General features: G+C 72.0%; 50 protein-coding genes and 3 pseudogenes (1 of these 53 cut by a window edge). 26 read left to right on the forward strand and 27 right to left on the reverse strand.

The window, feature by feature from the left end:
- A pseudogene (locus ABZW32_RS16395) lies at positions 1-401 on the reverse strand (DNA-binding response regulator); the annotation flags it as partial.
- Positions 402-1,025: 624 nt separating this feature from the next.
- Here ABZW32_RS16395 and ABZW32_RS16400 point away from each other — a divergent pair.
- From ABZW32_RS16400 to ABZW32_RS16415, 4 genes are read left to right on the forward strand one after another with little or no spacing between them, the layout of a single operon-like run.
- Positions 1,026-3,530 (forward strand): nitrate- and nitrite sensing domain-containing protein, encoded by a 2,505-nt coding sequence (locus tag ABZW32_RS16400; RefSeq protein WP_356216149.1) that lies wholly within the window; start codon positions 1,026-1,028, stop codon positions 3,528-3,530.
- Positions 3,523-3,972: a roadblock/LC7 domain-containing protein gene (locus ABZW32_RS16405; protein ID WP_356216152.1), complete on the forward strand. Its 450-nt coding sequence runs from the start codon at positions 3,523-3,525 to the stop codon at positions 3,970-3,972. The genes ABZW32_RS16400 and ABZW32_RS16405 overlap by 8 nt, the downstream gene beginning before the upstream one ends.
- Positions 3,969-4,382 carry a DUF742 domain-containing protein gene (locus ABZW32_RS16410; protein WP_356216155.1) on the forward strand — a complete coding sequence of 138 codons (414 nt, stop codon included), beginning with the start codon at positions 3,969-3,971 and terminating at the stop codon, positions 4,380-4,382. The genes ABZW32_RS16405 and ABZW32_RS16410 overlap by 4 nt, the downstream gene beginning before the upstream one ends.
- Positions 4,363-4,962 (forward strand): ATP/GTP-binding protein, encoded by a 600-nt coding sequence (locus tag ABZW32_RS16415; RefSeq protein WP_356216157.1) that lies wholly within the window; start codon positions 4,363-4,365, stop codon positions 4,960-4,962. The genes ABZW32_RS16410 and ABZW32_RS16415 overlap by 20 nt, the downstream gene beginning before the upstream one ends.
- A gap of 41 nt (positions 4,963-5,003) precedes the next feature.
- Here ABZW32_RS16415 and ABZW32_RS16420 read toward each other — a convergent pair whose 3' ends face one another.
- The gene (locus ABZW32_RS16420) at positions 5,004-6,239 is read right to left on the reverse strand and encodes an ATP-binding protein (RefSeq protein ID WP_356216160.1); all 1,236 of its coding nucleotides are present in this window, start codon (positions 6,237-6,239) and stop codon (positions 5,004-5,006) included.
- Positions 6,240-6,547: 308 nt separating this feature from the next.
- On the opposite strand from ABZW32_RS16420, the gene ABZW32_RS16425 reads away from it, so the two are divergent.
- Positions 6,548-6,898, forward strand: coding sequence for a WhiB family transcriptional regulator (locus ABZW32_RS16425; protein ID WP_356216163.1), 351 nt, complete (start codon positions 6,548-6,550; stop codon positions 6,896-6,898).
- Between the two features lie 194 nt (positions 6,899-7,092).
- On the opposite strand, the gene ABZW32_RS16430 is transcribed toward ABZW32_RS16425, so the two are convergent.
- Positions 7,093-7,905, reverse strand: a complete 813-nt coding sequence (locus tag ABZW32_RS16430) for a C40 family peptidase (RefSeq protein ID WP_356216166.1) — start codon at positions 7,903-7,905, stop codon at positions 7,093-7,095.
- Between the two features lie 334 nt (positions 7,906-8,239).
- Here ABZW32_RS16430 and ABZW32_RS16435 point away from each other — a divergent pair, with 334 nt between their 5' ends.
- Together ABZW32_RS16435 and ABZW32_RS16440 are read left to right on the forward strand one after the other, a co-directional pair.
- The gene (locus ABZW32_RS16435; protein ID WP_356216169.1) at positions 8,240-8,923 is read left to right on the forward strand and encodes a M15 family metallopeptidase; all 684 of its coding nucleotides are present in this window, start codon (positions 8,240-8,242) and stop codon (positions 8,921-8,923) included.
- Positions 8,924-8,974: 51 nt separating this feature from the next.
- The gene (locus ABZW32_RS16440; protein WP_356216172.1) at positions 8,975-9,694 is read left to right on the forward strand and encodes a glycosyltransferase; all 720 of its coding nucleotides are present in this window, start codon (positions 8,975-8,977) and stop codon (positions 9,692-9,694) included.
- Between the two features lie 83 nt (positions 9,695-9,777).
- On the opposite strand, the gene ABZW32_RS16445 is transcribed toward ABZW32_RS16440, so the two are convergent.
- Both ABZW32_RS16445 and ABZW32_RS16450 read right to left on the reverse strand, forming a co-directional pair.
- The gene (locus ABZW32_RS16445; protein WP_356216175.1) at positions 9,778-10,455 is read right to left on the reverse strand and encodes a DUF3152 domain-containing protein; all 678 of its coding nucleotides are present in this window, start codon (positions 10,453-10,455) and stop codon (positions 9,778-9,780) included.
- 155 nt (positions 10,456-10,610) lie between these two features.
- Positions 10,611-11,207 (reverse strand): hypothetical protein, encoded by a 597-nt coding sequence (locus tag ABZW32_RS16450; protein ID WP_356216177.1) that lies wholly within the window; start codon positions 11,205-11,207, stop codon positions 10,611-10,613.
- 351 nt (positions 11,208-11,558) lie between these two features.
- Between ABZW32_RS16450 and ABZW32_RS16455 the strand changes: the two genes are divergently transcribed.
- The 3 genes and pseudogenes from ABZW32_RS16455 to ABZW32_RS16465 all read left to right on the forward strand — a co-directional run bounded on the left by ABZW32_RS16455 (position 11,559) and on the right by ABZW32_RS16465 (position 14,094).
- Complete coding sequence (locus tag ABZW32_RS16455; protein ID WP_356216179.1) at positions 11,559-12,746, forward strand: glutamate--cysteine ligase; 1,188 nt, start codon at positions 11,559-11,561, stop codon at positions 12,744-12,746.
- A 744-nt stretch (positions 12,747-13,490) separates the two neighbouring features.
- Positions 13,491-13,793: pseudogene (locus tag ABZW32_RS16460) on the forward strand (transglycosylase SLT domain-containing protein); the annotation flags it as partial.
- A gap of 112 nt (positions 13,794-13,905) precedes the next feature.
- The gene (locus tag ABZW32_RS16465) at positions 13,906-14,094 is read left to right on the forward strand and encodes a hypothetical protein (protein ID WP_356216182.1); all 189 of its coding nucleotides are present in this window, start codon (positions 13,906-13,908) and stop codon (positions 14,092-14,094) included.
- Between the two features lie 5 nt (positions 14,095-14,099).
- On the opposite strand, the gene ABZW32_RS16470 is transcribed toward ABZW32_RS16465, so the two are convergent.
- Positions 14,100-14,894, reverse strand: coding sequence for an ABC transporter permease (locus tag ABZW32_RS16470; RefSeq protein ID WP_356216184.1), 795 nt, complete (start codon positions 14,892-14,894; stop codon positions 14,100-14,102).
- A gap of 19 nt (positions 14,895-14,913) precedes the next feature.
- Positions 14,914-15,819, reverse strand: coding sequence for an ABC transporter ATP-binding protein (locus ABZW32_RS16475; RefSeq protein WP_356216187.1), 906 nt, complete (start codon positions 15,817-15,819; stop codon positions 14,914-14,916).
- Between the two features lie 200 nt (positions 15,820-16,019).
- Here ABZW32_RS16475 and ABZW32_RS16480 point away from each other — a divergent pair, with 200 nt between their 5' ends.
- The 3 genes from ABZW32_RS16480 (at position 16,020) to ABZW32_RS16490 (ending at position 18,699) form a co-directional block, all read left to right on the forward strand.
- Positions 16,020-17,207, forward strand: coding sequence for a histidine kinase (locus ABZW32_RS16480; RefSeq protein ID WP_356216189.1), 1,188 nt, complete (start codon positions 16,020-16,022; stop codon positions 17,205-17,207).
- A complete protein-coding gene (locus ABZW32_RS16485) occupies positions 17,204-17,848 on the forward strand; it encodes a response regulator transcription factor (protein ID WP_356216192.1) in 645 nt (214 codons plus the stop codon). Before ABZW32_RS16480 ends, ABZW32_RS16485 begins: the two co-directional genes overlap by 4 nt.
- Positions 17,849-17,979: 131 nt before the next feature.
- Positions 17,980-18,699: a L,D-transpeptidase family protein gene (locus tag ABZW32_RS16490; RefSeq protein ID WP_356216194.1), complete on the forward strand. Its 720-nt coding sequence runs from the start codon at positions 17,980-17,982 to the stop codon at positions 18,697-18,699.
- 109 nt (positions 18,700-18,808) lie between these two features.
- Here ABZW32_RS16490 and ABZW32_RS16495 read toward each other — a convergent pair whose 3' ends face one another.
- A complete protein-coding gene (locus ABZW32_RS16495; RefSeq protein WP_356216197.1) occupies positions 18,809-19,441 on the reverse strand; it encodes a hypothetical protein in 633 nt (210 codons plus the stop codon).
- Between the two features lie 507 nt (positions 19,442-19,948).
- Between ABZW32_RS16495 and ABZW32_RS16500 the strand changes: the two genes are divergently transcribed.
- Positions 19,949-21,454 (forward strand): MFS transporter, encoded by a 1,506-nt coding sequence (locus ABZW32_RS16500; RefSeq protein ID WP_356216200.1) that lies wholly within the window; start codon positions 19,949-19,951, stop codon positions 21,452-21,454.
- A gap of 109 nt (positions 21,455-21,563) precedes the next feature.
- Here the strand turns inward: ABZW32_RS16500 and ABZW32_RS16505 are convergent, their stop codons facing one another.
- Positions 21,564-22,109 carry a TIGR00730 family Rossman fold protein gene (locus tag ABZW32_RS16505; RefSeq protein WP_356216203.1) on the reverse strand — a complete coding sequence of 182 codons (546 nt, stop codon included), beginning with the start codon at positions 22,107-22,109 and terminating at the stop codon, positions 21,564-21,566.
- 61 nt (positions 22,110-22,170) lie between these two features.
- On the opposite strand from ABZW32_RS16505, the gene ABZW32_RS16510 reads away from it, so the two are divergent.
- Positions 22,171-22,419 carry a DUF4913 domain-containing protein gene (locus ABZW32_RS16510; RefSeq protein ID WP_356216206.1) on the forward strand — a complete coding sequence of 83 codons (249 nt, stop codon included), beginning with the start codon at positions 22,171-22,173 and terminating at the stop codon, positions 22,417-22,419.
- 182 nt (positions 22,420-22,601) lie between these two features.
- Here the strand turns inward: ABZW32_RS16510 and ABZW32_RS16515 are convergent, their stop codons facing one another.
- Entirely contained in the window at positions 22,602-23,177 is a 576-nt protein-coding gene (locus ABZW32_RS16515) for an HNH endonuclease family protein (protein WP_356216209.1), read from the reverse strand.
- Between the two features lie 969 nt (positions 23,178-24,146).
- Here ABZW32_RS16515 and ABZW32_RS16520 point away from each other — a divergent pair.
- The gene (locus tag ABZW32_RS16520) at positions 24,147-25,601 is read left to right on the forward strand and encodes a multicopper oxidase domain-containing protein (protein WP_356216212.1); all 1,455 of its coding nucleotides are present in this window, start codon (positions 24,147-24,149) and stop codon (positions 25,599-25,601) included.
- 58 nt (positions 25,602-25,659) lie between these two features.
- Here ABZW32_RS16520 and ABZW32_RS16525 read toward each other — a convergent pair whose 3' ends face one another.
- Together ABZW32_RS16525 and ABZW32_RS16530 are read right to left on the reverse strand one after the other, a co-directional pair.
- Complete coding sequence (locus tag ABZW32_RS16525; RefSeq protein ID WP_356216215.1) at positions 25,660-26,979, reverse strand: MFS transporter; 1,320 nt, start codon at positions 26,977-26,979, stop codon at positions 25,660-25,662.
- A 305-nt stretch (positions 26,980-27,284) separates the two neighbouring features.
- The gene (locus tag ABZW32_RS16530; protein WP_356216218.1) at positions 27,285-28,418 is read right to left on the reverse strand and encodes an ROK family transcriptional regulator; all 1,134 of its coding nucleotides are present in this window, start codon (positions 28,416-28,418) and stop codon (positions 27,285-27,287) included.
- A gap of 816 nt (positions 28,419-29,234) precedes the next feature.
- Between ABZW32_RS16530 and ABZW32_RS16535 the strand changes: the two genes are divergently transcribed.
- Both ABZW32_RS16535 and ABZW32_RS16540 read left to right on the forward strand, forming a co-directional pair.
- The gene (locus ABZW32_RS16535; RefSeq protein WP_356216221.1) at positions 29,235-29,825 is read left to right on the forward strand and encodes a peptidoglycan-binding protein; all 591 of its coding nucleotides are present in this window, start codon (positions 29,235-29,237) and stop codon (positions 29,823-29,825) included.
- Positions 29,826-29,957: 132 nt separating this feature from the next.
- Positions 29,958-31,373, forward strand: coding sequence for a choice-of-anchor A family protein (locus tag ABZW32_RS16540; protein WP_356216223.1), 1,416 nt, complete (start codon positions 29,958-29,960; stop codon positions 31,371-31,373).
- 142 nt (positions 31,374-31,515) lie between these two features.
- On the opposite strand, the gene ABZW32_RS16545 is transcribed toward ABZW32_RS16540, so the two are convergent.
- Both ABZW32_RS16545 and ABZW32_RS16550 read right to left on the reverse strand, forming a co-directional pair.
- The gene (locus tag ABZW32_RS16545) at positions 31,516-33,141 is read right to left on the reverse strand and encodes an MFS transporter (protein ID WP_356216226.1); all 1,626 of its coding nucleotides are present in this window, start codon (positions 33,139-33,141) and stop codon (positions 31,516-31,518) included.
- Between the two features lie 195 nt (positions 33,142-33,336).
- Positions 33,337-34,293, reverse strand: a complete 957-nt coding sequence (locus tag ABZW32_RS16550; RefSeq protein ID WP_356216229.1) for an ACP S-malonyltransferase — start codon at positions 34,291-34,293, stop codon at positions 33,337-33,339.
- A 223-nt stretch (positions 34,294-34,516) separates the two neighbouring features.
- Between ABZW32_RS16550 and ABZW32_RS16555 the strand changes: the two genes are divergently transcribed.
- Together ABZW32_RS16555 and ABZW32_RS16560 are read left to right on the forward strand one after the other, a co-directional pair.
- Positions 34,517-35,578 (forward strand): MoxR family ATPase, encoded by a 1,062-nt coding sequence (locus ABZW32_RS16555; protein ID WP_356216231.1) that lies wholly within the window; start codon positions 34,517-34,519, stop codon positions 35,576-35,578.
- On the forward strand, positions 35,575-37,407 hold the full coding sequence (locus tag ABZW32_RS16560; RefSeq protein ID WP_356216234.1) for a hypothetical protein: 1,833 nt from the start codon (positions 35,575-35,577) through the stop codon (positions 37,405-37,407). The genes ABZW32_RS16555 and ABZW32_RS16560 overlap by 4 nt, the downstream gene beginning before the upstream one ends.
- 72 nt (positions 37,408-37,479) lie before the next feature.
- On the opposite strand, the gene ABZW32_RS16565 is transcribed toward ABZW32_RS16560, so the two are convergent.
- The gene (locus tag ABZW32_RS16565; RefSeq protein WP_356216236.1) at positions 37,480-37,962 is read right to left on the reverse strand and encodes a hypothetical protein; all 483 of its coding nucleotides are present in this window, start codon (positions 37,960-37,962) and stop codon (positions 37,480-37,482) included.
- A gap of 239 nt (positions 37,963-38,201) precedes the next feature.
- Here ABZW32_RS16565 and ABZW32_RS16570 point away from each other — a divergent pair, with 239 nt between their 5' ends.
- From ABZW32_RS16570 to ABZW32_RS16580, 3 genes and pseudogenes are all read left to right on the forward strand, one after another.
- The gene (locus ABZW32_RS16570; RefSeq protein ID WP_356216239.1) at positions 38,202-40,301 is read left to right on the forward strand and encodes an AAA family ATPase; all 2,100 of its coding nucleotides are present in this window, start codon (positions 38,202-38,204) and stop codon (positions 40,299-40,301) included.
- Between the two features lie 226 nt (positions 40,302-40,527).
- The gene (locus tag ABZW32_RS16575) at positions 40,528-42,573 is read left to right on the forward strand and encodes a PA14 domain-containing protein (RefSeq protein WP_356216242.1); all 2,046 of its coding nucleotides are present in this window, start codon (positions 40,528-40,530) and stop codon (positions 42,571-42,573) included.
- A 186-nt stretch (positions 42,574-42,759) separates the two neighbouring features.
- Positions 42,760-43,142: pseudogene (locus ABZW32_RS16580) on the forward strand (transposase); the annotation flags it as partial.
- A gap of 41 nt (positions 43,143-43,183) precedes the next feature.
- On the opposite strand, the gene ABZW32_RS16585 reads toward ABZW32_RS16580, so the two are convergent.
- The gene (locus tag ABZW32_RS16585; RefSeq protein ID WP_356216245.1) at positions 43,184-43,999 is read right to left on the reverse strand and encodes a hypothetical protein; all 816 of its coding nucleotides are present in this window, start codon (positions 43,997-43,999) and stop codon (positions 43,184-43,186) included.
- A gap of 764 nt (positions 44,000-44,763) precedes the next feature.
- On the opposite strand from ABZW32_RS16585, the gene ABZW32_RS16590 reads away from it, so the two are divergent.
- A complete protein-coding gene (locus ABZW32_RS16590) occupies positions 44,764-45,447 on the forward strand; it encodes an alpha/beta hydrolase (RefSeq protein ID WP_356216247.1) in 684 nt (227 codons plus the stop codon).
- A 125-nt stretch (positions 45,448-45,572) separates the two neighbouring features.
- Here the strand turns inward: ABZW32_RS16590 and ABZW32_RS16595 are convergent, their stop codons facing one another.
- Positions 45,573-47,462 carry an alkyl sulfatase dimerization domain-containing protein gene (locus ABZW32_RS16595; protein ID WP_356216250.1) on the reverse strand — a complete coding sequence of 630 codons (1,890 nt, stop codon included), beginning with the start codon at positions 47,460-47,462 and terminating at the stop codon, positions 45,573-45,575.
- Positions 47,463-47,733: 271 nt separating this feature from the next.
- Here ABZW32_RS16595 and galE point away from each other — a divergent pair, with 271 nt between their 5' ends.
- Positions 47,734-48,729, forward strand: a complete 996-nt coding sequence (gene galE, locus ABZW32_RS16600) for a UDP-glucose 4-epimerase GalE (protein ID WP_356216252.1) — start codon at positions 47,734-47,736, stop codon at positions 48,727-48,729.
- 157 nt (positions 48,730-48,886) lie between these two features.
- Here the strand turns inward: galE and ABZW32_RS16605 are convergent, their stop codons facing one another.
- Positions 48,887-49,351, reverse strand: a complete 465-nt coding sequence (locus ABZW32_RS16605) for a lamin tail domain-containing protein (RefSeq protein ID WP_356216255.1) — start codon at positions 49,349-49,351, stop codon at positions 48,887-48,889.
- A 516-nt stretch (positions 49,352-49,867) separates the two neighbouring features.
- Here ABZW32_RS16605 and ABZW32_RS16610 point away from each other — a divergent pair.
- Positions 49,868-50,017: a DUF6188 family protein gene (locus ABZW32_RS16610; RefSeq protein WP_356216393.1), complete on the forward strand. Its 150-nt coding sequence runs from the start codon at positions 49,868-49,870 to the stop codon at positions 50,015-50,017.
- Here the strand turns inward: ABZW32_RS16610 and ABZW32_RS16615 are convergent.
- The 9 genes from ABZW32_RS16615 to ABZW32_RS16655 form a co-directional block, all read right to left on the reverse strand.
- On the reverse strand, positions 49,986-50,153 hold the full coding sequence (locus tag ABZW32_RS16615; RefSeq protein ID WP_356216258.1) for a hypothetical protein: 168 nt from the start codon (positions 50,151-50,153) through the stop codon (positions 49,986-49,988). The two genes, ABZW32_RS16610 and ABZW32_RS16615, sit on opposite strands and share 32 nt — an antisense overlap.
- A gap of 39 nt (positions 50,154-50,192) precedes the next feature.
- Positions 50,193-50,684: a hypothetical protein gene (locus ABZW32_RS16620; protein WP_356216260.1), complete on the reverse strand. Its 492-nt coding sequence runs from the start codon at positions 50,682-50,684 to the stop codon at positions 50,193-50,195.
- A gap of 57 nt (positions 50,685-50,741) precedes the next feature.
- On the reverse strand, positions 50,742-51,194 hold the full coding sequence (locus ABZW32_RS16625) for a hypothetical protein (RefSeq protein ID WP_356216262.1): 453 nt from the start codon (positions 51,192-51,194) through the stop codon (positions 50,742-50,744).
- Between the two features lie 325 nt (positions 51,195-51,519).
- Complete coding sequence (locus tag ABZW32_RS16630) at positions 51,520-52,260, reverse strand: response regulator transcription factor (protein ID WP_356216265.1); 741 nt, start codon at positions 52,258-52,260, stop codon at positions 51,520-51,522.
- Positions 52,261-52,280: 20 nt separating this feature from the next.
- Entirely contained in the window at positions 52,281-54,941 is a 2,661-nt protein-coding gene (locus ABZW32_RS16635) for an FtsX-like permease family protein (RefSeq protein WP_356216268.1), read from the reverse strand.
- Positions 54,938-55,282, reverse strand: coding sequence for a hypothetical protein (locus tag ABZW32_RS16640; RefSeq protein ID WP_356216271.1), 345 nt, complete (start codon positions 55,280-55,282; stop codon positions 54,938-54,940). Before ABZW32_RS16640 ends, ABZW32_RS16635 begins: the two co-directional genes overlap by 4 nt.
- Positions 55,279-55,989, reverse strand: a complete 711-nt coding sequence (locus ABZW32_RS16645; protein WP_356216273.1) for an ATP-binding cassette domain-containing protein — start codon at positions 55,987-55,989, stop codon at positions 55,279-55,281. The genes ABZW32_RS16640 and ABZW32_RS16645 overlap by 4 nt, the downstream gene beginning before the upstream one ends.
- A complete protein-coding gene (locus tag ABZW32_RS16650; RefSeq protein WP_356216276.1) occupies positions 55,986-56,684 on the reverse strand; it encodes an ATP-binding cassette domain-containing protein in 699 nt (232 codons plus the stop codon). The genes ABZW32_RS16645 and ABZW32_RS16650 overlap by 4 nt, the downstream gene beginning before the upstream one ends.
- Positions 56,684-56,989, reverse strand: the 3' portion of a protein-coding gene (locus ABZW32_RS16655; protein WP_356216279.1) for a hypothetical protein. 294 nt of this gene lie beyond the right edge of the window; only the last 306 of its 600 coding nucleotides appear in the window; its start codon lies off the right edge, out of view — the gene reads right to left on this strand; its stop codon occupies positions 56,684-56,686. Before ABZW32_RS16655 ends, ABZW32_RS16650 begins: the two co-directional genes overlap by 1 nt.

Consider the following 56,989-nt stretch of genomic DNA (forward strand, 5'->3'; position numbering starts at 1 on the left):
TGAAGACTGGCGACCTGCTTCAGCAGCCGCCCCAGCAGATCCGGCGGAACCACCCCGGCCCCACGGCACACCGACGTCACCACCTGCACCAGACGCTCCGGCGTCGCCTCCGCCCGCCGCAGCAGACCCGCCACCCCCGCCTCCGCCGCCGCGACCACACCCTCCTCATCGAGACTGCTGGCCACGATCACGGTCCGCTCCACACGCGACGCACGCATCGTGCGCAACAACTGGAGCGCCGCGGCATCGACGCGCTCCACGGCCAGCAGACCGACCGTCCGGTGGTCGACCACGCTCTCCTCCACGACCCGCAGTTCGGGACGATGGCGGATCGAGGCGACGAGCCCCGCCTGGGACAGGGGGTCCGACGCCTTGATGTGGACGGAGATGGGCTCGGGCATGAATGGCTCCTCACGTAACGGTCGGGTCGGGACGCCCCCCGGCCCCCGGGTCCCGCACGCGCGTGATCGCCGGTCCGAAGACGAAACGGTTCGGCGGTCGACCGGCGGTGGGATTGGGAAGCTCGTTCCCGAAGAGGCACCACCAGTCTCACCCCCGCTGCCCTAACGGTGGGTTAGCGGAACGGCTGGGCAGTCTCAAAATCCGGCGGGCCCGGCCCGATGGCGCACGCCGGTGCCCCTCGCGGACGAACGGGAGCCCCTGATCGGAGGGACGAGGTTCCCCCGGCCTCTCACACCATCGGCGAGCTGCGGCCCGCGGTGCGGGTGCCCAGACTGGAGGCAGGATCACCGGTCGGCGGCCCTGGGCGTCCACGGCCATCCGTGGGCCCGGTCTCCACGTCGGGTGCAGCGGGGTGCGCACACGGAGCCGAGTGCCGACGGAGGCGGCCGGCCGGTGATCCTCCACCACGGTGTGCCGACGGCGCTCCGCAGGTACCGGCGCGGACGGAGCGGCGACGACCCGGCGCGGACACACCGGCACGCGTGCCGGATCCGCGCCCGCCCTCCCCGACGTCCGCGCGGTGCGGCGGTCCCGCGGCCACCCGCCCCCAATCCGGAGCTGCCGTGTCCACACCTTTCCGTAACCGCCGCCGGTCCGCCGTCGCCGCCATGTCGCGCCGGGCGGGCCGTGTCCCGTTCCTGGGCCGGCTGAGCGTCCCCACGCGCATGCTCGCCGTCCTCGTGATCCCCCTGATCGCCGCGGTCGTCCTCGCCGGCCTGCGGGTCAGTGACGCCTCCGCCCAGGGAGACCAGTACGACCGGCTCCACCGCATCGCGCAGCTGAGCCAGTCGGGCTCCTCCCTGATCAACAACCTCCAGCAGGAACGTGACCTGCTCATCGACCCGCAGGCCCAGGCAGCGAACGGGAACGGAGCGCTCCAGAACCAGGAGGAGCGGACGTCCGGAGCGGCCGAGGCCTTCCTGGCCGCCGCCCGGAAGATCCCCTCCTCCACGCGCCTGGACCAGCACATCCAGGCCATCCAGGCCGCGGTGGGCACCCTGCCCGGACTGCGCCAGCAGGGCGGCAAGATCAGTGCCGCCCAGCTGAACTCCGCCTACCTGCGCGTGCTGCTGCCGATCATCGGCATCAACAACGAGCTCGGGGGCGACCTCGACCAGTCGTACTCCCCCGGCTGGGCCACGTACACCCTGGCCCTGGACACCGCCATGACCTGGAGCGAACGGGCGCTGATCTCCGACACGGCCAAGAGCGGCAACCTGACCAACGAGCAGCGGGCGGCGCTGCTGTCCTCCGCCCGCCTCCAGGACATGGCGCAGCAGGAGTTCCGTCTCAACGCCATGCAGGGCGACGTCGCGGCCTACGACCAGCTGGTCAACGGGAGCAACGTGGCGGCCGCCAACGAGGCCATGAAGGCCCTCGGCGAGGCGAACTCCGCCAAGCTCGCGAACAACACCCTGCCCAACGACTGGTACCAGGCCTTCACCACGAAGATCAACGGGCTGAACCAGCTCCAGACCACCGTGGGCCAGCGACTGGTCAACGACTTCGCGCAGAGCAGGCAGCAGGCGCAGGACCAGGCCAGGAACGACCTCCTCGTCGCGGCCCTGATCCTGGCCACCGCCCTGCTGCTCGCCTTCTTCGTCTCCCGTTCCATCCTGCGCGGTCTGCGCGAGCTGGAGTCCTCGGCGGTCGACGTGGCCGAGACCAGGCTGCCGGCCGCGATGAAGGCCCTGACCTCCGGCCGCGGCAACGGGGCCGAGCTCCGGGTGGCGTCGGTCGCCGTCAGCGGGGACGACGAGTTCGCCGCCGTGGGACGGGCCGTGGACCAGCTGCACCGCGAGGCGGTACGGCTGGCGGCCGGCCAGGCCAGGCTGCGCGAGAACGTCAGCGCGATCTTCCGGAACCTCTCGCACCGCAACCAGTCGCTGATCCAGCGACAGCTGGGCCTGATCACCGATCTGGAACGGGAGGAGCCCGACCCCCAGCAGCTGGCGCGCCTGTTCCAGCTCGACCACCTCGCGACGCGGATGCGCCGCAACAGCGAGAACCTCCTGGTACTGGCCGGCGCCGAGCTCGGTTCCCGGTCCGCCGGTCCGATGCTCGTGCACGACGCGGTGCGTTCGGCCATCTCGGAGGTGGAGCAGTACGAACGGATCGCGGTGCACGGACTGCCCGAGACCGAGCTGACGGGCGACGCGGTCCGTGACGTGGTCCACCTGCTCGCGGAACTCCTGGAGAACGCGGTGTCGTTCTCCAGCCCGCACTCGGACGTCACGGTCGACGGCCAGCAGCTGCCGGACCAGCGCCTGGTCCTGGAGATCTGCGACCGCGGCATCGGCATGAGCACGGATCAGCTCGTGCAGGCCAACGGCCTGCTGAAGGACGGGCTCTCACTGGACGTCAGCATCTCCGAGCAGCTCGGCCTCTACGTGGTGGGCACCCTCGCGCGGCGCCACGGCATCGAGGTGGTCCTGCGCAACGCGACCCCGGGCATCTCCACCCTGGTGATCCTCCCGCAGGACCTCCTGCACACGTCCGGCCGGGCCCCGGCGCCGCCGGTCTCCGAGACCGGACCCCTCTCCCGTCCGGGTCCCGGGGCCACGCCCCACGCCCCGGCCCTGGAAGGCCCCGCACGGTCCGCCGGGAACGGTCCGGGCCCGGTGTCCGAGGGCCAGGAGGCTCCGCGTCCGGCCCTCGAACCCGTTCCCCAGGGCCCCGCCGCTCCCCCGGCGCCGCCGGTTCAGCCGGTGCCCCCCGTGCCGCCGGTCGCGAACAACGACCCGGCGACCGTCACCCTGCCCGCGGTCTCGGTGCCCCTCACCGGACCGGGCGGGAGCTGGGCGGGCCCGACCGGCGGCGCGCCGGACGCGGCCGACACCAGGCGCCACCACACCGGACCGGCCCCCGCACCGCTGCCGAACCGGACGGAACCGGAAACCGGCGGCGACCTGCCCCAGCGGGTCCCGCGCGCCCACCTGCTGCCCGGAGCGGTCGAGCAGGCGCCCGAGGGCGGGAACCCGCGCGACCCGGACCAGATCCGTTCGCGGCTGAGCGGATTCCAGAGCAGCGCCGACCGGACGACGGAAGGGGAACCGGGCCGTGGCTGACCCCACCGCTGCCGCGCAGGGCGAACTGGACTGGCTCATCACCCGGTTCGCCGCGGAGAACCCACAGATCGAACAGGCTGCCGTCGTCTCCAGCGACGGTGTCCTCCTCGCCCACAGCGCCCGCACGCAGGACACCGAGGGCGAGCGGCTGGCCGCGGTGTCCTGCGGCATCGCGGCCCTGGCCGTGAGCTGCTCCGACATCGCCCGGGGCGGCGGCGTGCGCCGCACGCTGGTGGACCTGGAACGCGGCTGTCTGCTCCTGTGCCACCTCAGCGAGGGCGCGGTCCTGGCCGTCCACGCGGCCGACGGCTGCGACCTGTCCCTGCTGACCTACCAGACCACGCGGCTGGCCCGCCGGGCCGGGGCCGCGCTGACCCCGGCCCCGCGGGGCGGGGCGTACACCCGGTCCGCGGACCACTACCGGCCGGGGACGAGCCGGTGAACGGCGGGGCGGGAACCGGGCCCGGGCACTCCGCGGTGCCGGAGGAGTTCCCGATCGGGCCGCGTCCCTACGCGGTGACCCGAGGCCGCACCCGGTCCTCCTTCCACCTCGGCGTCGAGGTGCTCGTCACCGCGCTCGCGCCCCCGCAGGGCGGCGGTCAGGGGTATCCCTCGCAGGCGTCCGCCGCGCTCTCCCCGGAGCACCGGACGATCCACCGGCTCTGCCACAGCCCCTTGTCGGTGGCGGAGCTCGCGGCGCTCTCCCACGTACCGCTCGGAGTCGCGCGGATCCTGATCGCGGACCTGGCCGAGGCCGGACTGGTACACGTACAGTCCGGCCAGTCCACGCCCGGGGGGCAGCCGGACATGAGGCTGCTGGAGAGGGTGCTCGGTGGACTGCGCAGCCTCTGACCGACCGGCCCCCGCGGGCGGCGGGCCGACCTCGGCGAAGATCATCGTCGCGGGCGGGTTCGGTGCGGGCAAGACCACCACGATCGGGGCGGTCAGCGACATCGACCCGCTGCGGACCGAGGCCCGGCTGACGGCGGCCTCCCGCGGTGTGGACGACACCTCCCACGTGCGGCAGAAGTCGACCACCACGGTGGCCATGGACTTCGGCCGGGTCTCACTGCCCGGGGACCTCCTGCTCTATCTCTTCGGCACCCCGGGACAGGACCGCTTCTGGTTCATGTGGGACGACCTCAGCCGTGGCGCGGTCGGCGCGGTGGTCGTCGTCGACACCCGGCGGCTGTCCGACTGCTTCGCCGCGGTGGACTACTTCGAGGCGCGCGGGCTGCCCTTCGTGGTGGCGCTGAACGCCTTCGACGGCACCAGTCCGCACACGCGGGAACAGGTCCGGCAGGCACTGGGGCTGCCCCCCGACGTACCGGTGCTCACCTGTGACGCCCGCCGCCGCGAGGAGGTGGTACCGGTACTGATCAGCCTGGTGGAGCACGCCCTGATGCTGCGCTGCCGGGTCGGCTCGGGATGACCGGACGGTGGTCGCGCCCTCCCTCCCGGCCCTCGGGCCCCTCACTCGTGCGGGACCGGCAGCCGTACGGTGATGACGGTGCCGACCGGGGTGTTGGGGCGGACGGTGAGGGTCCCGCCGACCTCGTGCAGCCGCAGTTTCTGGGAGGCGATGCCGATGTGCCCCTGGGCCGCCCGCTGCTCCAGCACACCCTGCGCAAGACCCGCGCCGTCATCGGCGACCGTCAGCCGGGCCTCGGAGCCGTCCAGCTCGAAACGGATCACCAGGTGCTCGGCATCCGCGTGTTTGACCACGTTGGACACGAACTCCCGGGCACAGTTGTAGAGCAGCTGGTCCGCCTCGTACCCCGCCGAGCGGGCGGTGCAGACCACCTCCGTGGCGATCTTGCCCCGGCTGCCGGCCCGCTGGGCCAGCTCGTGCAGCGCCTGCTGCAGGCCACCGCGTTCCAGTACGAAGGGGTGCAGTTCGGTGACCGCGGACCGCAGTTGCCGGGCCGCGTCCCGCAGTGCCTCGTCCGCGCGTTCCAGGGCCTCGTGCGGCACCGATTCGGCGACCTCGTCCACATCGAGCCGCGCCGCGAGCACGCTCTGCAGCGGACCGTCGTGCAGCGACTCCGCCATGTCCCGGCGTTCCCGCTCCGCGATGGACAGGTTCGCCGCGAGCATCACCGCACGGCGGTGCGCGAGGTCGGCGATCTGCCGGACCCTCGACTGCTGGATCAGCGACAGGGCCACCGCCGCGAAGCTGACCATGGCCAGGGACAGGCTGTGCCCGAAGGTGAAGTGCAGGTCGGGCTCGGCGTGCGCGTGCCCCACACCGGAGGCGACGCAGAAGAAGACGGTGGCGGCCCCGCCGGTGACCGCGGTGACCGCCGGGCGCAGCTGGAAGGCGGACAGGAGCGTGACCAGCATCAGCCAGTCCGAGGTGAAGGGGTTGTCCCAGTTGGGGTCGCTGTAGGTACCCGAGACTCCGAGCAGCAGGGCGAACGCGGGCAGGTCCACCATCGGCACGGCCCAGGCCACGTGCGGGAGGGGGCCCTGGCGCCAGGCGTAGACCAGCATCACCACGGAGTAGCAGGCGTACAGGGTCATGATGATCCCGGTCGCGTGCTGGTTCACCCGTGGGGGGAAGAGCAGGAACTCCGTGCTCGCGGCGAGCATGAGGCCCATGCGCAGGGCCGCCTGCCGGTGCAGGGCGAGCCACTGGTGCGCGACGAGCAGATCGCTGATGGCGTCCTGGGAATCGCGCAGGTCCATGTCGACCTCGGTCTGGAACATGGCACGCGCCTTCTGCCGGAAACCCACACCGGTTCCGGCGGGTCCGGTGGGCCCCGCTCCCCTCCCACCGTCACCCGGAGGTGTCCGCGTCGTCTCGTGCACGTCGTCGAGTATGGCCGAGCGGGACCCGCTTCGGACGATGGCCCACGCCCGTGCCGACGGCGGATTTCCACCCTCACTGGGTCCGGTCGGATGACCCGGGGCGGCGCGGCGGCCCGGGAGGCTGGAAGCGGCGACGGACCCGGCCCCACGGCCGGCCCCTCCGCGTCACGGCCAGAACCCGCCCTCCGAGGAGATACCAGGACCCCATGTCTGCTCGCTTCAGCCTCCCCATGTTCGTCCCGCCCACCGACGGCATCGGTGTACTGCCCTGCGCGGAGCCCGGTGTCGATCCCGACAAGGTCTTCTTCAGCGACACCAGCAACCCCGTGTCGATCCGGACCGCGCTGCGGATGTGCGCACGGTGCCCGGTGCGCGACGCCTGCCAGGAACACGCCCGTGAACAGAGGGAGTGGGGCATCTGGGGCGGCGAGCCCGAATCCGCCCGGGAGGCACCCCCTGCAGCCCGTTCCGCCGCCCGCCGCCGGGCGGCGGCGCTGCGGGCCGCCCGGGCGAAGCAGCCGACCGGGACCCGGTGCGGCGACCACGGGAACTGCTGACGCCCGGCGGTCGGCCGCCCGCGTGTCCGGGTGGCGGAGCGGGCACGCGGTCCCGCGGCGGCACCGAACGGCCCGTGTGCCCGAACCCGGGTCGCTACGGTCGCTGAGCGGCTCCGCGCTGACGGCCGGGCGGCCGTCCTTCCGTGGCGGCCGGGCCGGTACCCGGCGTGGCCGTGCGGACAACGGTGGGCCCTCTATCCCGGGCGGACGGCACCGGTGTAGCCGCTGCCCGCCACGTCCCTCAGGACCACGCCCTTGCTGGGGTTCTGCGCACCGACGAACTTCCCGCCGCCGACGTACACGGCCACGTGGTAGGCACTTCCCTTGGCCCCCCAGTACAGGATGTCGCCCGGCCTCAGCTCCCCCCGGACCTCGGGGTAGGCCTTCGACTGGGCCTGGGAGGTACGCGGCACCGAGATGCCCGCCGCCCGGTACGCCGCCTGGACCAGACCGGAGCAGTCGAAGGCGCTCCCGGAGGAGGCACCGTAGACGTAGGCCGAGCCGACCTTCCCGCGGGCGAAGTCGGCGACGATGTTCTGCCCCTTCGCGGGCAGTTTCGACGTGGCCGATCCGGATCCGGTGCCGGTGCCGGTGCCGGTGCCGGTGCCGGTGCCCGACCCCGAGTCGGCCTTCCTCTGCGCGGTTTGCTTCGCCGCCGCCTTCCTGGACGCTTCCCGCTTCGCGGCGGCGGCCTTGCGCGCCTCCTGGTCGGCGGCGGCCTTCTTGCGGTCGGCCTCCTGCTGGGCGGCCGCCTTCTCGGACTTGGCCTGGGAGGCCGCCCAGGCGGAGGCGCGGTCCTCCTCGCCTTGGAGTTCGAACCGCATCGCCGCGTGGTGCAGTCCTTCGGCCGCCGTGGCCGTGTCCGGGGGGCCGGAGGGGGCGATGAACCCCGAAGGGACCATGGGCAGTTCTTGGGTGTTGCTGGACTGCTCCGACAGTTCGGCCGCCCCGGCGGGTGTCGCGGCGATGACGGAGCCGAAGATGCCGGTGGCGATCCCGAGGTTCACGGCGCTGGTCCGCGCCCGCCCCTGGGGGGGTTTTCGGTGCCGGGGGGGTCCGCCGGCAGTACGGGTAGGGACAGTGTGAAGAGACATGAACTACCCCTATCGGGCGGGGGAGCGGCCTTTCAAGGATTTGTGGTCGGCTCTCCCCTTGACCGACCCGTTCAGGCAGGACACCTGCCCTTTGGTCCTGGCCCCGGGGCGGTGAAGCCCTGGTCGGCGAGGGACCTGCAGTGGCCCGGCCGATCCTCCGTTCCGGGGATCCCTCGCACGTCACGGGGCACGGAGGATGGACAGGGACGGAGGCGAGCGCGTCCGGCGGCCCGAGGAGAGCACACCCATGGCACCAGAGGAGTTCGTGTCCCTCACGGACATCGACCCCACGATCCGCACCGACATCCGCTTCGCCACGGCGAACAACTTCGTGGGCACACCCCTGAACGGCTACACCAGCCCGCTCTGCCTCCTGACCCGGACGGCGGCACAGGGCCTGTCGCGGGCGCAGGCCGCGCTCTCGGCCACCGGCCACGCCCTCCTGGTGCTGGACGGCTACCGTCCGACCCGGGCCGTCGCCCACGTCACACGGTGGGCCCGGGATCCCGACGACCAGCGGATGAAGAGCGAGTTCTTCCCGCACACGGCCAAAGAACGGCTGTTCACGGACGGCTACCTCTACGAATGGTCCGGCCACAGCCGGGGCAGCACCGTCGACGTCACCCTCGTGACCTCCGAGGGCGCCCAGCTCGACATGGGTACTCCGTACGGTCGCTTCGACGCCCGCTCGCGTACGGTCCACCCGCAGATCCGCGGGGCGCAGCGCCTCCACCGGGCCCTCCTCAAGGACACCATGGAACGGGCCGGGTTCGTCAACAGCTCGGCGGAATGGTGGCACTACACCTTCGGCGCGGAACCGTTCCCCGACGTCTACTTCGACTTCCCCGTCTCGGCGGAATCACTGCACCGGACCGCAGGCCGCGCCCCCGGAGCCTCGCCGGTCATACCGGCACAACGCTCCGGAGACTAGGCCGCCCCGCCGCGTCCGGCCGCCACAACCACTCTTCCGAAGGAGAACGACATGGCCACCCTGAGCGACGAGGAAGTCAACCGGCTCCTGATCGCCCTCCGCCCGCTGCGCCTGATCGTGACGGGTGGGGGAACGAGTGGCGGCGCCTGTTCGGCGCCGGCCGTCGCACGCGCCGCCGAGCGGCGGCTCGGCGACCTCGGCATAGGCCTGGAGGTCTTGTGGATCGGATCCGACGGGGGCCCGGAGGAGCTGATCGCGTCCGAGGAGGGCATCGCGTTCCACGCGGTGGCCTGCGGCGCGTTCCGCCGTGAGCGCACCACGGTGGAGAGGACCCCCGCGAACCCCGCCAAGACCCTGCTCGGGCTGCCGCGGGCCGTGGCACAGGCCCGGTCCGCCGTCGCACGGTTCCGCCCGGACGTCGTCCTGTCGGCCGGAGGGGACGCGGCCGTACCGGTGGGCGTCGCCGCACGGCTGTGCGGGCGCCCGCTGGTCGTCCACGAGGAGACCGGCCGCCCCGGACCCGCGGAACGTGTCCTGGCGGGAGTGGCCACGCGGGTCAGCGTCCCGGAGCCCGCGACGCCGGAGGACGAAGCCACGGGCGGCGGCCCGGGGACGGTGCGGTCCCCTCTCCTCCGGAACGCCGACGCGTGCCCGTCGACGAGCCGCCATCCACGGGAACCCGACCGGCAGAGGGCGGCCCAGGACCTGGCCGACCTGCTCCTGCGCACGATGCGACCGGATCCGGGCAGGCTCCCGCTCGAACTCTTCTAGACCACCTCGTGGTCGGTTTCGGGGTCCGGTTCGCCGGCCTTTCTGGACCCGCACCGCACACGGCTGCGGCTCTCCGGGGACCGTCAGGGGACGGCGGGCCCGTCCAGATAGCGGCCGTCCTTGTCGTACGGCCACGCGTTGGACACGCACCCCTTGAGGCCGTCGATCTGCTGCATCATCGCCGGTGCGGGACGGCCTGCTCCCGGGCAGGTCAGGTGCCCCTTGCCCAGCCAGTGCCCGATCTCGTGATTCACGATCAGGGCGCGGTACTCTCCGGGCGGGCCGTCGAAGCGGGGGGAACCCAGCTGCCACCGCTTGAGGTTGATCACTACGTCGGGGCCCGTGCGGCAGTTGACCTCGCCCACGTGTTCCGGCTTGCTCACCGCGCACAGCCGGTCCGTGGTGGCCGGGGTGGCGATGCGGAACACCACCTCGGCATCCTGTCCGGTGACCTGCCGGAAGCGGGCACCGGTGCGGAGCCACCCGCGCGGATCGTCGAGGATCGCGGCGATCTGCCGCGCCGCGTCCCCCGCGTCCACGCCGCTCCCGTCTTCGATGTCGACCCGGTAGGTGGTTCCGGACCGGGACCCGGTCGGGGTGAGCGGTGCCGTGGTGAAGGTGCCGGGACCGGAGGTCGGAACGACGGATGGCTCGGGACTGGCCGATCCCGGCTGCGGTGTGCCCGTGGACTGCCCGGACTCGGAGGCATACGTGGACCCCGCGGACGGAACCGTCCCGGTGTTCCGGGCAGGGCCGGACATCAGCTGGAGGATCACCAATGCTGCCGCGGTGACCGCGGAAACGGACACCGCCGTGCGTATGCGGGCCCGCCGTCTGCGTCTCCGGCGTGCGGACAGGCGGGACAAGTGACTCCGATCGGCTCGGTCCGCGGGGGCTGGAGGGGACGCCGGCGGTACTACCGCTTGGAGATCACGACGTCCGTGACGTCCGTGCCGTTGCCGCTGCCGGAGCCGATGGAGCTCTTGCAGTTGTATTCATCGGCCTTGGGGCCCGAGATCTCGCACTGGAGGGCAGTCTCGGTGGAGTCCTGGGAAAGCTTCACCGTCGCACCGTCCCCGATCTTCCACGTCGTTGTGGTCTTCATCGCCGCTTCAGGGAATTTCACTACGTTCAGGTAGGAGTAAGGGGAACCGTTCGCCACGGTGTCGCCCGTCTTCGGAAGACGATGTCCTCCATCGGAGCTGAAGGCAGCACTGTCAAGCGTCGAGAACGCGAGCAGGGACATGCCCTCGCCAGAACCGTTGATGACATTGGTCACCACGCGCTGCCCATCGGAACGGGCGGCGGTCTCCTTACCGAACGAATCCGACTCGGCAAGGGTGGGCACCGACTTCCCCGCGGTATCCGGTGTCTTCGCGCCGCCTGTTTGGGCCTGGGCCAGCGTCGCCGTGCCTGCGGTGATTGCGGCTGCCGCGGCGACCGCGGCGACAACGCCGATGATCTTACGCATGAAAAAACTCGTCCCTTCCGGTGGCGCCTCGCCGATCTGCATTGCACGAGGCGGTTGTGTCGCTTCCATTGAGCAATGGGTTCGGTTCCCATGAAAGGCCTTACGGGCAGCCCTGAGGGACACACATCAACCGGCTCCGCTCGCTGTCGGCGGATGCTCCGCAACCTGATGCGGCTGCCCGCCGGTCGACGGACCATCACCCCCCGCCTCGGCCGTTCGGGGGATCCCCAAGCCACGTCGGCAGATCGAACCTGTGAGTGCAACGCCCTGCCGGGCGGACGACGGAGCACACCTCCCGGGACGCTCCGTCTTGCCCGCCGTCCGCCCGTACCGGGACGGCCCCGTCTTCACGCGCCTTCGGGAAGCGTCAGGTGACCACGGATCGGTAGCCTCATGAACAGTCAGACACCCGTCGTATCGCCGCCTTCCCGGCGGAAGGCCGACGGGGTGGGGCCTGCGACCCCCGCCGATGCCCGTCCCACTTCTCTGACGTGCGGTATCGAGGAGGAGTACCTCCTGGTCGACGCCGTCACGCTCCAACCGGCCCCCGTGGCAACCGAGGTACGCGAGATCGCGGCCGCGGAGGGCCTGGAGACGCAGGCCGAGGGCACGCTCCACCAGGTGGAGGTCGCCACGGCCGCCGCAGGCAGTGTCCTCGAACTCCGCGACGAACTCCTTCGGGCCCGCGGCATCCTCACGCGCGCCGCCGCCGCCCTCGGCTGCCGGCTCGTCGCGGCGGCCGGCCCCGTGCTCCCGCCGGCCGAACCGCTCCGGATGAACTTCGACCCTCCCAGGCGCCGGAACCGGATCGAGAGGTTCGGGCTCCTGAGCGAGAACCTGGTCAGCTGCGGGCGGCACGTCCACGTGGGCACCCTCAGCCGTGCCCGCGCGGTAGCGGCGTCGAACACCATCAGGCAGTGGATCCCGACCCTGATCGCGCTGAGCGCCAACTCGCCCTTCTGGAAGGGCCACGACACGGGCCACGCCACCTGGCGGACCGTGGCCTGGTCATCCTGGCCGTCGGCGGGCCTCCCCCCGCACCTCACCTCCGTCGACCACTACGAGCAGTGCGTGCGCACCCTCATAGGATCCGGTGCCGCGCTCGACGCGAAGATGGTCTATTGGGACGTGCGTCCCGGCACCGGCTGGCCCACGGTCGAGACGAGGGCGCTCGACGTGTCGGCGAACCTGGGCCTCTCTGCGGCTCTGGCAGCGCTGTGCCGGGCCCTGGTCGCATCGTCCCTGCGGCAGGAGGCCGACGGCGCGCGGCATCCGACGTATCCGGAAGAGCTGCTGAGGCTCGCCCGATGGCGTGCCTGCCGCGATGGGCTGGAAGGGTATGCGCTCGACCCGCGGAACGGACTGGAGACACCCGCCCTGGCGCTGGTGGACGCCTTGGTCGACCATCTCGCGGAACCCCTCGCCTCCACCGGGGACCTCGACCACGTCGTCGCGACCGTGGAGCGGCTGCGCCGACATGGTTCGGGTGCCGCCCGGCAGCGTGCCGCGTTCGCACGGCGCGGGCGGCTGGAGGACGTCGTGCGCCTGCTGGCGGACGAGACCGAGCACGGCTCCGCCTGATCCGCCGGGCCGGCGCCTCCCGCTCGGGCCCCGCGATCGCTCCGTTTCCACGTACGCGCGCCCGCTCGCTCGCGTCCCCGCCCACCGTGCCCGTACACGGCCGCCCGGATGCCGGCCGAGCACGGAACGGGGCGCCCGGCCATCGCCCTCCGTGCGCGTCCGGTTCACCACCGTGTTCGGGCGCGGCCGATCGGAGGGGTCCGATGGGCCCCTGACGGGGGGACCCGGCTTGCGGCCCGGTCCTACGACCGGCCCTTTGGCGATGTGACCCAGATCACAACACTTCGGTCCCTACTACCCGCACCCGTACGGGCGCGGCGTGTCCGGCGCGGGCCCCCCGACGAGCGGTGACACCGCCACGGGGGACCTGCTCCGCCTCATCGGGAGGCCCGTGCCACTACCGCGCCTCGTAGTCCACGGCACGTTGCCACCACGGCCGGGCCCGCCCAGGGTGGACGAAGCCGCGGCGATACGGAACCGATCCGGATCCCCGCCACAGCGGCTCCCCCGTCCCCCTACGAAGGACCCACCATGTTCCGTGCACTGATCCGCCCCACCACCCGCGCCAAGGCGACTGCCGGCACCCTCGCCGCGCTCTGCGCCGTGGGCGGCGTCCTCGCCGCCACTCCCGCCCATGCCGCCGCGGTCAAGCCCACCGCCCCGGTCACGCGGATCCACACGGAGCTCACGGCCCTGGCCACCAACGCCCCCGAGTCCGCTCCGGCCGTCGGCGGCCTGCACACCTGGATCGACAAGTCGCTCGCCATCATGGCCCGGCACGACATCCCCGGGTCGTATTCCGGCATCGAGCGCAACATCATGCGGGAGTCCTCCGGCAACAGCACGGCCGTGAACGAGACGGACTCGAACGCCGCGGCCGGCACGCCGTCCGAAGGGCTGCTCCAGATCATCGGCCCCACGTTCGACGCGTACCACGTGGCCGGCACCAGCACGAGCGCGTTCAACCCCGTCGCCAACATCGTCGCCGCCTGCAACTACGCGGCACACCGCTACGGTTCGATCGACAACGTCCACGGCGCCTACTGAACCGCCGGCACCGGGCGGAGCGCACTCCCCCGGCCACTCCCCCGATCCGCTGTTGTCCGCCCGCTCGTCGCGCGGAAAAACTGAACCACCCCTGTCGAGGAGTCTGATCACCATGGAAAAGCCGTACGCACCCCGGACCCGCACGTACCTCCCCGCCGCCCCCGGCCACGGATCCGGTCACGCCCGGACCCGCGCGGAAACCCGTCGCAACGCCGTCGACGACGCCTACGAGTTCATCCTCGACTCCTACGACCGGACACCGGCCCAACCCCTGCGGCGGGCGAGCGCGCCCTCCGGGTGACCCGGTCAGGCGTCCCGCCGCTTCAGTCCCGCGTAGGCCCCGGCCGCCAGGGCCGCCGTCCAGGCGAGGAGCGTCAGGTAGCCGTTCCAGGCGCTCGCGCCGTCGGCGAGGGTGACCGCGCTGCCCGCCTCGAAGGGGGCCACCCCCTCGCCCGGTGCGGAGCCGAGGACCATCGGGAGGGCCCAGAGGGCGAAGATGCCGCCCACGGTGGCGACGGGGTTGCGCAGGAGGGCGCCGAGGCCGAGGGCCAGCAGCCCGGAGGTGGCCAGGAACAGTCCACCGCCGACGACGGCGCGCAGTACGCCGGGATCACCCGGGCTCAGGTGGGCTCCGGCCCCGGACAGGATGGAGCTGCCGATGGCGAGGGAGGCGGCGGAGGCGATCAGGCCCGCGACCAGGGCGACGGCGGTGAAGGCGGTGGCCTTGGCCGTCAGGAGGCGGCCCCGGGAGGGGACGGCCGTGAGCGAGGTGCGGATCATTCCGCTGCTGTACTCGGAGGTCATGGCCAGCGCGCCGGCGACGGCGAAGGCGATCACACCGAAGTGCATGCCGAACTGGGTGATCGAGGTCAGGTCACCGGGGGCGTCACCGCCTCCCCGGATGTTCCGGGCGTTCGCCGAGGAGTTGTTCGCACCCGCCAGCACGGTCACGGCGATCCCGATGAGGAGGGCGAGCAGGACTCCGCGGTGGGTACGGATCTTGATCCATTCGCTGGCCACGGCGTCGAGGACGGTAGCCGGCTTCGGGGTGGTCGTGCGCGGTCGGGCGGCGGAGGAGATCGTGGTGGTGTCGGCGGTCATGGTGTGTGAGGTCCCCTCGTCAGGCCGCGGCGGACGCGGTGGTGGTGTGCTGGGTGAGTTCGAGATAGGCCTCTTCGAGGCTGGAACGGTGGGCGGCCAGTTCCCGCAGGGCGATCCCGCCGTGGGCGGCGATGTCGGAGACCTGACCGGTGTCCAGGCCGGTGACCGAGAGCAGGCCGTCCGCCTCCTGCTCGACACCGGCACCGGTCCGGGCCAACAGGGCGGCGAGCCGCTCGGGTTCGACGGCCCGGACGCGGACGCACGTGCGCGAGCTGCTGTCGATGAGTTCCTGCATGCTCATGGCGGCGATGAGGCGACCCTGGCCGATCACGACGAGATGGTCCGCCGTGTGCTCCATCTCGCTCATCAGATGGCTGGACAGCAGTACCGTGCGGCCCTCGGCGGCGAGGGACCGCAGGAGGGTCCGGATCCAGATGATGCCCTCGGGATCCAGGCCGTTGACCGGCTCGTCGAGCATGAGGACCGGCGGGTCGCCCAGCAGCGCGCCGGCGAGACCCAGCCGCTGGCCCATACCGAGGGAGAACCCGCCCGCCCGGCGCCGGCCCGCGTCCTGCAGACCGACCATCTCCAGGACCTCGGTGACCCGGCGCCGGCCGATCCCGTTGGCGCGGGCCAGGCACCACAGGTGGTCGGCGGCGCGCCGCGGCGCGTAGAGGGCCTTGGCATCCAGCAGGGCGCCGATCTCCCGCATCGGGGCGGCCAGCGCCTCGTAGCGGCGGCCGTTGACGGTCGCCGATCCGGAAGTGGGCCGGTCCAGGCCCATGATCATGCGCATGGTGGTCGACTTCCCCGCGCCGTTGGGGCCGAGGAAACCCGTCACCACCCCTGGCCGGGCCTGGAACGACAGGTGATCGACCACCGTCCTCCCGCCGTAGGACTTGGTCAGGGCGGTGGCTTCGATCATGGGAGGGCTACCTGTTCCGTGAGGTGGGGAAGGGCGGTTCCGCCCGTCCCCACCGATACTCACGCCCTCCCCCTGCCCCGGGCATCGGAGGTTCCGCTACGGCGCCCCCGACGAAAGGAGGGGGGCTCCTGCGCCTCTGGTGTGAGGAACCGGGGCATGCCGGTCCGCGGCCTGGAACCATGAGCGGGCAGGAGCGGACCGTGCCGTCCGCGACCCAGCGCCGGTGGAGGGGTCTCGCGTCCGCCGAGACACTCCTGACCGTCCTGGCCCTGTCCGGGCTCGCGTACACGCTCATGGGCGTCATCGGGGGCGACGGCTTCGCCCCCTCCGGCACCTCGGCGCTGACGCCCCTGCCGCAGCTCGTCGCGGCGGCAGCCGCGTGGGCCGTCGTGACCCGCGTGCGGCACCCGGTGCGGATGGTGGCGGCAGGAGTGGCGTGCTGGATGCTGCTGGGTGATGTCTGGGTGGCCTCACTGGCCATGTACAACCTCGGACGCCACCCCCCGGCGACACGGCGCCGCATCGCCGCCCTCACCATGGTCGCCCTGGCGGCCATGGGCAGCCGCGTCCTGATGCCCGACCCCCTGCACCTCGCGGCCCTCAACACGGCCTTCTGGACCCTCGTCACCGGAGCCCTGCCCCTCACCATCGGCCTGTGGCTCCGCGCCCGCCGCAGCCTGCTGGACAGCCTGCGCCACCAGATCGCCCGGGCGCGGGAGACCCACGAAGCAGCGATCGCCGCCGCCCGCACCGCCGAACGCTCCCGCATCGCCGGTGAGATGCACGACGTCGTCGCGCACCGGGTCAGCCTCATGGTCCTGCATGCCGGAGCCCTGGAGGTCACCGCCACCGACCCGGCAGTCACCACACCGGCCGCCCTCATCCGGGAGAACGGCCGCGAAGCCCTGCAGGAGCTGCGAACGATCCTCGGCCTCCTCCACACCCGGGAGGACACCGCGCTGGCCCCCCAGCCCACCCTGCAACAGCTCGACGCCCTCGTCCGCTCCTCCCGGGAGGCAGGCGTGAAGATCCGCCTCACCATCGAGGGGACCCCCCACGAGCCGCCCGTCACCGTCGAGCGCACCGCCTACCGCGTCGTCCAGGAGGCACTGACCAACATCCACAAACACGCGCCGCGGGCCCGCACCACCATCCGGCTCCGCCACCGCAGCGACGCCCTGGACATCAGCGTCCGCAACGCCCGGCCCGTGGAACCGGTCACCGCGGACTTCCCCCGCGGAGGCCACGGCCTCCTCAACATGAGGGAACGCGTCGAACTCCTGGGCGGCGCCTTCACCGCCGAGCCGCAGGGCGACGGCGGATTCCTGGTCACCGCCACACTGCCGACGAAGAGCACGGATCCGCACGCACGGGAGGCCGCAGCATGATCAAAGTCCTGATCGTCGACGACGAGGCCCTGGTCCGCACGGGGCTCAGGATGATCCTGCAGTCCGATCCCGACATCGAGGTGATCGCCGAGGGGAGCGACGGCAACGAAGCCCTCGCCCAGGTCCGCGCACACCACCCGGACGTCGTCCTGATGGACATCCGCATGCCCCACCTCGACGGCCTCGCGGCCACCCGGCAGCTGAGCAGCCGGCCCGGTGCCCCGCGCGTACTGGTCCTGACCACCTTCGACCGCGACGAGTACGTCCACACCGCCCTGCGCGACGGCGCCGCCGGGTTCCTCTTCAAGGACACCCCGCCTCGCGAGCTCATCGCCGCCGTCCACACCGTCGCCGAGGGGAACGCCATCCTCGCCCCTCGGGTCACCAGGAACCTGATCGACCACTTCACCCAGGGGTCGACCGCCCGGTCGGAAGCCCGACGCCGGCTCGCCGCCCTCACGCCCAGGGAACGGGACGTGATCGCAGCCGTGGCCGAGGGCATGTCCAACGCGGAGGCCGCCCGCAGCCTCCATGTCAGCGAGGCCACCGTCAAGGCCCACGTCAGTCAGATCATGGTGAAGCTCGGCGTCACCAACCGCGTCCAGATCGCCGTCCTCGCCCACCAGGCCAACACCATGTGAACCCCGGCCACAACCACCCGCACCACCGTTCGTTTCCCCCGCGCGGTCCACTGATCGGGTGACCCAGTACGGCCCGAACGACCTTTATGTTGGGGCGTGTTCCTTACCCGTCGTCGCCATGGGGAATGAGAATGACGCGCCTGAGAACCTGTGTCGCCACCGTGTCCGTGATGGCGGCTGCGCTGCTGGGAAGTCCGTCCGCGGCCTGGGCGGCGACGGACTCCTCCGCCCCGGCACCGCGTGCAGCCAGAGCGGTCACCGCGGACGAGGGCATCCCAGGGCTGGGAGCGGGCACACGGGCGCTGGTCCCGGCCGGGTCCCGCCAGGTGATCGTCGTGACAGGAGCCTCCGCCGACTCGGATCGGTCCGCCCTCTCCCTCTACGAACACGGAGCCTCGGGCTGGACCCGTACCGCGGGCCCGTGGCCCGCACACAATGGCCTGGCGGGTTGGACGCACAGCCACCGGCTGAACGATCTGCGTTCCCCCTCCGGCGTGTACGGGCTGACGGACGCGGGCGGTTGGCTGCCCGACCCCGGCACGAGCCTCCCCTACGATGCGAGCTCCTCCTTCCGAACCGACCGCTCCTTCGCGGGCAAGAGCATGCGGGACTCGTTCGGCTACGTCATAGCCGTCAACTACAACCGCCGACCGGGTACCTCTCCTCTGGACAACACCAAGCCGCTCGGAACCGCGAAGGGCGGAGGAATCTGGCTGCACGTCGACGCGGGCGCCCCCACCCAGGGCTGCGTCTCCGTCACCGCCGACCACATGCGGGACCTGCTGCGCCGCCTCGACCCCGCCGACCACCCCGTTGTCGCGATGGGCACGGAAGCCGACCTCGCCCGGTGAACGCGGCGACCACCACCGTCACCGAGCCGGACCTGCCTACGAGTTCGGCGTTCGGAACCCGGCCACCATCCGGCGGTCACCTTGAACCACCCGTCATCCTGCTTCAGGATCAGAGGATCGTGCAGCTCGGGTCGCTGGACCGCGGCGCGTTGGCGGGAGGCGTCCAGGCGCATTCCGCGTACGCGGTGTACAGGTGGCTGTGGGAATCCCGGGCCCGGTAGAGCACGATGCTTCCGTCTTCGCTCGTGAAGGACCTTCGTCCATAGCCGTCCTGACTCACCACCGCCTGGGTCAGGGTGAGGAACGTGGCCGCGACTCCGAACAGGAGGTCGTACTCCTGCCCGCAGGTGCTCACCCAGTAGTGCTCCTGGAAGCACCACATCCCGTTGTCCACGTTCGGGTGAACGGCGCCGAGCGCCGGCAGACCGCAGGGCACGGCGACGATACAGTCCTGCACCCGATGCTGCTCCGCCTGTATGCCCAAGCCCTCCATGATCTCCAGGAAGGCATCGGCCAGAGTTCCGCAGTCCCCCTCGAACGGAACGTCGGCCCCCGCGCTCAGGTAGTCGGTGTAGAAGGTCCGGCGCCCATTCATCCGGAACCCGCCGTTCGTGATGCCGTGGAACACCGTGTTCACAATTGTTGCCGGATCGTCCCGCGCCACCCGGTCCGGGTCGTCGATTCCCTGCAGGAAGCCAGCCACGCCCGGGCCGTAACGGTCCAACAGATCGGCCCACGCCATAGGAATCCTCCCTTGTCCCACACCTGCGCACATCGAACCCGACATCCGATTGTCCGATGGCACCACCTTCGCTGCGTGGGCCGAGGAGGCAGCAGAGAGGGCACCGGTCAGGGTCTGGCCTTCGCCCGGACCGAAGCCCCGGGGGCGTGCCGTCGGGTGCTGAGCACGGCCGGCGGGTTCGACCCCTTGGCCGCACGGGCCCACGGCGCCGCGGCGGCGGGAAAGGGTTTCGCCAAAATGTCCGATTCCGGCTATCGTGGCCGCCATGCGTTCCTGAAGTCCGTCCTGATACGTGGTGCCGTCGAGCGATACTCCGGCGCCCGTCAGGCATGGGCTGGTCCCGCCCGTGCCGGTCTTCGGCCCGGACCTTCCCAGGCGTCCGTCCGCTGACCACACGCACCGGTGCCCCCGGCGGTCCCTCCGCCTCCCCGTCCCGTCCGCAGTGCCCGTCCCCCGTGGACATCGGCACCGGCGTCGGGCACCCGTCTTCCCCGAGGAGTTCCTTTCGTGTCCGCAGTGCAAGTGCCGCCGGTGGCCGGCCGGCGTCAATGGGCCGGTCTCGCGGTCCTGGTCGCGGCGTGCGTGTTCGTTTCGATGGACATCAGCGTCCTCTTCTACGCGGTCCCCGCCCTGAGCCAGGACCTGGCACCCAGCAGTGCGCAGGTGCTGTGGATCCTGGACGTCTACGGGTTCCTGCTCGCCGGCCTGCTCATCACCATGGGGGTCCTCGGTGACCGCTTCGGGCGGCGCCGGATGCTCATGGCCGGGGCCGTCCTGTTCGGCTGCGCCTCGGCAGCAGCCGCCTACTCCGGCAGCGCGGCGGTCCTCATCGTCTGCCGTGCGCTGATGGGGATCGGTGCCGCGATGCTGGCCCCGTCCACCCTCGCGCTGATCAGCACCATGTTCCGCGACCGGACACAGCGGCGTACCGCGATCGGGTTGTGGTCGGCGGCGTTCGCGGCCGGGTCCGTCATCGGACCGGTCCTCGGCGGCATCCTGCTCGCGCACTTCTGGTGGGGCTCGCTGCTCCTGGTCAACCTCGCCGTCGCGGTCCTGCTGCTGGGGGCGGGCCCCGTGCTCCTGCCCGAGGCGAAGGACCCCGCCGCAGGCCGGACCGACCCGATCAGCGTCGCCCTGTCGATGGCCGCGATCCTCCCCGTCGTCTACGGGGCCAAGCTCACCGTGCTCGACGGGCCCGGACGCGCAGGGCTTGCCGCACTCGTCGTGGGCGCCGCTGCCGGGGCCGCGTTCGTCGTGCGCCAACTGCGGCTGGCCCACCCGCTCATCGACATCGCCCTGTTCCGCCGACGTGCGTTCAGCACCGGAATCCTCGCGAACGGCATCACCCAGTTCGCCCTGATGGGCCTGACCCTGCTCGCCGCCCAGTACCTGCAGAGCGTCCTGGGCCTGACCGCTCTTGCGGCCGCGCTGTGGATGGTGCCGGGCGTCGCCGGTGTTCTCGCGGGCCTGACGCTGGCCGGGAGGCTCGCCCTGCGACTGCGCCCCGGGACCGTCGTCGGTCTGGGCCTCGCCACCGCAGCGGCCGGTTGCGCATGCGCCAGTGCTGCCGGCAGCGGCCTGGCCTGGCTGGTCGCCGGGGCCACCGTGACCGGCATCGGTGTCGGGACCGTCGCCCTGCTGGCCACCGACATCGTGCTCGCCGCGGCCCCGCCGGAGCGGGCGGGCGCGGCCTCGGCCGTGGCGGAGACCAGCACCGAACTCGGCGCCGCCCTCGGCATCGCCACCCTCGGCACCCTGAGCACGGTGCTCTTCTCGGCCCGACTCCCCGACGGGATCTCCGCCACGGACACCCTCACCGAAGCACTGCACGAGGCACAGCTCCACGGTGCGGCGGCCACCGCCGCCGTACAGGAAGCCTTCACCGGCAGCCTCCGACTGACCCTTCTGACGGGCACGGTCCTCCTCCTCGCCGCCGCGACCGCGGCCTTCCTCGTACTCCGGAACGTCCCCCTCGGCGAGACGGAGAACAGCGAGGCAGACCAGCTCATCTGAAGGGGCGAGCCGTCTGCGCGGACCGCCGGGCCGGCATCTTCCCCGTCGAGGAGGGAAGCCGACGGTGTCGTGCAGGCAACGCCACTCGGTCCCCGTCGCGCTCGTCGGATCAGCTGCCGGAGACGGTGTGCTCCAGGTAGGCGAGCGCGTCGGCGGGTTCGTCGGCGATGAACACCAACTCCGCCAGGGGGAGCGGGAGGAAGCCCTCGTCCTCCATGCGGCGCAGCTGCTCGCGGAGGCCGTCGTAGAACCCGGCCGTGTTCAGCAGGACGACCGGCTTGCCGGTCCTGCCGTGCTTCCTCAGCTCCAGGACCTCGGTGGCCTCGTCAAGCGTTCCCATGCCCCCCACCATGATCACGAACGCGTCGGCACGCTCCATGAGCGTGGCCTTGCGCTCGGTGAGGCTGCGGGTGACGACCATCTCGTCGGGGGCGGACACCGGTCGCGCCTTGGCCGCCAGGAAGTCGACCGAAACCCCCGAGAGCCTTCCGCCCGCGTCACTGACGCCGTCCGCGACGACCTTCATCAGACCGGTGTCGGAGCCACCCCAGACCAGAGTGTGGCCGGCCCTGCCGAGCAGCTCGGCGAACCGGCGGGCGGGCTCGGTGTAGCGCACGTCCAGGTCGGCGGCGGAGAGAAAGACGCAAACATTCACGAGGCCACGGTAGTGGTGCCCGCGCTGGTGGGACCACCCCGAGTCCGGAGCGCGTATCTCCGTGCTCTGGCTGGCCTGGGAGCGGCTGCGTCTTGAGTCGATGCTCGGCATGACCACGTGGTGGGTCCAGCACGCCGATCCGCACCTGCGCATCCTGATGGACCCCGCGCGGGGGCCGTTCGCCGGCTGCTCGCCCGAGGGCACACGCAGTCGCCGCTCGGACCGCGACGGCCCACAGGCCAAAGGGGCGATTGCCGGTGCAACTCATGCCCTTTGCGCCAGCCGATGGCGGACATATCAGGATCCCTGAAGGAAAAGAAGAACATGGTCTCCGTGTCGCTCTATGACCGGGAGCGAGACATCACGTGCTGGACCTACGGCGACGCCCGGACACACGACACCGCGGGCGGGCCGCCAGATCGGGTGAGCGGCCCGCGCTGGAAGTCGTCGCTGCCACGGTCCGTCGGCAGCCGACGCCTCAGGGGTCCTTGCTCACTCGCAGGTGTCGAGCATGACGTTGAGCCGGTCACGCTCGGCCGCCGTGACGTTCAGCCGGTACACGTGCTTGATGTGGGTCCACGCCCGGGAGTACGTACACCAGTAGGCGCGCGAAGGGGGGCTCCACTGGTCCGGGGACTGATCCCCCTTCGACCGGTTCGACGCCGCCGACACCGCGATCAGCTGCGGGTTTTCGAGGTCGTTGGCGAACTTCCTGCGGGTGGGGGTGTCCCAGGCGTCGGCGCCCGACCGCCAGGCGTTCGCCAGGGGCACGATGTGGTCGATGTCGACCTGGGACGCCGAGGTGAGGATCTTGTCGTCGTACGGGGAGACCCACGCGCCCGACACCGCGCGGCACTCCTGATCCCGGACCACGTCCTGGCCGTCCCGGGCCAGGACCACTTCCCGGGTGTCGCACTGCTGACCCTGCTGGACCCAGTGCGGGAACCGCGCCCGCGAGTACCCGGCCATCGAGTGCGGGGCGTCGACGGCCAGCGCGGCGAGCTCGGTCCGGGCGACCGACGCGGGCGGCGCCTCCGGCAGATCCCGCCGCACAACGACCGCAGCCACGGCGGAGACGGAGCCTGCGGACGGTCGGAGCCTCGCGTCCGCATGGGAGGCGGGAGCGTTGGTGAGCGAAGGCAGGGCAGCGAGGACGAGCGCAGGCAGACCACGTGCCATCAGATTCTTGATCACTGCCCGGTGATACCGCCCCGGCCGCCACGACCGACGCAGCCCGAGCCGGGGTCTCACTCCGCCAGATCAGCGGATTCGCCCGGCAGGACCCTGGCCCGCCTGCCGGCCGACGGTTCCGATCCCGACGCGGTCTTCGGCAGCAGGACGCTGTTGACGCACGCGATCGACGTCGAAGGCGACCCGGAACTCGCGGATCCCGGCGGTGACGCCCCTTTGGAGTTTGCGCACCGGTACGGCCACGAGTGGGCCGTGCCACCCGACGACATCTCACGAAGGCTTCCCGCCCTCGGATGCACGCTCATCTGTCGGCGACGCCTGAACTCATTGCCAGTGGCTTCTGGACCGCGGCGTCCTCATGCCCGATCAGGCAGATCACGTCCACCGCCTCACCCTCATCGATACGGCCTCCCCAGACCCACCCCGGTCCAGATCATCGTGCACGAGCCGCGAACCGGCTTCCTCGCCGTCATCGGCCGCAGGCCGGCCCGAGGAGGAGAGGCAGCACGCACGAACCCCGTACGCCGCACGAGTGGTATCACGCGTACCCCTGCGGACGGCGGGCAGGTCTGTGCATGCGGCAGCGTCGCCGAAGCCCACCCGCCCCACACCGTCACACCGTCACACCGTCACACCCCAGACAGAAAACGGAACATGGACTCGGAGTCCCCGATCATGCGAGAGAGCGGCGGTGTCAGCCGCCGGTCGGTGCTCAAGGCCATCCCCGCCAACCTCACAGCCGTTCTCGGCGGAACCGCGGCCGGGCGGCACGCGACAGCGCCGGCCGCTCCCTTTCCCCAGCCGGCCGTGACCGTCTCACGTCCGGTGCCGGGCGTGGTTTCTCCGGTGCTCGACCAGACTCTCGACGTCCGTTTCACCGCCGTCTCGGTCCCCGGCTACGGCCCCCTCACCACCCGCACCTACAACGGGACGATCCCGGGGCCGACCCTGCGCCTGCGCGCCGGCCACACCCTGCGGCTGACCAACGTCAACGGCCTGCCGCCCAACCCGCCCCACACCGGCGGCCCGCACACGCCGCACCACCCCAACAGCTTCAACCTGCACACCCACGGGATGCACGTCTCCCCGTCCGGGCACGCCGACAACGTCCTGCGCGAGTTCGCGCCGCGCACCCACGACGAAGTCACCGCCGGCGCCGCCGAGCCCCGGTACACCACGACCGTCCACGTCCCGGCCGACCATCCCGCCGGCACCTACTGGTACCACCCCCACCTCCACGGATCCACAGCCGAACAGATCGTCGGGGGCATGGCCGGAGTGATCATCGTCGAGGGCGACGTCGACGACGTCCCCCAGATCAGGGCCGCCGCCGACATCGTCGTCTGCATCAGCGAACTCAAAGCCAAGGACGGCAGGATCCCCGCCTTCACCTCGGGCGGCTGGGTGACCGGCGTCCCCTCGACCTTCACCGTCAACGGCACGGTCAACCCCACCCTCACACTGCGCCCCGGCGAGGTCCAGCGGTGGCGGCTGGTCGCCGCGACCGCGTTCACCGCCCTCCAGCTCATCGTCACCGCAGACCACGGCAGCCTGCCCGTGCACCAGATCGCCCAGGACGGTGTCACCTTCGCAAAGCCGGTCACCCTCACCGAACTGCAACTGGTCATGGGCAACCGCGCCGATGTCCTCGTCCGGGGCGGTGCACCCGGCACCTACACGCTGCGGGCGGCCGGGGTACCCGGGCCGCTGATGACGCTCCAGGTGACGGGAGAACCCTGCGACCCGCCGATGGAGCTGCCGTCCGCCTTGCCGCCGGGAAAGCCGTTCCTCGACGAGAGGGACATCGCCAACCCCGCCACCGACCGGGAGATCGTCTTCCACTCCGACCCCGGCGTCTTCACCGGGGCGTTCCCCAACGCCTTCCGCATGCTGGGCACCCACGCCACCCCCGCTACCGACCCCGCCGGCGACCTCACCCGCGACCCCGCCCACGGCCTCTTCGACCCCGGCCACACCAACCACACCCTGCGCCTGGGCACCGTCGAACGATGGACGATCCGCAGCGACGAGACCATGCCCGCCTTCAACCATCCCTTCCACCTCCACACCAACCCCGTCCTCCTCACCCACAGGAACGGCAGACGGCTCGATCCGCCCGTGTGGCACGACACCATCGGCCTGGCCGGTGGCCCGTCCGCCCCGTCCACTCCGTCCGTCACCTTCCTCGTCAAGTACGAGGACTTCACCGGCCGCACCATCGCCCACTGCCACCAGCTCCACCACGAAGACCTCGGTATGATGCAAACCGTCCAGTACGTCCCGCCGACCGGCGTGCGGTGACGGGTGTGGTGGGTGGTGTCGGAACGGCCCTTGCCGTTGGCCGTGGATCGGTTCCGGGTCAGTGCACGGCAGTGGGTTGATCCGGCTGTGCGGCTTGCACCGGGAGCGTTGGCTGCCGTCGCAGCGGATACAGCAGGAACGCGCCGAAGGCGAGGGCGAGGACGCCGAGGGGGATGCCGCCGAGCATGAGGCGCATGCCCCGGATGGCCGCGTCGGACTGGCGTGCCGCGCCGGCTCCGTACCCGGTGACGGAGAGGACGACGGAGGTGATCGCGGCCTGGAGGGAGACCGACCAGCGGACGACGAACCCGTTCATGCCGATGTACATGCCCTCGCGGCGCCGCCCGTGGCGTGCGGCGTCGTCGTCGATGACGTCCGCGAGCAGGACCTCCAGCAGCACCATCATTCCCGCCACGGCCACGCCGGCCAGCGCGGCCGCGATCAGCGCTCCCTCCAGTGAGGACACGAACAGGAAGGGGGCGAGGGCGCCGGCGTAGACGAGCGTCGTGGCGAGGACCGAGGTACGTCCGCCCCAGCGGGCGAGCGCCTTGCCCCAGACGAAGACGCCGGGGATGGCGGTGAGGAAGACCGTGCCGAGGATGTAGGTGTTGGCGATGTCGTCCGTGTGCAGCACGTATTTGCTGAAGAAGGGGATGCTGCCCTGCATGAGCGCGACGACGAGCTGGAGCAGGAAGCTGCCGGTCACATAGGTCAGGAAGGCCATGTTGGTGAGGGTGTGGCGCAGCGCCTCGCCGAGTCCGGCGTGCTTGCCGGTTGCGATCGCGTCTCCCTGCTCGATGCTGCCGGTCAGGGAGACGGCGAGGGCGCCCAGGGCGATCAGGGAGAAGCACAGTCCCATGCCGGGCCAGCCGATGCGCTGGTGGACGACGGGCGCGCCCGCGACGCCGACGATCATTCCGACGATGCCGAACACCTGCCGGGCGGGGGCGGCGGCGGCTCGTTGCCCGGTCGTGCGGAACATCTCGGGGAAGAGCGAGCCGTAGTTGAGGACGACGCCGACGAACAGTACGTCGTGGATCAGGATGGTGATCAGGAAGTACCAGAAGCGGGCGGTGGCACCGTCGAAGACGGGTATCCAGATCAGTGCCGAGACGGCGGTCAGCGGTGCCATGCCGAAGCCGATGTAGGGGGTGCGGCGCCCCCATCGGGTCCGGGTCCGGTCCGAGACGTGCCCGAGGACGGGGTTGAGGATGCCGCTCGCGACCCCGTGGACCATCATCGCGATGCCGATCAGCGCAGGGTCCACGCCGAGACGGTCGATGTAGTAGAACGTCACATAGGTCGCGAAGACCTGCGCGAGCAGTTGGACGCCGAGGTTTCCCGCCCCGTAGGCGAGTGGCCGGTGGGCTCGCTTCACGGGTGGCCGCCGGAGACGCGGCCCGGGGTACGGCGGCGTGTGGTTCTTCGCACGTCTCCTCCGTACGGGCCCGCCGGCGGAGGGTGGTGCGGTCGTGGCGGGCGGTCTCCTTCGGTGTCGGCGGGTCCGGTAGCGGCCGCGTCGAGGGTGAGGGGTTCCCGGCGGCGGTCCTGCCGTTCGGCGGGTGGGCGGCCGGGACGTTCTGCGAGGTTCACGAGTGGTGCGGGTCCTTCTCGTTTCAAGGAGGGAGAGGAGGACGGTGGGTGCGCCGCCCGGGTGGTCGTGGTCCCTTCAGGCCAGGGCCTTCAGGCGCACACCTGCTCGTAGAGCCGGTCACGGAGTTCCTCGTGCGCGAGCCCGGCCGCACCGCGCAGCACGGCGGTGTCGGGGGGCAGCGGGGAGGCGAGCAGGCGCAGATGGAGGGGACCGGCATCGCGGGCGAACTGGTCGCCGACCAGGTCGAGCAGGGCCTGGTTGGCGTGGCCTACGGGCCCGCCGACCACCACGGCCTGTGGTTCCAGGAGCAGGCAGACGGAAGCGATCACCAGGCTGAGCCGGCGCGCGTACTCCATGGCGGGCAGCAGTGCCGCCCGTTCTCCGGCCAGTGCACGGGCGAACAGGTCCGGGGAGGGCGGGCCGTCCGGGGTGGGCAGGACGTGCTCCCCCACTCCGAGTCCGGGCTGCGGCAGGTAGCCGGCCTCGCCCGCGCCGCCGGCCGCGCCCCGGTACAGGCGGCCGCCGAGGACGAGGCCGGCGCCGAGGCCGCTGCCGAGGCGTAGCAGCACGAAGTCGTCCAGGCCCCGCCCGGCGCCGTGCCGCTGCTCGGCGAGGGCAGCCAGGTTGGCGTCGTTCTCCAGGACGAAGGGGACGGGCAGTCGTGCGGTGAGTTCGGCGATCAGGGCGGCCGGATCGTCGCCCAGCGCGCGGCCGTGGCGGATCGTCCGCCGGTCCGTGGCGACGAGAGCGGGGACGCCGAGGACGGCGTGGCCGAGTCGGGTCCGGTCGGCACCGCAGGCGTCGAGCGTCTGCTCCGCGAGGTCGGTGAGGGATGTGGCGAGCGCTGCCGCGGAGCAGTTGCCGCGGGGGCGTGGCACGGCTCTGGCGCCGCACTCCTTCCCGGAGGCGGAGACGACGACGGCCCGCAGGGTGGTGTGGCCGATCTGCAGACCGAGGGCGTATCCGAGCCCCGGATCGATCTCGTACAACTGGGCGTTGGGGCCGCGGCTGCCGTCCCTGACCGTGTGTTCGTGCTCCCGTACGGCCCCGCGCTCGCGCAGTGCGTCGAGTGCCTGGGCGATGGTGGGGCGCGAGAGCCCGGTGGACGCGGCCAGGGCGGCCCGGCTCAGCGGCGCGTCGACGGCGTCGAGCGCGTCGAACACGGCCCGGGTGTTGAGGGTCCGCAGCAGTTGCTGGGGGCCGGCAAGGAACTCCTGCGCCATGGCGGTGCGGCGTCTCCTCCGGGAGGGGGCCGGTCCGTGAGGCGTCCGGCCGGGCAATGTGCAAGAACGATGCACGTTTACGTGCGACACCGTTATATGCCCCACCCGGCCCGTCGATCAAGTGCTCGAAGCTGTCGCGTTGTCGAGTGTGCTTTTGGAGCTTTTCTAAGCTTTTGGCTCTGGTGTCCAGGGCGCCTCCGGTGGGGCCGGCGGGTGCCGCTCGCAGAAACGTGAAGTCCAGCGTCATGTTTTTCTTCGCCTGGGCGGGGCGCCGACGGAGGCCGATCGGGCGGCAATTCCCTTGAGGTGATGGCGAGTTGGGGAGTCGCACCCCGACTCCGCAGGAATGTGACCTGCGTCACCGGTTAAGGATTGTTTAAGAATCAACGTCGTGAGTGTCCGTATTTTCCAGATTTTGTTCGCAGTTGACGGTCACCTTGACCGTCGATCAAAGTCTCCTCGGCTTCAGCCTCACGCTCCACGGATCCGCCACCTCACCCACAGCTACTCCATGTCTGGAGCATCTGAATGCGTAACAGGACTGCCCTGACCGCAGCAGTCACATCCAGCACCCCTGAACCAGAGTCACGTCCCACGCACGACGACCTCGTCTTCGGGAAGGTCGCCCGGCCCGACGACACCGGTCCGGGCGCACGCGCTCAGGACGTCGACCTCTTCAACGCCGCTCTGCCCCTGTCGCGGATCCCTGGGGAGGCCGGGCCGCACGCGCGCCACGGGGCGCGGAAGACCCCTCAGCTCCGCAAGACACCGCGGTCAGGAGCCGCGAAGGCGCCCGAGGGCAAAGGGCGGATCGAAATGCCGCTGCCGCTGCTTCTCTCGGGCGCGCTCGCCGTGGGGATCGCACTGGCGGTCGGCCTCACCTTCGGGACGGACCAGCCCGCCGCCAACCTGACGCTCGAAATGCCCGACCTCCCGCCTCTGCCGCCCCGCGCGACCCCGGACTCCGAGCCACCCGTCACCCCTGCCGGCTCCACACCAGCGACGACGGCGACAGCCGCCCCGACGAAGCCGGCTGCGCCTTCCGGCCCCCGTCCGGCACGGACCTCCGTGCCACCCACCACGCAGCAGCCGAAACCGTCACCGACCCGCAGCTCCGGGCCGTCCCGGCGGCCGGAGACGGACGTCCTCCAACTCGGCAGCAGGGGCGCCGAGGTCGAGGACCTCCAGCGCCGCCTCCAGCAGCTGCGCCTGTACCTCGGACCGGCCGACGGGATCTTCACCACGTCCGTCATGGAGGCCGTGAGCCGCTTCCAGAGGTCCCGCGCCATCCCGCAGGAACACGGCGCGTACGGCCCTCTGACCCGCGCGGTCCTGCGCGCCGAGACCGGCCGGAACTACCGCAGCGGCCGCGACGACGACTGGCGCCGGGCCGACTGGGACTACTGACCCGGCGGGCGTCCGAGCGGACGGCCGCCACCCCTCGACCTGCCGGACCGCTGTCTCCTGACGGCCTTCCCGGTCACTTCCCCACCTGTCCCACCTGACCCACCTGCCCCATCACCACAGAACGGCACAGCCATGCCTCAGACAACCACCGTCCGTACGTCCGCACGCGTACGCGGCACCGTGGCGCTCGGCCTCATCCTCGGCCTCACGGCCCCGTGCACCGCCTTCGCCGCGCCCCTCGCGCCCCTCGCACCCCTCGCACCCCTCACCCCCCGTACCCCCGCGACCGGACAGTCCCCGTCGTGCCCGGCTGCGGGCAAGGAGCCGGGGATCGGCCCGTACCCGCTCTTCACCGACTCCAACGTCGCCCTGTACGCGGGAGGCAACTACACCGCGGACGGCGGAACCGCCGAAGCGGAGGGCCTTGTGGTCGTCCGGGGGAACGCCACCTTCGCCAAGACGTCCGGGGGCGTGTTCAACATCGGCCGGGTCGGGGCGGGTTCGGGCATTCTGCCCGCGTCGGGTTCCGTGATGCTGGCGGTCGGCGGCAACCTGGAGATCGCCAAGGCGACCACCGTCGACGTGGGCCACGGCCTGACGGCGGGCCCGCGCTACGGCGGCTCCGTACAGGTGGGCGGGACCATCTCCGAGAAGGGCTCGCTGGAGACGAACGGCGGGTCGCGTTCCTCCGGCGCCGGCACCCGCGCGGCCCTGAGCCCCTACGACGCGTTCGGTGACACGCTCCGCAACGAGTCGGCCTCGCTCGCCTCGCTCAAGCCCACCGGTACGAGCGCCCGCTCGGGCCAGACCGTCACCTTCACCGGCGGCGCGAACACGGCCGGCCCGCAGGTCTTCGAGATCCCGGCGAAGGACCTCGACGGCGCTTCGACCTTCCTGTTCACGTCGATTCCCGACAAGGACGCCGTCGTGGTCAACGTGACGGGCGGCCAGGCGGTCGGCGTCTCGCCCCTGTCCGTCGGATTCAACGGTGACCGCGTCGACGTCTACGACTCCGCGCACTTCGGCGAGGCCGCGTCGCGGATCCTCTACAACCTCCGGGACTCCACCGCGGTCAACCTCAGCGGCGGAGGCAACTTCATGGGCTCGATCCTCGCGCCCAAGGCGACCGCCGACATCACCGCGAGCACCAACGGCCGCCTCTACATCGGCGGCAACCTGCGCACCCACGGCTCCGGCAACGAGACCCACAACTACCCGTGGAGGGACAGCAGCGTCTTCGGCTGCACCCCCACCCCGCCCAAGCCCGCGCCCACCACGCCCACCACACCCGCACCGCAGCCCCCCACACCCACCACCCCTTCCGGCAGCCCGACCAAGCCCGGTGACTCCAGCACCCGCACGCACCCGTCCCCGACCGGCACGCGTCCCGCCAACCCGGCCACTCCCACACCCGCTCCGTCCCCCGACCGGCCCCACGGATCACTGGCCACCACCGGCGCCGAGGTCACCGTCTACGGCCTGCTCGCCGCCGTCCTCGCCGCGATAGGCGTCGCCGCCGTGCTGGTCAGCCGCCGCAAGCGCGGCTGACCCACCGGGTGGTCGTCCCCGACCACCCCACCGGCCGCGGCGGCGTCCCCACTCCCCTCCACGGGACGCCGCCGCACCCAGCAGCTCGGCGTCTTCCCGGGGTGGCCAACGCGAGGCCGTCGGCGACCGGCCGGCCGGCCTCTCAGGCTCCCGGTCCGGCCGTCCTCTCGGTGGCGGCGGCGGAGGCGGAGTCCTCGGCGTAGTAGCGCCCCAGGAGTTCCCGCTCGGAGTCGCGGTGCGGGAACATGAAGAAGATCAGCAGCGCACCCAGGGCGATCGCGGCCAGGCCGACGGTGTACGCCCAGTCGTCGCCGTGGAGGAACGACTGGCGTGCTGCCGCAACGATCTGGTCGGCGTACTGCGGGTGCTGCTGGGCCACCTGGCCGGCGGAGGCGAACGACTTCGTCAGCTCGCTCTGGACCTGGTCCGACACGTTCTTGCCGTGGGGCGAAGCGGCGATCGCCGCGCTGAAGGCCGAGGCGTAGCCGGCGGTGAGGAGCAGACCCATGATGGACTGCATGACGGCCCCGCCGAGGTCCCGTTGCAGGTCGGCGGTGCCCGAGGCCATGCCGGCCCGTCGCACGGGCACCGATCCGGTCAGCGAGTGGGACGCGGGCGTCCCGGCGAGGCCGGCGCCGATGCCGATGAGTACGTAGGCGAATCCGATCTGCCAGTAGCTGCTGTGCTCGCCCCAGAACACCAGCATCCAGGCGAAGGCGAGGAAGAGGAACGCGTATCCGGACAGCAGGGTCATGCGGGCGCCGCGCGTCTCGACCAGCTTCGCGGACCGTGGTGCCACGAGCACCATCATCACGACGAGGGGGAGGATGGCGGCGCCGGCTTCGACGGGGTCGTACTCCAGCACGTTCTGCAGGTACTGCTGGCTGACGAACGCCGACCCCATCATGGCGCCGTACACGATGATTCCCGCGCACGCGGCGACCCAGAACGTGCGCCGTCCGGCGATGTGGAGGTCGTACAAGGGGTTGGGAGCCCGGCGCTGGCGCCAGAAGAACGCCGCTCCGGCGGCCAGGGCGATCACGGCGAGGCCGATGACCAGTGCCGACTGGCCGGGTACCGCGGCGAAGTTGATCGCCAGCACCAGGCCCGCGATCAGGAAGACGGACAGGATGCCGCCGAGGTTGTCCACCGGTTCGGTCGACTCGTTCGCGTGCGCGGGGACGAACAGCAGGGCCATGACCAGCGCGACCACGGCGAGGGGCAGGGTGACCAGGAACACCGACCCCCAGTAGAAGCGTTCGAGCAGCGCGCCCGCGATCACCGGTCCGAGCATGGAGATGCCGCCGCCCAGGGCCGACCACAGCGCGATCGCCTTCGTCCTCCCCGGCCCCGCCCACAGGGCGGTGATCAGCGCCAGGGTGGTCGGGTAGGCCATGCCGGCCGAGAGCCCGCCGAGGATCCGGGCCAGCACCAGGACGGTGTCGCTCGGCGCGTACGCGGCGAGCAGGCAGGCGGGGACGGACAGGGCGACGCCGAGGAGCAGCAGCAGTTTGCGCCCGTGACGGTCGCCGACCGCACCCAGGTAGAGCACCGAGGCGGCCAGGCCGAGGGAGTACCCGACGGCGATGAGGTTCAGCGCGGTCTGGGCGGAGTCGAAGGCCTTCCCGATCGCGGGCAGCGCTACGTTGGCCACCGACAGGTTCAGGTTGGCCACCGCGGCGACGATGATCAGGGACGCCAGGACGAGCCGCGCCCGCGCCGGGGCCTCATGCGGGTCGTCGATGCGAGGCGCGTCGCTTTGCGACATGGAACCTCCGGGGCGGGCTGAGTCGGGCTTCGTGAGGGTGTTGCTGGTCCGCCGCGCCGTACGTCGTCCCATGGGGATGACACGTCCGCCGTCGCCTATGCGGTCCGCCCGCCGCCGCCATGGTTCCTCGGGCAGTGGTCTGTCCCGTACCGGTCGCCGGCGGACCGTGATCTCGATGCCCTGTGAATGGTGCGGCTACTCGGCCGGGCTCGCGGAGGAGCCTGAGGCGTGATGGGCGATCAGTTCCCGGGCCGCGTCGAGGTCATCGGGACTTTTCAGCGCGAGGGCCGCCACACCGGGCAGGGCCCTCTTGGCGAGGCCCGTCAAGGTCCCGCCGGGGGCCAGTTCGAGGAGCGCCGTGACGCCGAGTTCCTTGAAGGTCTCCATGCACAGGTCCCACCGCACCGGGTTCGCCACCTGGCTCACCAGCCGCGCCAGCACCTCGGGCCCCGAGGTGACGATCCGCCCGTCCTGGTTGGACACGTAGCGGGTGTGCGGGTCGGCTGGGGTCAGCGCCGCGGTCGCGGACTTCAGGGCCGTCATGGCCGGAGCCATGTGCACGGTGTGGAAGGCCCCGGCCACCTTCAGGGGGACGACCTTGCGCGTGCCCTCCGGCTTGTCCTCGGCCAGTGCGGCCAGCTGCGCGGTGGTGCCCGCGGCCACGATCTGGTCCGCGCCGTTGACGTTCGCCGGGGTCAGGCCCAGCTTCTTGAGGTGCTGGAGCACGACCTCCAGGTCGCCGCCGAGCAGCGCGGACATGCCGGTCTCGGTGACCGAGGCGGCCCGTGCCATCGCCAGGCCGCGCTCGCGCACCAGTTCCATGGCCGACCTCTCGGACAGCACGCCGGTCAGCGCAGCGGCCGACAGCTCGCCGACGCTGTGGCCGGCGGCAGCACCCACCAGGCGGGAGAAGTCCTCCGCCGAGGGAAAGAGCTGCCGTGCGCAGACCAGGGCGCCCGCGACCAGCAGTGGCTGGGCGACGGCGGTGTCGCGGATTTCGTCCGCGTCGGCGTTCGTTCCGCAGTGGACCAGGTCCAGGTCGATGGCGGCCGACCACTCCCGGAGGCGGTCTTCCACGCCGGGGAGGTCGAGCCAGGGGGTGAGGAAGCCGGGCGTCTGGGCGCCCTGGCCGGGAGCGACGAGTACGAGCACCGCCACACTCTCCCAGCTCGAAGCGCGGACTTGCGGCAACCACACGTGGGACGCCCGACAACAACCCGTCAGGGCGACGACGGGGTAGGGGCAAGTCCGGACGGAGGGTGGGCCCCTCGGGGGTCCTGCCACCACCCACGGGAAAACCGGATGCCGGGCGGTGTGCGGTGTGACCACACTGGCCGCACCACACACCGCCCCACCCCGAAGGACGTCCCCGCCCGTGCAGGCTGCCGTCACCGTCACCCCCGCCCAGATCCCCGAACTGCTGCTCGGCCTCGCCACCGTGCGGCCCGTTTTCCTCTGGGGGGCGCCCGGCATCGGGAAGTCCTCGCTCGTGAGGAAGTTCGCCGACTCCCTGGGCCTGGAGTGCGTCAGCCTCCTCGGTACGCAGCTCGCCCCCGAGGACCTGATCGGCGTACCCCAGATCCGCGACGGCCGCTCTGTCTTCTGCCCGCCCGAGGCCATCGCCCGCGACGAGCCGTACTGCCTCTTCCTCGACGAGCTCAACGCCGCCGGCCCGGACGTCCAGAAGGCCTTCTACTCGCTGATCCTCGACCGCCGGATCGGCTCCTACGAACTGCCCGCCGGCTCCATCGTCATCGGCGCGGGCAACCGCGCCACGGACAACGCGCTGGCCCGGCCCATCGCCTCCGCCCTGGTCAACCGCCTCACCCACGTCCACCTCCGGGCGTCCGCGCAGGACTGGCTGGTGTGGGCGGGCGAGCACGGCATCCACCCGTGGGTCACCGACTACCTCACCGACCGCCCCGACCACCTCTGGTCGCAGCCGCCCAAGACCGAGGAGCCCTTCTCCACCCCGCGCTCCTGGCACATGCTCTCCGACGCCCTGCACTCCTTCGGCGCTGAACTGGACGAGCAGACCCTCAAGGTGGTCGCCCACGGCACCCTCACCCCCGCGCACGCCGTGTCGTTCTGCGGCTACGCCAAGATCGTCCGTCACACCTTCGGCATCGAGGCCATCCTGAAGGGCGACGCCTCCTGGCCCGCCCGGCTCCAGGACCGCGACCTGCTCTACTACCTCGCGGAAGCCTTCCGGGGCCGCCTGCTCAAGGAACTCCCGGCGCAGAAGGAACACGTATCGCCCGCCCTGCGCCAGCACACCCACCGCTTCAAGTCGCTCCTCGTCCAGCTCGCCGAGATCTCCGTCGAGGTGGCCCAGACCGTCATCGCCGACGACGCCGACGGCGTGCCCGTGCTGCCCGGATGGTTCCTGATCGAGGCCGCCCGCGACATGCCCCGCCTGGTCGAGGCCCGCCGGTGAGCCGGAGCGGAAAGGGCCGGGCCAAGGCCGCCGCCAAAGCCGCCGCCAAGCCCGACCCGGCCACCCAGGCCTTCGCCGAGGGCCTGGCCCTGGTCAAGCGGAACCCGGCCCTCGGCGCCCTCGACGGCACGATCTGCCGCGAGGCCGGCTGCCCGGAGTCCCCGGACGGGGGCCTGGCCGCGGTCACCTCCAACGGCGTCGTCCACGTCCACCCCACCCGGCGGGCCGAACCCCGCGAGTGGGCCTGGGCGATCGCCCACGCCCTGCTCCACCTCGGCTTCGGCCACGTCCCGGCCGCCGCGGACGAGGACCGCACCCAGCCGGACCCCTTCGACCTCGCCGCCCGCTGCGCGGTCGTCAACCGCTTCCTGCTGACCTTCCCGGTCGGCCGCGCCCCCGACCACCTGCCCGCCGAGTACCCCGGCGGCGACGAGGACGAGCTCGCCGCCCGCTGGCGCCGCGACGGCATCCCGCCCCCTTACGAGCACTGCGGCACCGCCGGGCCCGGCCCCGACCAGGTCCTGACCACGTGGCGGGCCTGGGGCGGCAGCGCCGTCCCCGACTGGCAGACCGCCTTCGCCGCAGCCCTGACCCGCAGCGTCTCCGCCGCCATGGACGTGGCCGGCGGCCGCCGTGACAAGGCCACCGGCGAACGCGTCGCCCAGCGCCCCTGGGACCGGGCCCTGAACTGGTTCGTGTCCTCGTACCCGCTGCTCGGCGGGCTCGCCGCCGGCCTGACCGTCGTCGCCGACGCCGAACTGGCCCGCGCCCAGGACATCGCGATCGCCGCCGTCAGCGCCACCGCCGGGGAGATCTACATCAACCCGCTGCGCACCTTCGAGGACGACGAGTGGCGGTTCATCCTCGCCCACGAGATGCTGCACGCCGCCCTGCGCCACGGTGAGCGCCGTGGCGGCCGCGACCCGTACCTGCACAACGTCGCCGCCGACTACGTCGTCAACGACTGGCTGGTGGAGATGCGGATCGGCAGCATGCCCGAGGGGCTGCTGCACGACCCGGCGCTGCGCGGGCTCTCCGTCGAGGAGGTGTACGACCGGATCGCCGGTGACCTGCGCCGGATGCGGCGCCTGGCCACCCCGCGCGGCAAGGGCGCCGGGGACATCCTGGGCGAGCCCCTCGCGCACGGCGCGGGGCGTCCGTACGCGGATCTCGACGAGTTCTACCGTCGCGGCCTCGTCCAGGGCTTCGACCTGCACGTCCAGGGTGGGCGCGGCCTGCTGCCCGCCGGGCTCGTCCAGGCGATCCGGGCCCTGGCCCACCCGCCGGTGCCCTGGGACGCCCGGCTCGCCCGCTGGTTCGACGAGTACGTGCCGAGGCCGGAGGCCGTACGGTCCTACGCCCGCCCGGCGCGCCGCCAGGCCTCGACCCCGGACATCCCGCGCGCGGGCCGGTACTTCCCGCCCGAGGAGACCGCCCGCTGCACCTTCGGCGTGGTGCTCGACACCTCCGGTTCGATGAACGCCGCCCTGCTCGGCAAGGCGCTGGGCGCGATCGCCTCGTACGCCGAGGCCCGCGACGTACCGGCGGCGCGGGTCGTCTTCTGCGACGCGGCGCCGTACGACGCGGGCTACGTGCCGCCGACCGAGATCGCGGGCCGGGTCCGCGTCCGCGGCCGGGGCGGCACGGAGCTCCAGCCGGCCATCGACCTGCTCCAGCGGGCCGAGGACTTCCCGCCCGCGGCGCCGCTCCTGGTGATCACCGACGGCTGGTGCGACACCCTGCGCATCCGCCGCGAACACGCCTACCTGATCCCCCAGGGCGCCTCTCTCCCCTTCACCCCGAGGGGCCCGGTCTTCCGCCTGACCTGACCGCCGCGCTCGACGGTGCTCCACGGCCCGCCCGGACCGGATCCACCGGTGCGGACGGGCCCGCGGCGGGGGTCAGAAGACCTCGCCGTCCGTCTTGAGTTCGAGGCGGACGTTGGTGTCGGCGGTGCCGTTGTTGGTCACGCAGGCCGTGTAGTAGCCCGCGCCCGGGAAGTTGCCCCAGGAGCTGCGCAGGTCGGCGGCCCAGTTGGTGACCAGGCCCGGCGAACCGGTGCCGGGCACGGTGACCCCGTTGTACTGGAGCTTGAACTTGGCCCCCTGCCCGGTGGCCTTGCCGTCCGCGCGGACCTGGTAGCCCGCGTACTGCTGGACGCAGCGCTGCTCGCCCGGGTGGAGCGTGCCGCCGAAGAACTGGCTGGCCGAGGCCGGGCCGGCGGCAGCCAGCAGCGCCGCGGCGCAGACGGCCGCCGCCGAGACGTACGCCGTGACGCGACCGCCGCGGCGGCGCCGCCCTCGGCCGGCTCCGACGGCCGGGCCGGATGCGGACACCTGCCTCGTCGCGGACGTGGACGCGAACGTGGACGTGGACGTGGTCATGGGACTTCCCCTCCTGGTGTTCCGGTGACCGGCCGGCGGCCTGTCACCACCCTCTCGGGCACGGCCCACGGTAGGCGCGTCCGCTGAGCGTCCGGCGTACCGATCCACGTCCAACTTCCGCCCAATTCAGGCTCGTTCGGCTCAGTTTCGACCCCGGGCGGTGGTATCACCGTTGCGTGAGCTCTTCGAGGACAGTACGGACGGCACGGACAGCTCGGACGGCACGGACACCACGGACCATGGCCGACCGCCTCGCCGAAGCCCGGGCACGGGGCTTCGTCGGACGCCGTGAGGAGGTCGAGGCCTTCCGGGAGCTCCTGGCTTCCGGTCACGGCACGGTGATCCACGTGCACGGCTCGGCCGGGATCGGCAAGTCCACCCTGCTCCATCAGTTCGCCCGGATCGCCGAACAGGCCGGCAGACCGGTCGTCCACCTGGGCGCGGACGGCGCCCAACCCCCGGCCGGCCCCGGAGCAGACCCGGGTGATCCGCTCCATGCGGCTCCCGGCACCCTCGTGGTGATCGACCGCCCCGACCCCGTGCCCGTGGCCGAACGTCTGCTGAGCGCACTGCCCGACGACGCCGTACTCGTCCTGGCCGACCGCGAGCCGCCCCCGCTGAGCTGGCGCACCGACCCCGCCTGGCACGGGCTCCTGCACACCGTTCACCTCCGCCCCCTGGCGCCCGAGGACAGCGCCGAACTGCTCTCCCGGCGGGGAGTTCCGGAGGCGGAGCACGTGCCGATCATCGGGTTCACCCACGGCCACCCCCTCGCCCTCGCCCTGATGGCCGACGTGCACGGCCACAACACGGCGCACAGCCACGGGGATCCGGCCCAGCCGCCCCGGGTGGTCAGCGCCCTCGTCGCCGCCCTGCTGGACGCCGTGCCCGGCCCGCTGCACCGCGCGGCCCTGGAGGCGTACTCCCAGGTGCTCGTCACGACCGAGCCGCTGCTCGCCGTACTCCTCGACGTCCCCGACGCGGGCGCCCTGTTCGAGTGGCTGTGCACCCTGTCCATCACCGAATACGGGGGCCGGGGCATCCACCCCCACGACCTGGCCAGATCCGTCCTCGATGCCGAGCTCGGCTGGCGCCATCCGGCCCGCCGGACCACACTGCGCCGCCGGGCCGGAACCTACTACCAGCAGCTCTTCCTCGACGGCGACCGGCCGCGCCAGCGCACCGTCCTGGCCGACTTCGCCTACCTGCACCGCGACAGCCCCATGGTGGGGCCCCTGCTCGCACCGGTCGCCTCAGGAGCGGCCGGTCACGCCCGCCTCGACGCGCTCGCCATCGCCCCGGCGCAGGAGGCCGACCTCCCCGCTCTCCTGGCCCTGGCCGAACGCCACGAGGGCGGCGAGTCGGCCCGCCTCCTCGGCCGCTGGTGGGATCACCCCGCGGCCACCTGGGCCACCATCCGTACCGGCACGCCAGCCCCGGCGCGGCCGGGAGCCGATTCCGGTCCCGCGGCGGAGGCGGCAGCGGAACCCCCGGCCGGGTTCTACGTCCTGCTCGCCCTGCGCCCCGACGCGTACGCGGACCCCGTGACGACCGCCGACCCGGCCGCGGCCGCCGCCGTGGCCTGGCTCGGGGGCGAGGGGGAACTGCGCGCGGGCGAGTACGCCCTGCTGCTGCGGGCCTGGCTGGACCGGGACGCCTACCAGGGCGTGTCCGCAGTCCAGACGCTGCTCACCCTCCAGCTGACCCACCACTACCTCGCCGGTGAAAACCGCCCCGCCCTCACCCTGCTGCCCTTCGCCGACCCCGGATTCTGGGCCGACGGACTGGCGTACACCGACTTCGCCCGCCTCCCGGAAGCCGACTTCACGATCGGCGACCGCACGCACGGGGTGTTCGTCCACGACTGGCGTCGCACGCCCCCGCTGGCCTGGCTGAGCCTCCTGGGCGAGCGGGAGTCGGCCACCGACCCGCTGGCCGTGGCACCCCCCTCCCCGGGACGACGACGGATCCTCGACGCGGAATCCTTCGCGAGCGGCGTCCACGACGCCCTTCGCAGCCTCGGCCGCGTCGGCGGCTTGCGGGCGAACCCCCTGCTCGCCTCCCGGATGGTGGCCGCACGGGCCGGGGAGACCGCGAGCCAGGACGAACGGGCCGCCGCCCTCGCCGAGGTACTGCGGGAGGCCGCCGGAGAACTCCAGGCCGCGCCGCACGACCGGCGTGCGCACCGCGCACTGCACCACACCCACTTCCAGCCCGTCGGCACCCAGCAAGGCGCCGCCGACCTGCTGAACCTGCCCCTGTCCACCTACCGACGGCACCTCGCGGCGGGGGTACGGCGGCTCACCGAGGAACTGTGGCGCCGGGAACTCGACGCCTGAGCGGACACCCGCAGTCCACGCCGGACGCGGCGGCGCCGGGCAGGACGTGCCGGCGTGCCCATCCGCGGCGCGCACCCCCTGCCGCTCCGGGTGATCATGCGGATACCATTCCAGCCGCCGGTGGAGCTCCGGGCCCACGCCCGTCGCACCGGCCCGCATCCCCTGCCCGTGTCCGTAACGCGGCCCCGGTACCTCTCCGTGCGGCCTGGAAAGGCACTTCCTCTCTGTGACCACTCACATCCGGCTGCGAGGCCTCGCCATATCGGCCTCGCTCGCCACGGCCTGCGGTGTCCTCACCGCGGCACCGGCCTCAGCAGCGGCCGTCACCTGCAACGCCCCCGACTGGACCGCCCAGTACTACGCCAACACCGCGTTCAGCGGCACTCCGGCGCTCACCGCCTGCGATGCGGCCATCGCCGAGAACTACGGCACCGGCAGCCCGCCCGGAACCAAGCTGCCGAAGGACAACTTCGGCATCCGCTGGACCCTGGCCCGGGACTTCGGCTCCGGCGGGCCCTTCACGTTCACGGCCGCCGCCCAGGACGGGATCCGCGTCTACCTGGACGGCGTGCTGAAGATCGAGCTGTGGAAGAACGTGACCGCCACGCAGAACAAGGCGGTCAACGTCGCGGTCCCGGCCGGCCGACACACGCTCCGGGTGGACTACGTGAACTGGACGGGAGCGGCGAACGTCAGCTTCGGCTACGCCCCGCGCACCGGGGCCGGGATCGACACGGTCGCGCCGCTCGCGCCCAAGGGGCTCACCGCCTCTTACGACGCACCGGGTGGCAGGGCCTCCCTGCGCTGGACGGCCAACACGGAGATGGACCTCGCGGGCTACCGCGTCTACCGCCGTCCGGCCGGTGGCAGCTGGGGCCTCGTCGGTCCCTCCTCCCCGCTGACCACGACGGCCACCACGGACGCGCCGCCGGCCAACGGCCAGGAGTTCCAGTACCAGGTCCGGGCCGTCGACCGGACCGGCATCGAGTCCCCGGGCAGTGCCGCCGTGTCCGTCACGGCCGTCAAGGGCGCCGCCCCGGCCGGCCTCACGGTCCGCGGTGACTCCTCCGTCGCGCGTCTGACCTGGCAGCCCGTCACCGGCGCCACCCGGTACGAGGTGTTCGCCGCGGCGGACCCGGCCGGCCCCTACACGCAGCTCGGGACCACGACCCAGCCCTCGTACGTGGACGGCACCGCTCCCGTACACGCGCTGCGCCACTACCGCGTACGGTCCGTGGACAGCGTCGGCAGCGTGTCGGCGTACTCCGCCACCGTGACCGGTGACGGCGTCGACCGGACGCCTCCGCAGGCTCCGACCGGGCTCAGCTCCTACCCCCAGACCGACCGGACACGGGTGTACTGGAAGATGTCCGGCTTCGACAGCGACCGGGCCAATGGCGGTCGCTTCCGCGTGTACCGCTCACCGGGCAAGACCCTCGATACCTCGGCCCTCACCGAGGTGACGTGCGAAGTCGTCGAGTTCAACGGAAACGACCCGCTCGAGGGCATGTGCGAGGACCACGGCATGGCTCCCGGCACGTACCAGACGTACGCCGTCACCGCCGTGGACGGCGCCGGCAACGAGTCGCCCCTGTCGCCCCCGCACACCGTCCGCACCGGGGACACGGTGGCGCCGGCTCCGGTCACCGGACTGCGTGCCACCGCGCGTCCGGACGGGACGCTGCTGACCTGGGCGGCCTCCACCGACGACGACTTCGCCGCCTACCGCGTCCTGTACGGCGTCCGCCGCACGGACGGAACGGTCCGGTGGGACGGCACCTGCGAGGACGGCAAGTCCGACCCGCTGGCGATCCTCTGTCCCGACCTGCCGGACGGGCAGACCCGCGTCTACGCGGTCATCGCCCAGGACCGCTGGGGCAACCAGCTGTCCCCTAACGACCCGCGGACGGCGACCGCCACCGTCACCGAGCTGGACCTGCGGCCGACCGTGACCGTCCCCGAGGGCGGACGCCTCAACGGAGCGAGCTGGACCGGCGTGACCTACGGGCCCGACGCGCCCACCCTCTGGTGGAACTGCAACGTCGCCACCCTCTGCGATCCGATCGCCGGGTACCGTGTCAGCAGGTGGAACCCGGTCACCAAGGCGTACGAACCGCTCCACACCGGGCTGTTGCCGGCCGCGGACCGCAGCTTCTCGGACACCGGCGCCCAGCCGGGGAGCGCCTACTTCTACGTCTTCGAGGCGGTCCGGGCCGACGGCTCCTCCGTCGCTCTGTACAACTGGCAGAGCATCCGCACGAACCTGGTCTGACCTCCAGCGCCGGTACGTGCGACGGTTCGCGGGCGATGGTCGGGGACCGTCACGAGATCCCGTTCGGCCGAGAGGCCGGGCGGGATCTCGGCGGTTCCAGGCCACGTTCGAGATGGTGCGTGCGTGTGGAGCGAGTACTCAGCATGTCCTTTATGGTCTGACCTCGAACGATGCCCCGAGCGCGCGTTCCAGATGATCAAGCAGACGCTCGGATGGACCCGTCCCAAGCTTCGCACTCCGGCAGCAGCGGACCGCTGGACGTGGCTGATCACCGTCGCGCACACCCAGCTCCGTCTTGCCCGGCCGCCCGCCGAGGACATCCGCCGGCCCTGGGAGAGCCCCAAAAAACCGAACAGGCTCAGTCCTGCCCGAGTTCGGCGGGGGTTTCGGAACCTCCGCGTTCGCTTGCCATGCCCCTGCCCGTGCACCGAAACCGAACCGGCCCGGCCCGGCCCGACCCAGACAGGCTCCTCGGCTCGAAGAGCGAGCGGCCCGCCACACGCTACGACGTGGGCAAAACCGTCAGACGCCCCGAGACCATCATCGACCGCGACCGAGCCAGACCCTAACGAGGCCGCGTGAGACCCCAAGGCTGTTTCAACCCCAGTGGTCAACTCGCGGTGGGTATATAGGGCGCTGCTGCGGCCTGGGCCATAGTACGAAGTTTCGTGAAGTAGGAGCTGCAGTAATCCTCGTTGATCAGAGGAACGATCTTGCCGAGGTCGGCGATGCAGCCCCAGAGGCAGGCGATGCCACTGTCGTCGAGTCCGCCCTTCAGCTCCCTCTGCACGAGGCCGGCGACGTCGGCGTCCAGGAGGGCCAGGTCCACGCCGTCGAAGTCCACGCCGCGGAAGCCGTCGGGGAACCGCGCGTGCAGGTGGTCCTCCCACAGCCGGGCGAGGCTGCCGTCAGGCTGTGCTCCGTCCGCGTCGGCAGCTGTCGCCTCTGCCGTGGACGGTGGACGAAGGAGCAGGGCGACGGCGTCGAAGACGGCGCGCAGCATTGCGACGGCCCGGAGCGGGTGGAGGGCGGCACTTGACGCGGCGCCCTGTGTGAGCCTGTCGCGCAGCAGTCGGCTGCGGTCGAGTTCGGCGGCGAGTCCGGCCGTGATGAGCTCTGCGTCGGTGGCCCGCTCGATGAGGACGTGGAGTGGTTCCTTCGTGGCCAGACGCTCGGCGAGGACGTGCTCCAGGGCGAACAGGGAATGCGTGACGGCGACGGTGGCGAACTCGTACCGGTAGTAGGAGTGCCGGAGGAGCTCGCGAGAGGTTTCCATCGCGCTCATGACGTACATCGACGCGTTGCCGGGCAGCACCAGGTCGGCAACCAGGGCGTGCATGTCCGCATAGTCGAGAACGAAGTCGTGGGCGCGCGGGTCCCGTGCCGGTAGGAGGAGCGGGTCGGGCGGCGATGGCAGGGTGTTCACCGGTGCAGTCTTGTCGTCGGAAGGCTGTCGGTGCCATCGGATTTGCCCGGGGCGGTTGGCGTCCCGGGCAACATGTCGCCACCGGCCCGGTCCGACCTTTAAGAACAAGCTGAGTGCCCGCCCCTGAGCCGCGCATGACAGGGATTGGGGCGAGGGCCGGCTGGGCCGCTTCCGCCGACTGGTCTGAGCTTGCTCCGGCAAAGGGTCGTCTATGAGATTGGGAGAGGCCGGGAACCGGACGAGACAGCGACGTAGGCCAGCCCGTCGTACTCGTCGGCCAAGGAGGAAGGCCTCAGGTTGAAGCGGTAGGTCCAGCGCGGGACCATGGCGCCGAAGCTCCGTATACCGTGCCGGCCGTTGAACCACGCCTGTACGGCCGTCGGCGCGTCGGCTGCACTGCCGCAGGTCCGCGAGGTGGTTGCCGGGGTTGGCGGTGGCAGCCGGGGCCTGGCCGTCCGCCTCTCGCGCTACCGTGGCCTCCACGGCCGCCGCGTTTGGATCAGTTCTCACAGACGATCACGATCGCGGAGGCCGCACCCGTTGCCGCGGGCATCCCCGCCTTGCTGACCAGCAACGACGCGCTACAGATCACGATCTGCAGCTGCCGTGTCCGAGACGTCTGGGACTCGGAGGTGAATGCCTCGGGGAAGTGGCAGGAGCACCCGTTTGCCGGAGAGCAGTACCCGTGGTTCCCGCCTAGGTTGGGACAGTGGAGATCCAGCGAACCGGATCTCCACTGCGCTGTACCGACGAAGGAGGAAAGCATGGCAGGCAAGGCCAGCGTCGTGTTCGCCCATGGCCTGTGGGCTGATGGCTCGTGCTTCGCAAAGCTCATCCCCGCACTCCAGGCCGAGGGTCGCGAGGTCTTCGTCTCGCAGCACGGCCTCGACTCGCTCGAAGGCGACGTTGCCTGCGTGACCCGCGCGATCGACCACGTGCCCGGCCCGGTCGTGCTCGTGGGCCACTCCTATGGCGGAACGCTGATCACCAAGGCGGGTGTGCACGACCGGGTGGGCGCTCTGGTGTACATCTGCGCGCTCGCCCCGGACGACGACGAGACCTCGACGCAGCACTTGGGCGCCTTTCCGAGCTCGCCGGTCTTCGAGCACCTCCAGGTGGCCGACAACCGTATCTACCTCAAGGAGTCGGGCATCGGCCACTTCTGCGGTGACCTGCCGCCGGAGGAACAGAAGCTCGTGCTGGCGACCGCTACCGCGCCGATCGCGGACCTCTTCGACCAGCAGGTTCCCGGCAACGCCTGGCGAGCCAAGCCGAGCTGGTTCATCGTGGGGACCCAGGACCACACGGTGAACCCGGACCGGCAGCGGGCTTCCGTCGAACGTATGAAGGCCACGAGCGTCAGCCTCGACAGCAGCCACGTCCCGATGCTCTCGCAGCCCGAGGCCGTACTCGACGTCATCCGCAACGCCGCGAAGACCCTGGACTAGGACCAGACGGTCCGCACCATCGCCATCGGCAACGCAGGACCCTCCAGCCGACGTCGGTGCCGACGCCGCTGCCGACGCCGTGCGGCCTGGACGGCCCGGTGGTCCCCGGGGTGTTCAGGACCGGGTCATGGCGTCACGATCGCGAAGTCCGGGTCGACCGGGCCGAGCAGGTCGACCAGCCGGCCGAGGTCGGCGGGGTCGCCCTCGACGCTCACGGTGCCGTCGGCGAGCGCCGTCGCAAGGTCCTGGCCCGCGGCGACGAGGGCGATGAGCGTCGGCCGGGTGAGGGTGAACGTCGTGGAACCGGGTGCGGGGCCGTCGGTGACGCGCTGGTTCAGCGCGCCGTTGCGCACCTCGGTCACGTGGGTGGTCCCCTCGTCGGTGACGACCCAGGACAGCACGATGTGCTCGTCCCAGGCGCGCGGGCCGTCGATCCGGATACCGACACCGGCGAAGACCTGCTGGACCGTCAGCGCCGCCATGATGTCGGGTGAGGCCGCGGTACTGGGCGTGCCGAACTGCCCGTGCCTCAGTTCGTGGGCGCCGGAGAGGAAGGAGTTGCGCCAGGTGCCGTTCTCGGCCCCGAAGCCCAGCTGTTCGAACGCGTCGGCCTGCAGGGTGCGTGCGCGGTCGTGGTCCTCGTCGGTGAACAGGACGTGGTCGAGGACCTCGACCGCCCAGCGGTAGTCGCCCTCGTCGAACGCTCGCCGGGCGATGTCGACCGCCGCGTCCGGGCCGCCCATCGCCGCGACGTACCGTCGTGCGGCCGCGACCGGCGGATGCCCCCACAGGTGGGCGGGGTTGCCGTCGTACCAGCCCATGTAGCGCTGGTAGATGGCCTTCACGTTGTGGCTGACCGTGCCGTAGTAGCCGCGGGCGGACCAGGTGGCTTCCAGCGCGGGCGGCATCCGCAGCGTCTCGGCGATCTCCGTGCCGACGCAGCCCGTGTTCAGCAGGCGCAGGGTCTGGTCGTGGATGTAGGAGTACAGGTCGCGTTGCGTGCTCAGGAACTCCACCGCGTCCTGGCGTCCCCAGGTCGGCCAGTGGTGGGAGGCGAACACGACGTCGAGCTCCTCGCCCCACAGGCCGATGGTCTCCGTGAGGTAGTCGGCCCAGGCGCGGGCGTCACGTACTTGCGCACCGCGGAGGGTGAGGACGTTGTGGAGCGTGTGGGAGGTGTTCTCCGCGGTGCACAGGGCCCGGTGATCGGGAAGGTAGAAGTTCATCTCGGCGGGTGCCTCGGTGCCCGGCGTGACCTGGAAGACGAACCGGACACCGGCGGTGGTGACCGTCTGACCGGTCCTCGTGACGGAGAGCGTGGGAGGGATCAGGGTCGCCTCGCCGGTCGAGACGGTCTGGCCCAGGCCGGAACCGATCTGCCCGTACGGTCCCTTGGCCAGCGCGGCACCGTACATGTAGCCGGCGCGGCGGGCCATCGCCGTGCCGGCGAACACGTTCTCCGACACCGCGTGCTCCATGAAGCCGTCCGGCGCGATGATCTGCGTACGCCCCGAGGCGACGTCGTCGGCGCTGACGATGCCCTTCACCCCGCCGAAGTGGTCGATGTGGCAATGGCTGTAGATCACCGCCGCGACCGGGCGCGCGCCCCGGTGCTCGGTGTAGAGGGCGAACGCCGCGGCCGCCGTCTCCTTGCTGACCAGCGGATCGACGACGACGACACCGTTGTCGCCCTCGATGACGGTCATGACCGACAGGTCGAAGCCCCGCAGCTGGTAGATGCCGGGAACGACCTCGAACAGCCCGTCCTCGATCAGCAGCCGTCCCTGGCGCCACAGACTCGGATTCACCGTCTCCGGTGCCTCCCCGGCCATGAACCCGTAGGCGTCCAGGTCCCAGACGACCCGCCCGTCCGCCGCGGTGACCTGCCGGACGGCGCTGCGGGCGACGAACCCGCGGGCGGCGTCCGCGAAATCCCGCTCGTCGGCCATCGGCATCGCCGCGACCGCGTCCGCCAGGGATCGGCGCGTCGCCTCGGTGGCTCGGTTCTGGCTCAAGGGAACTCCGTTCGAGCGACTCGGAACGTACGATACCCACACGATCCCGGCATACATGGTCAGCCACCTCACGGCTGTCCGTGTCCGTGTCGTTCTCCGTCCGTCGTGGCCATCGCCGACGGACTCCTCGCCCTCCGGCGCCGGCCACGGATCCATCCGGCCGTCCTCGAAGGTGTTCGGGCGGCGCCGGAGTCAGCCGGTCGATCTGACGGACCCGCTAGCCTGGGTGCCGGTCGCCCACCGAGCCTCACATCGACCGGGAGAGACAACCGTGACAACCGTCCTGATCGCCGGAGGGGCCGGCTACATCGGCAGCACCGTCGCGTCCGCATGCCTCGACGCGGGTATCACCCCCGTGATCCTCGACAACCTCGTCCGAGGGCGGAGGGAGTTCACCGAGGGTCGCACCTTCTACGAGGGGGACATCGCGGACGGCCCGCTGATCGACCGGATCTTCGCGGAACACCCGGACATCCGCGCCGTGGTGCACTGCGCGGCGCTGATCGTGGTGCCGGAGTCCGTGGCGGACCCGATCGGGTATTACGAAGCGAACGTCGGCAAGTCCTTGTCCTTCGTCGGCCACCTGCACCGCAACGGCTGCGACCGGATCATCTTCAGCAGCTCGGCCTCCATCTACCGGGCGGAGGACGGCTCGCCGGTCGACGAGGATTCGCCGCTGGCTCCGCAGAGCCCCTACGCGCGGACCAAGGCGGTGTGCGAGGGCATGTTCGCCGACATCGCCGTGACCGGGCCCCGCGTGCTGTCCCTGCGGTACTTCAACCCGGTCGGGGCCGACCCCCGGCTGCGTACCGGGCTTCAGCTGAGGCGGCCCAGCCACGCTCTGGGCGTGCTCATCCAGGCGCACCGGGAAGGGCGGCCGTTCCCGATCACCGGCACGGACTATCCCACCCGTGACGGCACGGGGATCCGGGACTACGTGCACGTGTGGGACCTCGCCGCAGCCCATGTCGCGGCGATCGAGCGTTTCGATTCCATCCTCACCGGGTCCGAGCGCTCGATCGCGATCAACCTCGGCACCGGCTCGGGCACCACGGTGCGGGAACTGTGCGATGCCTTCAACAGGGTCGTCAGCACGCCCCTGACGACCGTGGACGCCGGCCCGCGGCCCGGTGACGTCGCCGGCGGCTACACCAAGAGCGACCGGGCGGCCGAGTTGCTGGGGTGGACGCCGAAGCTGTCCGTGGAGGACGGCATCCGGTCCGCCCTGGAGTGGATTCCGGTACGCGACCAGCTTCTGAAGGACTGATCCCGCCGGCCCTCTTCATGACGCGGACGTGGGAACGCCTGGCCGTGAGAGCTCTCACGGCCAGGCGTTCCCATGCCTGCTGCTCGGCACCGGTCAGCCGAGGGTCCGGGCTGTTGCCCCGTCGCCGTCGGCGCGCCGGCTGTTGCCGGTGGCGGGGTCAGCGGCGGCGGCCCCAGGTCTCGGTGTCGACGACGCGGTTGCGGTCGTCGCGCAGGGTGGCGGTGTCGGCCTGGTTGCCCCAGATGTACTCGCGGCTGCCCTGGTAGAGGTCGGTGCGGGTGTTGCGGCCGCTGCCGGTGTGGATGCGGATGGTGGCGTGGCTGTTGATGCGGACGTTGTCGAAGCGGTAGCGGTTGCCGTCCGCGTCGCGCAGGGTCCAGCCGCGCAGGTTGATGGCGTCGCGGGTGGTGTTGGTGATCTCGACCCATTCGTTGTTCAGGGAGCGGTTGGAGTGGTCGTCACGTCCGGGGCTGTCGGCCTGGACCCGGCTGATCTCCACCCGCGGGTGCTGACGGGGAGCGTGGTCCTGCGCACTGGCCGGCAGCGCGGCCGCACCGACGACGGCCCCGGCGGCCAGGATGGTGGCGGCGATACGGCGGACGGAGGAAGAAGCAGACGACATGGGTGACACTCCCTCAAGAACACTGCCCCACCGGCCGAAACAGGTAGGAGCAGCGGTGCGTTTTCCCGGCCCGGAGTGAGCCGAGGGCCCCACTCTCGACCCGCCGCCCGCCCGGCTGCAGCCCTCACCGGGACCGGTTACCAGAAGCAGACATTTCCGTCACACTCGCCTGCACACCACACGCAAATCCAGCCAGCGCGGCCCTGACAACCGCTGCCCACTACACCCACCCGCCCGACTCGGCGGCACGGCGGTCCGTGCGCACCGGCGCACCACCCGGCGCACTCGCCAGGCCCACCACCCAAGCGGAGCACAATATTCCGTAACGACCGTTCACCGGATTTCTTCGCACATCGACATCAATCTCGAACGTACCTACGTGCCGTTGGCCGCAGCGAAGCCCGACGCCTCGGGGGCGGAGCGGCCGACCACGCGCACCGTGCGTACGGGCTCTCGGCGTGGCCCCAGACGAACCTCGGCAAGGCGACCGCGCTGTTGCATCAGGCCGTTGCCGAGGTGAAGGTCTCCGATCAGGGGGCCCTTCGGGTGCTGTTCGCGGGCGGCTGGCGCCTGCTGGTGCCGCCCAGTGACGAGCGGTCGGCGTGGACGGTGGCGGTCCGGGGCAGGGGGATCCTCACCGCGAGGCCCGGGGCGGGGTGGAGGTGAGCGGCTCCACCGCCGACATCAGGTCGTAGTCCGACCCCAGCGCGCGTTCACGCCAGGCCGACGCACGCTCCCTGGCCTTCGCCGCCTGCTTGGCCTTCGCGGACGGGATCCTCAGCGGCGGCAGCAGCAGCGACACGGCACCGGAGATGCCGGCCCCGGTGCTCTGCGTGTGGAATCAGGCTTCGCTGCGGCCGGGTACGGCTGCGTACTCCTGCCACTTGTCCGTCAGGTCGCGGACTTCGTCCAGGGCGGGATCGCGGCGTCCACCGGGCGCGTATGCCGGAGACCTGTCCGCGTGCAGCGGCACGTGAGCGCAGTACCAGGCCCGTTTGGCACCCGCCTGTTCGGCGTCCGTGCCCGTCAGTAGACGGTCGAGCAGTATCGCCATGACCCGGCGGCGTCCGAACACGTAGACCGCCGGCTCGACGAACCAGCGGCAGAAGCTCGGGTCGGGGTCGTATACGGCCGCGGTCATCAGTGGAGCGAAGAACTCCTCGGGCAGGCTCCCGCGTTCGAGCAGTGGCTTGCGCGCTGCATGCGCCAGGTGCCGCGCGCGTCGGTCTTCCGGCACGCCGGCCGCGGTGTCGAGGTCCAGCAGCCGAGCCACCTCGGCTGCGGACGACAGGAATGTGGGTGCTTCCGTCTCGTCGCGCTCTCCATCGGCCATGGGCGTCATTGTGGGCCGATCCCAGACGGAGAGGTGGAGATGCCGGTTGCCGTGTGGTCAGTGGAACCACACGACGAGCCGCACGTTCTCCGCCCCGTGGACCTCGCTGAGCGTGCCCATGACGGTCCACACGCGGCCCCAGTCGCTTCCGTCACCTGCGGCATCGGCCCGGCTTCGGGTGCCGGAGCTGTCCGTTTCCTGCCAATCGACGGTGGTGACCTCAGCCCAGGTGACCCATGTCGCTGCGAATGCGTCACCGGGTCCCGCATAGGCTGCGTACTCGCTCCTCAGCCCCACCGACGCATCGTCCGGGAAGCCGCGGTCTTCCGCGACGGACCGGAAGCCGAAGGAGTTTCGGACTCCGAAGAGACAGGCGAGGCCGTCGTAGGCGTTGCCCCGGTTGAGCAGGAAGAGATCGATGGCGGCTTCCCACACGGAGTCCTCGTCGTCGGGACCCCAGAGGCGGGCCCCCGGCCGGCACTCGATCATTCCGCTGATGTCGGTGGACATACCCGGATCCTGCCCGACCGGCCCAGGGCTCGGCACCCACATTTCAGGCCCCGTCGGCTCCGCCGACGGCACCCAACCGCACCTGGTGGCGCTGAAGGTACGGTTCAAACCGTCGCCCTGGTGGTGGCCGTACGCGGCGGCCAGGGTGGGCGCATGCGAAAAGGGGCCGGCGGAGAGCCGCCCGCGAAGGGACAGCCCGGCACACCACCGGCCCCTGACCGCAACCCGTGTCGGCCGAAGACGGCGGCACCTGGGAACGCCTCCTGGGACAAGCCGGAACAGCATCGCCCGGAAGCGGACCCCGTCCCGGGACGGAGAAGACGGGTCATCGGGAAGGCGCCGGGTCGAGGCGGTAGCCGTGGCCGCGGAGTGTCGTGATCTGCGGGAGGCGGAGGGTGTGCGGTGCCGTGGCTTCGGCCGTGTGGAGGCGGCGGCGGAGGGAGGCCATGGTGACGTCGAGGGTTTTGGTCGGGCCGAACCAGTTCTCGTCCCACACCCGCGCCATCAGCGTCTCCCGGGAGACGGCGCTCCCCTGGTGGCGGGCGAGTTCCGCGAGGAGTTCGAACTCTTTCGCCCGCAGGGGGACTTCCCGGTCGGCGACCAGCGCGCGCCTGGCCGCCGTGTCGACCGTGAGGTCGCCCAGTCGGATGGGCTCGGTGCCCTGTTCCGCCTCCGCGGGAGGCCGGCGGCGCAGGTGGGCCCGTAGGCGGGCGAGGAGCACGGTCATGCTGAAGGGCTTGACGAGGTAGTCGTCGGCTCCCGCGTCCAGTCCGGCGATCACGTCGATCTCGTCGGTGCGGGCGGTGAGGATGACGATGAGGAGGTCCGGGAGGTCCTCGCGAAGGCGGCGGGCGAGGTCGATCCCGTCGAGGTCCGGCAGGCCGAGGTCCAGGAGGACCAGGTCGGGCGGGTTGTGGTGGGCGGTCGTCAGGGCGGCGGAGCCGGTGCGGCACCAGGTGGTGGTGTAGCCGTTGCCGCGCAGCCCGCTCTCCAGGTGGCGGCCGATCGTGTCGTCGTCCTCGATGACCAGGGCGGTGGGCGGGCGCCCCGCGGTACCGGTGCTCATGGTGTGAGGTTATGTGCCGGTCACGGTTCGCGGAGTTCTTCGACGGCGGGGCGGCCGGAGCCGCGGGCGCCGTGCAGGGCGGCGGCGGTGAGGGCCGCGAGCGTGACGAGGAGGGTGAGGGCCAGGTAGGGCCAGGGGAGGGACAGCGTGGACGGCGGCGGGTCGAAGACGCCGGTGAGGACCTTGACGAGCATCTGCGCGAGGGCCCAGCCGATGAGGGCTCCCGCGGCGAGGCCGGCGAGCGCGACGGTGGCCGCCTCGGCGAGGACCATGCCGCGCAGTTGGTCCCGGGTGGCGCCGAGGACGCTCGCCACGGCGAGGGTGCGGCGGCGCTCGGTCAGGCCGAGGGCGAGCACCGCTCCTCCGGAGCCGGCCGCCAGGGCCACGGCGAAGCCGAGTTCGATCCGGGTCAGTCCGGCGAGGTCCACCGAGGTGAGGCTGGAGCCCACGGCGGAACGGGTCCGGGTGAGGTCGGTGACCGTGGCCGTGGTGCCCAGGCGCTCGCGCAGCCGGGCGGCGACGGTCTGCTGGTGTACGCCGCCGGTGTCGACGAGGAACGCGCCGACGGCCTCGCTGCCGCTCTCGCGGGCGACGTACGCGGCGTTGGCGACGAAGAAGCTGTCCTTGGGGGCGGTGGGGAACTCCTTGACGACGCCCGCGTAGTGGAACGGCACGGTGCGCAGTTGCCCGGTGCGGCTGTCCTGGAGGCGCAGGTTGAGCCGGTCGCCGGGGGTCAGCTGGAAGTCCTTCACCGTTTCCTCGCTGACGAGGACCGAGTCGGGGCGTGCCGCGAGCTGGTGCAGGAGGCTGCGGGCGGTGCCGCCCGCGAAGTAGGTGTCCTGGAGGGCGGTCGCGGAGGTGATGGTGGCGGGGTTGACGCCGTAGAGGTCCTGGAGGTCGGATCCGACGTAGGCGAAGCGGTGTTGGAGCGGTTCCACGTGGCGCACTCCGGGGACGGAGACCAGGGCCTGCCCGGCGTCGGGGCCGGTCGCCGTGCCGGGCGGCCGGGTGACGGTGACGTCGGCGCCGTTGGTGAGCTGGGCGTCGACCTCCGCCTGGTGGCGGTAGGTGTCGTTGAAGGCGGCGGTGGAGAGCGCGAAGGACACGGCGAGGGCGAGCAGCACGACGGAGCGGGCCAGGACGCGGCGCCGGCGGGCCATCCCGGAGGCCGTCGCGGCGGCGAGGGTGCCGGTCAGCGGCCGGACCAAGAGGGTGAGCGGGCGCCGGCCGTGGGCGAAGGCGTACGTCGTCAGCCGCCACAGGAGCAGCGCGGAGCCCAGCCAGAGCAGCGCGGGGCCGAGGAAGGCCCAGTAGGACACCGAGATGCTCGCCACTCCCTCGGGGGCGAGGACCAGGGCGTACCGGTTGCCGGCGGCGGCCCGGAAGAGGAGGAGCGCGACCGCGAGCAGGATGAGGTCGAGTCCGGTGCGCTGCCACAGCGGGGCACCGGTCGGGGGGAGTGCGCGGCGCGCGGTGGTGACCGTGGTGGTGCGCTGGTCCCGTACGGCGGGCAGCAGGACGGTCGCGGCCGCGACGGCCGCACCGACGGCGAGGGCGAGGAGGGACCAGCGCAGCGGTACGAGGCCGGCGGCCCCGAACGACGCGCGGCCGAAGGCGATCCGGCCGGCCGCGGCGGCGAGGGCGATGCCGAGCAGGCCGCCGCCCAGGCCGATGGCGCCGGCCTCGACCGCGGCGAGCGCGGTGACCCGGCGCCGGTCGAGGCCGCGGGTGCGCAGCAGGGCCTGCTCCCGGCGGCGGCGGTCGGCTCCGGCGCCGGCCAGGGCGGAGGTGAGCAGGGCCGCGAGGAGCACGCCGGGGGCTCCGAGGAACAGGAAGAGCAGTTGGGCGTACAGGGCGTCCTGGCGTGCGGCGTCCAGGGCCGCGCCGAGGTTGTCGCCGACCTGGACGGCTCCGGAGAGGCGGGCTTCGAGGTGGTGGGCGGCTCCGGTGACGGCGGTGAACGCGGCGGCGGGGTCGGAGGGCAGGCGTGCGTCCCGGGCCGTGTGCACCTGGGTGGTGACGGCGGCGGGATCCAGGGCTCTGGTGCGCGCGGTGAGGGAGTCGAACAGGGCGGCGGGCAGGAGGACGACGTTGTCGGGCGGGGCGGCGGGTTGCGACTGGGGTGGGGCGCCGACCTTCTGGAACAGGGAGTCGGCCTGGGGGAGGTCGACGACTCCGGCGACCGTGACGGTGGCGGCGGTCGTGCCCGGCAGGGTGATGTGGACGGTGTCGCCGGGTGCGGCGTGCAGGTTGGCGGCGGTCTGCTGGGCGAGCAGGACTCCGTCCCGGGCGCCGGTCAGCGGCCGTATCTCGCCGGGGAAGGCAGTGCGGTAGCCGTCGGGGATGCCGAGCACCACGCCCTCGCCGGTGGTCTGCACGGAACCGGCGGCCGTCGTCCGGAAGCCGGTGCTGCGGGCGTAGGTGACGGGCAGTGCGGTGCGGATCCCGGGGGTGTGGCGGATCGTGTCGAGCACGGTGGCGGGCTGCGCGGTGGGCTGGAGCTGCACCTGCCAGTCGACGGCGACGGACCGGGCGGCGCGCGCGGTCATCGTCGAGCGGGAGGCGGTCAGGAACGTACCGAGCGCGGCGATGAGGGCGACGGCCAGGGCTACGGTGAGGGCGGCCACGAGGAGCCTGCCGCCGCGGTGGCGGAGCAGGCCGGCCAGCCAGGCGGCGATCACGGTGTGCCTCCTCCGCCGGTGGTGGTGGCCGGGTGTACGTCGCTCACCGTCCCGGCACCGTGTGGAGGTCCGCCGACTTCCCGGGTGTGCCGGGGTGCCGGGCCGGCAGCCCCCTTCGCGGCGACCGCGTCCCCGAAGACGTCGGCGATGCGCCCGACGATGGTGTGGTCGCCGCGTCCCGCCGGTTCGTCGGCCGGAGCGGGGCGGGGCAGCGCCGCGAAGAGCACGGCAGCGACGAGCACGGCGGCGACGAGCACGGCGGCGAGGACGAGGAAGAGAGCGACCGGGGCGAGGGGGCCGGGGCGGTGCCGGCCCCCGCCCACCGGTCGGCCGGTGTTCACGGTGTGCCTCCGTCCGGGTGGAGGAGGAGCCGGCCGTCGCACATGGTCCAGCGGGTGTGCAGGCGTTCTCCGACGGACGGATCGTGGGTGCTCACCACCAGGGCGGCGCCGATCTCGTCGACCGCCGCCAGCAGGACGTCCACGACGTGGCGGCCCGTGGTGCGGTCGAGACGGCCGGTCGGTTCGTCGGCCAGGACGAGGCGGGGCCGGGCGGCCAGGACCCGGGCGACCGCGACGCGCTGTGCCTGGCCTCCCGAGATGTCGTCGGGCAGTCTGTCGGCGAGGTCGGCGACGCCGACGCGTTCCAGGGCGGCGAGCGCCCGTACGCGGGCGCGGTCGGCGCTCTCGCCGGCCAGCACCAGCGGCAGGCCCGTGTTCTCGGCGACGTCGAGGGTGGCGATGAGGCTGGGGCTCTGGAAGACGACCCCGATGGCCATCGCCCGCGCCCGTACCCGAGCCCGTACGCGAGCTCGCCGGCCGGCGGTGTCCGTGTGCCAGGGCCACACCACCTCGCCCGTGGTCGGCCGTTCCAGTCCGGCCATCAGGTGGAGCAGGGTGGACTTCCCCGAGCCCGAGGGCCCCATGACGGCGATCCGGTCGTCGGCGTGCACCCGGCAGTTCGTGCCGTGTACGGCGACCACGGCCGCGGGCCCGCGCCCGTACGTCCGCCCGGCATCCCGGCAGGTGACGAGCGCCCGGCCGGTCATGGCCGGAGCCTGCCGTCGCGGAGGGTCAGGACCCGGTCGGCGCCGCCCACGACGGCGGTGCTGTGGGTGACGAGGAGCACGCCCCGCCGTCCGTCGCTCCCCCGGGCCCGCAGCAGTTCCAGGACGCGGCGCTCGGTACCCCCGTCGAGTTCCCCCGTGGGCTCGTCGGCGAGCAGCAGGTCGGGGTCGTTGGCCAGGGCCACGGCCAGTGCGGCGCGGGCCAGTTCCCCGCCCGCCAGTTCGCGGGGCAGGGCGTGGGCGCGGCCGAGTAGGCCGACCCGGTCGAGGAGTACGTCGACGTCCTGGGCCGGGGTACCGTGGCGGCCGGCGGCCGTGCGGGCGAGGCGGATGTTGCGTGCCACGTCGAGGTGGGCGATCAGGTTCTCCGTCTGGAGGAGGATGCCGATCCGGCGGGCCCGGACCCCGGCCCGCTCGGCCTCCGGGCGGTGGCTGATCCGCTCCCCCGCTATCCGTACGGACCCGCCGGCGGGCTCGTCGAGGCCCGCGAGGCAGGCCAGCAGGGTGGACTTCCCCGAGCCGGAGGGGCCGACCACGGCCACGAGCTCTCCCGGGGCCACCGTGAGGGACACTCCGCGCAGGGCGAGGGTCTCCTCCTCCCCGGAACGGTAGAAGCGGTACAGCTCGCGCGCGTCGAGGGCCGGTGTGGTGCCCGTGCCGTGCGTGACCGCGTCCATCACCGCCACCTCAGCGAGTCGGTGACGGTCCGCCAGGGGTCGACGTTGTCGGCGTGGACCGGTCCCGAGAGGGTGACGACGACGTCACGGCCCCGGTGGTGGAAGACGTACCGCTCGAAGGCGTCGCGGACGGCCTTGCCCGTGACCGGGTCCGCGGCCGAGTTCCCCTGGTAGGTGTACCGGACGGCGGGGCCGGCCTTGCGGCTGACCTCGGTGGCCTTGCCGGGTGCGAAGGCGGGGACCGCCTTGGCCAGCGACGGCACGTCCCCCGCGGTCACCGAGGCGGGGGTGGGCGGCTTCGCCGC

Source organism: Streptomyces sp. NPDC004667, from assembly GCF_040609475.1.
Taxonomy (GTDB): domain Bacteria; phylum Actinomycetota; class Actinomycetes; order Streptomycetales; family Streptomycetaceae; genus Streptomyces.

Excerpts from the sequence above, each read along its gene's own strand:
- ABZW32_RS16420 (WP_356216160.1), bottom strand. The coding sequence starts at position 6,239 with ATGTTCCAGACCGAGGTCGACATGGACCTGCGCGATTCCCAGGACGCC.
- ABZW32_RS16425 (WP_356216163.1), top strand. The coding sequence starts at position 6,548 with ATGTCTGCTCGCTTCAGCCTCCCCATGTTCGTCCCGCCCACCGACGGC.
- ABZW32_RS16435 (WP_356216169.1), top strand. The coding sequence starts at position 8,240 with ATGGCACCAGAGGAGTTCGTGTCCCTCACGGACATCGACCCCACGATC.
- ABZW32_RS16440 (WP_356216172.1), top strand. The coding sequence starts at position 8,975 with ATGGCCACCCTGAGCGACGAGGAAGTCAACCGGCTCCTGATCGCCCTC.
- ABZW32_RS16445 (WP_356216175.1), bottom strand. The coding sequence starts at position 10,455 with ATGTCCGGCCCTGCCCGGAACACCGGGACGGTTCCGTCCGCGGGGTCC.
- ABZW32_RS16450 (WP_356216177.1), bottom strand. The coding sequence starts at position 11,207 with ATGCAGATCGGCGAGGCGCCACCGGAAGGGACGAGTTTTTTCATGCGT.
- ABZW32_RS16455 (WP_356216179.1), top strand. The coding sequence starts at position 11,559 with ATGAACAGTCAGACACCCGTCGTATCGCCGCCTTCCCGGCGGAAGGCC.
- ABZW32_RS16465 (WP_356216182.1), top strand. The coding sequence starts at position 13,906 with ATGGAAAAGCCGTACGCACCCCGGACCCGCACGTACCTCCCCGCCGCC.
- ABZW32_RS16470 (WP_356216184.1), bottom strand. The coding sequence starts at position 14,894 with ATGACCGCCGACACCACCACGATCTCCTCCGCCGCCCGACCGCGCACG.
- ABZW32_RS16475 (WP_356216187.1), bottom strand. The coding sequence starts at position 15,819 with ATGATCGAAGCCACCGCCCTGACCAAGTCCTACGGCGGGAGGACGGTG.
- ABZW32_RS16485 (WP_356216192.1), top strand. The coding sequence starts at position 17,204 with ATGATCAAAGTCCTGATCGTCGACGACGAGGCCCTGGTCCGCACGGGG.
- ABZW32_RS16490 (WP_356216194.1), top strand. The coding sequence starts at position 17,980 with ATGACGCGCCTGAGAACCTGTGTCGCCACCGTGTCCGTGATGGCGGCT.
- ABZW32_RS16495 (WP_356216197.1), bottom strand. The coding sequence starts at position 19,441 with ATGGCGTGGGCCGATCTGTTGGACCGTTACGGCCCGGGCGTGGCTGGC.
- ABZW32_RS16530 (WP_356216218.1), bottom strand. The coding sequence starts at position 28,418 with ATGGCGCAGGAGTTCCTTGCCGGCCCCCAGCAACTGCTGCGGACCCTC.
- ABZW32_RS16535 (WP_356216221.1), top strand. The coding sequence starts at position 29,235 with ATGCCGCTGCCGCTGCTTCTCTCGGGCGCGCTCGCCGTGGGGATCGCA.
- ABZW32_RS16540 (WP_356216223.1), top strand. The coding sequence starts at position 29,958 with ATGCCTCAGACAACCACCGTCCGTACGTCCGCACGCGTACGCGGCACC.
- ABZW32_RS16545 (WP_356216226.1), bottom strand. The coding sequence starts at position 33,141 with ATGTCGCAAAGCGACGCGCCTCGCATCGACGACCCGCATGAGGCCCCG.
- ABZW32_RS16565 (WP_356216236.1), bottom strand. The coding sequence starts at position 37,962 with ATGACCACGTCCACGTCCACGTTCGCGTCCACGTCCGCGACGAGGCAG.
- ABZW32_RS16570 (WP_356216239.1), top strand. The coding sequence starts at position 38,202 with ATGGCCGACCGCCTCGCCGAAGCCCGGGCACGGGGCTTCGTCGGACGC.
- ABZW32_RS16590 (WP_356216247.1), top strand. The coding sequence starts at position 44,764 with ATGGCAGGCAAGGCCAGCGTCGTGTTCGCCCATGGCCTGTGGGCTGAT.
- ABZW32_RS16605 (WP_356216255.1), bottom strand. The coding sequence starts at position 49,351 with ATGTCGTCTGCTTCTTCCTCCGTCCGCCGTATCGCCGCCACCATCCTG.
- ABZW32_RS16620 (WP_356216260.1), bottom strand. The coding sequence starts at position 50,684 with ATGGCCGATGGAGAGCGCGACGAGACGGAAGCACCCACATTCCTGTCG.
- ABZW32_RS16625 (WP_356216262.1), bottom strand. The coding sequence starts at position 51,194 with ATGTCCACCGACATCAGCGGAATGATCGAGTGCCGGCCGGGGGCCCGC.
- ABZW32_RS16630 (WP_356216265.1), bottom strand. The coding sequence starts at position 52,260 with ATGAGCACCGGTACCGCGGGGCGCCCGCCCACCGCCCTGGTCATCGAG.
- ABZW32_RS16645 (WP_356216273.1), bottom strand. The coding sequence starts at position 55,989 with ATGACCGGCCGGGCGCTCGTCACCTGCCGGGATGCCGGGCGGACGTAC.
- ABZW32_RS16650 (WP_356216276.1), bottom strand. The coding sequence starts at position 56,684 with ATGGACGCGGTCACGCACGGCACGGGCACCACACCGGCCCTCGACGCG.